General features: G+C 40.4%; 39 protein-coding genes. 20 read left to right on the top strand and 19 right to left on the bottom strand.

Annotated elements, in window-relative coordinates; genetic code table 11:
- Positions 1–145: 145 nt before the first annotated feature.
- From I6E70_RS17860 to I6E70_RS17880, 5 genes are all read right to left on the bottom strand, one after another.
- Positions 146–355: a cold-shock protein gene (locus I6E70_RS17860; RefSeq protein WP_006792548.1), complete on the bottom strand. Its 210-nt coding sequence runs from the start codon at positions 353–355 to the stop codon at positions 146–148.
- A gap of 425 nt (positions 356–780) precedes the next feature.
- Positions 781–1,785, bottom strand: coding sequence for a YeiH family protein (locus tag I6E70_RS17865; RefSeq protein WP_197118323.1), 1,005 nt, complete (start codon positions 1,783–1,785; stop codon positions 781–783).
- Positions 1,785–2,780 carry a TauD/TfdA family dioxygenase gene (locus I6E70_RS17870; RefSeq protein ID WP_197152306.1) on the bottom strand — a complete coding sequence of 332 codons (996 nt, stop codon included), beginning with the start codon at positions 2,778–2,780 and terminating at the stop codon, positions 1,785–1,787. The genes I6E70_RS17865 and I6E70_RS17870 overlap by 1 nt, the downstream gene beginning before the upstream one ends.
- A 9-nt stretch (positions 2,781–2,789) precedes the next feature.
- Positions 2,790–3,752: an aldo/keto reductase gene (locus I6E70_RS17875; protein ID WP_197189310.1), complete on the bottom strand. Its 963-nt coding sequence runs from the start codon at positions 3,750–3,752 to the stop codon at positions 2,790–2,792.
- A 215-nt stretch (positions 3,753–3,967) separates the two neighbouring features.
- Positions 3,968–4,717 carry a GntR family transcriptional regulator gene (locus tag I6E70_RS17880; RefSeq protein ID WP_024589596.1) on the bottom strand — a complete coding sequence of 250 codons (750 nt, stop codon included), beginning with the start codon at positions 4,715–4,717 and terminating at the stop codon, positions 3,968–3,970.
- 180 nt (positions 4,718–4,897) lie between these two features.
- On the opposite strand from I6E70_RS17880, the gene I6E70_RS17885 reads away from it, so the two are divergent.
- From I6E70_RS17885 to I6E70_RS17920, 8 genes are all read left to right on the top strand, one after another.
- A complete protein-coding gene (locus I6E70_RS17885; RefSeq protein WP_232783811.1) occupies positions 4,898–5,665 on the top strand; it encodes a sulfite exporter TauE/SafE family protein in 768 nt (255 codons plus the stop codon).
- 107 nt (positions 5,666–5,772) lie between these two features.
- Complete coding sequence (locus I6E70_RS17890) at positions 5,773–7,833, top strand: glycoside hydrolase family 31 protein (protein ID WP_197189311.1); 2,061 nt, start codon at positions 5,773–5,775, stop codon at positions 7,831–7,833.
- A gap of 113 nt (positions 7,834–7,946) precedes the next feature.
- Complete coding sequence (locus tag I6E70_RS17895; RefSeq protein WP_180961364.1) at positions 7,947–9,686, top strand: solute:sodium symporter family transporter; 1,740 nt, start codon at positions 7,947–7,949, stop codon at positions 9,684–9,686.
- Positions 9,687–9,892: 206 nt separating this feature from the next.
- On the top strand, positions 9,893–12,328 hold the full coding sequence (locus I6E70_RS17900) for a TonB-dependent receptor (protein ID WP_101217640.1): 2,436 nt from the start codon (positions 9,893–9,895) through the stop codon (positions 12,326–12,328).
- 209 nt (positions 12,329–12,537) lie between these two features.
- The gene (locus I6E70_RS17905) at positions 12,538–14,127 is read left to right on the top strand and encodes an alkaline phosphatase (RefSeq protein ID WP_197189312.1); all 1,590 of its coding nucleotides are present in this window, start codon (positions 12,538–12,540) and stop codon (positions 14,125–14,127) included.
- An 11-nt stretch (positions 14,128–14,138) separates the two neighbouring features.
- Positions 14,139–15,929 carry an alkaline phosphatase gene (locus I6E70_RS17910; RefSeq protein WP_197189313.1) on the top strand — a complete coding sequence of 597 codons (1,791 nt, stop codon included), beginning with the start codon at positions 14,139–14,141 and terminating at the stop codon, positions 15,927–15,929.
- Positions 15,930–16,068: 139 nt separating this feature from the next.
- Positions 16,069–16,782, top strand: coding sequence for a hypothetical protein (locus tag I6E70_RS17915; protein ID WP_197189314.1), 714 nt, complete (start codon positions 16,069–16,071; stop codon positions 16,780–16,782).
- A 275-nt stretch (positions 16,783–17,057) separates the two neighbouring features.
- Positions 17,058–17,339, top strand: coding sequence for a hypothetical protein (locus tag I6E70_RS17920; RefSeq protein WP_033026271.1), 282 nt, complete (start codon positions 17,058–17,060; stop codon positions 17,337–17,339).
- Positions 17,340–17,464: 125 nt separating this feature from the next.
- On the opposite strand, the gene I6E70_RS17925 is transcribed toward I6E70_RS17920, so the two are convergent.
- Positions 17,465–19,354, bottom strand: coding sequence for a monovalent cation:proton antiporter-2 (CPA2) family protein (locus I6E70_RS17925; RefSeq protein WP_010554522.1), 1,890 nt, complete (start codon positions 19,352–19,354; stop codon positions 17,465–17,467).
- Positions 19,355–19,475: 121 nt separating this feature from the next.
- Positions 19,476–20,369 (bottom strand): hypothetical protein, encoded by an 894-nt coding sequence (locus tag I6E70_RS17930; RefSeq protein ID WP_197189315.1) that lies wholly within the window; start codon positions 20,367–20,369, stop codon positions 19,476–19,478.
- A gap of 827 nt (positions 20,370–21,196) precedes the next feature.
- On the opposite strand from I6E70_RS17930, the gene I6E70_RS17935 reads away from it, so the two are divergent.
- Positions 21,197–21,730, top strand: a complete 534-nt coding sequence (locus I6E70_RS17935) for a hypothetical protein (RefSeq protein ID WP_197103151.1) — start codon at positions 21,197–21,199, stop codon at positions 21,728–21,730.
- 459 nt (positions 21,731–22,189) lie between these two features.
- Here the strand turns inward: I6E70_RS17935 and I6E70_RS17940 are convergent, their stop codons facing one another.
- From I6E70_RS17940 to I6E70_RS17970, 7 genes are all read right to left on the bottom strand, one after another.
- Positions 22,190–24,721, bottom strand: coding sequence for a TonB-dependent receptor plug domain-containing protein (locus tag I6E70_RS17940; RefSeq protein ID WP_197189316.1), 2,532 nt, complete (start codon positions 24,719–24,721; stop codon positions 22,190–22,192).
- 268 nt (positions 24,722–24,989) lie between these two features.
- On the bottom strand, positions 24,990–25,835 hold the full coding sequence (locus tag I6E70_RS17945) for a DUF4198 domain-containing protein (RefSeq protein ID WP_197189317.1): 846 nt from the start codon (positions 25,833–25,835) through the stop codon (positions 24,990–24,992).
- A 38-nt stretch (positions 25,836–25,873) separates the two neighbouring features.
- Positions 25,874–26,383 (bottom strand): DUF2271 domain-containing protein, encoded by a 510-nt coding sequence (locus tag I6E70_RS17950; RefSeq protein ID WP_197189318.1) that lies wholly within the window; start codon positions 26,381–26,383, stop codon positions 25,874–25,876.
- Entirely contained in the window at positions 26,383–27,015 is a 633-nt protein-coding gene (locus I6E70_RS17955) for a PepSY-associated TM helix domain-containing protein (protein WP_197189319.1), read from the bottom strand. The genes I6E70_RS17950 and I6E70_RS17955 overlap by 1 nt, the downstream gene beginning before the upstream one ends.
- Positions 27,016–27,139: 124 nt before the next feature.
- Positions 27,140–27,535: a YbaN family protein gene (locus tag I6E70_RS17960; RefSeq protein WP_197189320.1), complete on the bottom strand. Its 396-nt coding sequence runs from the start codon at positions 27,533–27,535 to the stop codon at positions 27,140–27,142.
- A 127-nt stretch (positions 27,536–27,662) separates the two neighbouring features.
- Positions 27,663–28,985: a carbohydrate porin gene (locus I6E70_RS17965; protein ID WP_197189321.1), complete on the bottom strand. Its 1,323-nt coding sequence runs from the start codon at positions 28,983–28,985 to the stop codon at positions 27,663–27,665.
- Positions 28,986–29,084: 99 nt separating this feature from the next.
- Positions 29,085–29,567: a MarR family winged helix-turn-helix transcriptional regulator gene (locus tag I6E70_RS17970; RefSeq protein ID WP_007580457.1), complete on the bottom strand. Its 483-nt coding sequence runs from the start codon at positions 29,565–29,567 to the stop codon at positions 29,085–29,087.
- Positions 29,568–29,994: 427 nt separating this feature from the next.
- Here I6E70_RS17970 and I6E70_RS17975 point away from each other — a divergent pair, with 427 nt between their 5' ends.
- The 4 genes from I6E70_RS17975 to I6E70_RS17990 all read left to right on the top strand — a co-directional run bounded on the left by I6E70_RS17975 (position 29,995) and on the right by I6E70_RS17990 (position 35,892).
- On the top strand, positions 29,995–30,843 hold the full coding sequence (locus I6E70_RS17975) for a D-hexose-6-phosphate mutarotase (protein ID WP_007580460.1): 849 nt from the start codon (positions 29,995–29,997) through the stop codon (positions 30,841–30,843).
- Between the two features lie 36 nt (positions 30,844–30,879).
- Positions 30,880–31,413: a PH domain-containing protein gene (locus I6E70_RS17980; RefSeq protein WP_101163834.1), complete on the top strand. Its 534-nt coding sequence runs from the start codon at positions 30,880–30,882 to the stop codon at positions 31,411–31,413.
- Positions 31,406–32,953: a PH domain-containing protein gene (locus I6E70_RS17985; protein ID WP_197189322.1), complete on the top strand. Its 1,548-nt coding sequence runs from the start codon at positions 31,406–31,408 to the stop codon at positions 32,951–32,953. Before I6E70_RS17980 ends, I6E70_RS17985 begins: the two co-directional genes overlap by 8 nt.
- Positions 32,954–33,075: 122 nt before the next feature.
- On the top strand, positions 33,076–35,892 hold the full coding sequence (locus tag I6E70_RS17990; RefSeq protein ID WP_197189323.1) for a TolB family protein: 2,817 nt from the start codon (positions 33,076–33,078) through the stop codon (positions 35,890–35,892).
- A gap of 16 nt (positions 35,893–35,908) precedes the next feature.
- On the opposite strand, the gene I6E70_RS17995 is transcribed toward I6E70_RS17990, so the two are convergent.
- Together I6E70_RS17995 and I6E70_RS18000 are read right to left on the bottom strand one after the other, a co-directional pair.
- Positions 35,909–37,069, bottom strand: coding sequence for a tetratricopeptide repeat protein (locus I6E70_RS17995; RefSeq protein WP_197189324.1), 1,161 nt, complete (start codon positions 37,067–37,069; stop codon positions 35,909–35,911).
- Between the two features lie 49 nt (positions 37,070–37,118).
- A complete protein-coding gene (locus tag I6E70_RS18000; RefSeq protein WP_197189325.1) occupies positions 37,119–38,252 on the bottom strand; it encodes a PepSY-associated TM helix domain-containing protein in 1,134 nt (377 codons plus the stop codon).
- A gap of 290 nt (positions 38,253–38,542) precedes the next feature.
- Here I6E70_RS18000 and I6E70_RS18005 point away from each other — a divergent pair, with 290 nt between their 5' ends.
- From I6E70_RS18005 to I6E70_RS18020, 4 genes are all read left to right on the top strand, one after another.
- Positions 38,543–39,157 carry a PQ-loop repeat-containing protein gene (locus I6E70_RS18005; RefSeq protein ID WP_033012533.1) on the top strand — a complete coding sequence of 205 codons (615 nt, stop codon included), beginning with the start codon at positions 38,543–38,545 and terminating at the stop codon, positions 39,155–39,157.
- A 70-nt stretch (positions 39,158–39,227) separates the two neighbouring features.
- Complete coding sequence (locus tag I6E70_RS18010) at positions 39,228–40,052, top strand: hypothetical protein (RefSeq protein ID WP_197189326.1); 825 nt, start codon at positions 39,228–39,230, stop codon at positions 40,050–40,052.
- Complete coding sequence (locus I6E70_RS18015; RefSeq protein ID WP_010554538.1) at positions 40,049–40,522, top strand: pilin; 474 nt, start codon at positions 40,049–40,051, stop codon at positions 40,520–40,522. The genes I6E70_RS18010 and I6E70_RS18015 overlap by 4 nt, the downstream gene beginning before the upstream one ends.
- A 19-nt stretch (positions 40,523–40,541) precedes the next feature.
- The gene (locus I6E70_RS18020) at positions 40,542–41,330 is read left to right on the top strand and encodes a PhzF family phenazine biosynthesis protein (protein ID WP_197189327.1); all 789 of its coding nucleotides are present in this window, start codon (positions 40,542–40,544) and stop codon (positions 41,328–41,330) included.
- Positions 41,331–41,399: 69 nt separating this feature from the next.
- On the opposite strand, the gene I6E70_RS18025 is transcribed toward I6E70_RS18020, so the two are convergent.
- Positions 41,400–43,907: a zinc-dependent metalloprotease gene (locus I6E70_RS18025; RefSeq protein ID WP_197189328.1), complete on the bottom strand. Its 2,508-nt coding sequence runs from the start codon at positions 43,905–43,907 to the stop codon at positions 41,400–41,402.
- Positions 43,908–44,195: 288 nt separating this feature from the next.
- On the opposite strand from I6E70_RS18025, the gene I6E70_RS18030 reads away from it, so the two are divergent.
- Both I6E70_RS18030 and I6E70_RS18035 read left to right on the top strand, forming a co-directional pair.
- The gene (locus I6E70_RS18030; protein WP_007580481.1) at positions 44,196–45,374 is read left to right on the top strand and encodes an efflux RND transporter periplasmic adaptor subunit; all 1,179 of its coding nucleotides are present in this window, start codon (positions 44,196–44,198) and stop codon (positions 45,372–45,374) included.
- Between the two features lie 12 nt (positions 45,375–45,386).
- Positions 45,387–48,509, top strand: coding sequence for an efflux RND transporter permease subunit (locus I6E70_RS18035; protein WP_024592632.1), 3,123 nt, complete (start codon positions 45,387–45,389; stop codon positions 48,507–48,509).
- Positions 48,510–48,599: 90 nt separating this feature from the next.
- On the opposite strand, the gene I6E70_RS18040 is transcribed toward I6E70_RS18035, so the two are convergent.
- The gene (locus I6E70_RS18040; protein WP_149594630.1) at positions 48,600–49,052 is read right to left on the bottom strand and encodes a c-type cytochrome; all 453 of its coding nucleotides are present in this window, start codon (positions 49,050–49,052) and stop codon (positions 48,600–48,602) included.
- A gap of 92 nt (positions 49,053–49,144) precedes the next feature.
- Entirely contained in the window at positions 49,145–49,615 is a 471-nt protein-coding gene (locus tag I6E70_RS18045) for a DUF2721 domain-containing protein (protein ID WP_007377300.1), read from the bottom strand.
- A 236-nt stretch (positions 49,616–49,851) separates the two neighbouring features.
- Between I6E70_RS18045 and I6E70_RS18050 the strand changes: the two genes are divergently transcribed.
- Positions 49,852–53,325 carry a S8 family serine peptidase gene (locus I6E70_RS18050; protein WP_197189329.1) on the top strand — a complete coding sequence of 1,158 codons (3,474 nt, stop codon included), beginning with the start codon at positions 49,852–49,854 and terminating at the stop codon, positions 53,323–53,325.
- Positions 53,326–53,479 lie beyond the last annotated feature (154 nt).

The raw sequence follows: 53,479 nt of genomic DNA on the forward strand, positions 1-53,479 counted from the left end.
AGGCGATTGAGCCGGAAAAAATAGTTAACTTGAGGATATCGCGTAGGATTATTACTAAAACAACGGGGTACTAACAAATAAAACAAAACTTCTTTCAAACTAGTATTCAAAATGGGTTATTGCTAACCCATTTTAACGAAAGCAATTAGATGCTAACGATGTTTTCAGCTTGTGGACCTTTTTGACCTTGAGTAACAGTAAACTGTACACGTTGGCCTTCAGCTAGAGTTTTGAAACCGTCGCCAGAGATTGCGCTGAAATGTGCGAAAACATCAGGACCAGATTCTTGCTCGATGAAACCAAAACCTTTTGCTTCGTTGAAAAATTTAACTGTACCAGTTGTAGTATTAGACATAATAGTATCCTAAGAATTAATAAAAGTGCGCCTTAAATTAGGCAATTTAACAGGAAGAAAACATACATTTAACTGAGGATAACGCGAAGGATTATTACTAAAACAACGTGGTACTTACAAATAAATAGGGTTTTCTGTCAACCCGATGCCAAGCAGGATAACAGTAAATTGAGCTATATACCAAGCCCTATTGTAAATTTATTTTAGAGTAAGTGCTTTATTAGTTTGTTTGTTTTTTAACTAACCAGTCATGATTAAGGTGATCTTTTTTGCGTCTTAATTTGAGTTAATTTTAGTTTAATCAATGCCTTATGTTTGTATTGGAACGCGGTTCTAGAGTAGGTAAAATGCAAGTTTTAAGTGGTTAAAACATGACCTAATTACCTACTGATTTTTTTGATATATACCTTAAATAACTTGATTCATTAGCTCCAAATTACAAATCCAAGTATTAATAATGCAATCCAAAGTGTTTCAGCCACAATTAAAATAATGGGTTTCATACCTACTTCGGTAAGCTTTCCTAAATTAGTTTTCATTCCTATAGCTGAAATAGCCGCAATTAAAAAGAACTGCGAAAGTTCGTTAGCGGTTTCAAGTACTATTGTAGGAAGTGAAAAGCAGCTATTTATTATCATGAGTATTACAAAGCCAATTAAAAAACCAGGTACTTTAGGTAATTCTCCGTGTTTTTCTTTGTTTGAGCGATTAATAACGACCATCATAATAAGTACAACAGGTAGTAGCATGGCAACACGTACAAGTTTAGTTAGAGTTGCGATATCGCCTGTCTCTGGTGATACCGAATAACCTGCACCCACTACCTGGGCTACATCATGTATTGTGCCACCTAAGAATACGCCTGCATTATGGGCGTCAAACTCAAGATAATTAACCACAATAGGGTAGAGGATCATAGCAAGGGTCGACATAGCTGTTACGCCAATAACGGTTAATAAGGTGTCGCGCTCTTTATGTTCGCTGTTTGGCATAATAGACGAGATAGCCAGCGCAGCAGACGCTCCACAAATAGCAACCGAGCCACCTGTTAGTGCACCAAAGCGTTTTTGTAAGCCAAATGCGCGCGCTAGCACTACACCTAAAATAATAGTGGTAAATATGGCGCCCGCTAACATAAGTGCTGTTTGCCAACCCAGTGTTACTAAATCTCCCAGCGCAATGCGTGTGCCTAGCAGTACTATACCTACACGCAAAATCGTGGTGCCAGTAAAATCGATACCTTTGGCGCAAGGGCTATCGCTTTGATACAAAAATGAGACTGCCATACCCAGTAACAAAGCAAACAACATGGCTGGCGCACCATAATGTTCGCTTAAAAATAAGGCGGCAAGGCCAGTCATTGCAGCAATGCTGGCACCTTGCCATAAAGGTGATATTTTACAGCTTAATTTACTACTTAAGCGCTGCATTACGCTTTAGCTGCGGTAAGTGCTACTAATACTTGGCGCTTACGTTCACCTGTAAAAGGGCGACGACCATGCATAGCCATTTCGTTATCAACTAAAGCAACGTCACCGTCTTGCCATGCAAGATCAAAGGTAAATACTTTAGAAAGCTCCACAATTTTATTAAGTCCAACTTTAGGAATCGCACTACCATCACCAAAGGTAATGGCAATTGATGGATTATCGCGTACACCTTTCCAGCCCATGTAAGCGGCAATCAGTTGGTTATAAAAAACCTGTACGTTGTTTTCAAGAGTTACTACCGCAGGCAGTACTGGTGTAACGGCTTTTAGTGAGCCGTCTTCAAGCCATTCCCACTGGTAACCAAGTTCGGTTAATTTATTATGTGCTTCGTCTTTGGTTTCTACACTTAGCGTACTTTTCCAGCTTCGGCCTTGGCCCGATGTAGCGTCGTCAGCGGCTGGCATATAGGTGGTATATTTTAGGCCTTTGTGTTCAAAGTCATGGGCAAGCTTGCTGTCGTATTCTTTTAATGCACTAAATAATTTATCTGATCGGCAAAGAGGTGTTGCACCGCCTTCTTCTGCGGCCGATTTACAAAAGAAGAATAATTTACTTGGCGAAATAGGCGTTTGCGCCATTTCGTGATGTAAGTATATTTCTACATCTTTTGGCGCTTCGTTAGCTGTAAATACACGTTCGGTAAAATTAATACGTACCGCGTTAGACAGTGACTCTTTATAAGTAAAATTGTCATAATCAAACCCGGCTGAAAAAGTATCAAATGTTTCGGCGCTATTTACAGGAAAGCCACGAAACAACACAGCACCTGAGCTGCGAAGTTTTGTAGCCAATTCACTTTTATTTGCGCGAATGAAAGCTACCGCTTCTTCAACGGTGCTGGCGTTATTGTTATTAACAACAATGCACGGAAAAACCGAATCATCGAATGTTAATTGAGTTGGCACTGAGGCGTAGTTAATTTCGGTAGCTGACATTGTATGTTCCTAATCGTAAATTGGGTGAAAACGGTTAAAGGCTGCTTCACAAAAGTGCCCAGGGTCGTTGAATCGGCGATTACTGTTAAGCGCAGAAATTTGCGCCATTTCTTGCTCTGTTAATTCAAAATCAAACAGTGTGAGATTTTCTTTCATGCGTTCAAGTTTTGAGGTTTTAGGAATAATGGCAGTGCCGCGTTGCACGCCCCAGCGAAGAACTACTTGTGCTGGCGTTTTGCCATGATTGTGTGCGGCCGCTTTAACAACGCTTTGCTCAAGAACTGATTCAGTTTTATCAGCCATTTCTAGCTCAAGGTATGAAAGCGCACCCAGTGGTGAAAACGCAGTAACCGGAATATCGTACTGCTTTGCGAGTCTTACTAATCGCTCTTGCGTTAAATAAGGGTGCGACTCAATTTGCAACATAGCGGGTTTGATATTTGCGTAGGTCATTAAATCGTGAAGCAGTGCGCTTGAGTAATTACATACCCCAATGCGTTTTGCTTTGTTGCTGTGTACTTGTTCTTCCATTGCTTGCCACGTTAAATACAGTGGTACTTTTGCAAGCTCCATTTGTGGGTTTTGCGCCGTAGGGTCAACAAACCACTCTGGTGGATAGCGCGTTTCTATTGGCACAAATGTTTGCGCAATCGGAAAATGAATTAGGTATAAGTCTAGGTAATCTAGCTTTAAATCACTCAGTGTTTTATCAATCGCGAGGCCAACATGCTCTGGTGCATGAAAGGTATTCCACAGTTTTGATGTTACCCATAATTCTTCACGGGTACATAAGCCATCGTTTAATGCTTGGGCGATGCCATCGCCTACTTGTTCTTCGTTACCGTAGTCTGATGCGCAATCAAGATGGCGGTAACCTGCCTTAATGGCTTGGTATACCGTTTGTGCACAATCTTCTTGCTCGACTTTCCATAAACCGAACCCTACTGGAGGGATATTATTTAATGAACTCATTGGGAATTCCTGTAAAAAATGCATAATGACTTGGGTCTTGTATAAGACATAAGTTATTATACGAATCAAACAGTGTCAATACTGTGTTAACAGCAAAGCAGTAAATGGTTCAGTTAAAAAACCTACAGGCAGCAAAAAGGCAGCGTTTGCTGCCTTTAAAAAATATTTAATTATTATGCGCTAAAGTGGGTTTTTAGCACTAAACACGCTTTTAATTAATCAAGTTCAATTTGATAGTGGTAATGATCGCTACGGCATTTACTTTGGCGGTATTCAATACGTTTACCTTCGATTGATTCGGTAATGCGTGATACCAACAGCAGTGGATCGCCAGCTTTTATAGCAAGCATTTTGGCATCATCCATTGTAGCAAGTACGGCTTTAATACTGTCTTGGGTTTTGTGTACAGTTTGGTTAAATTTGGTCTGATAGTAATGGTACAATGTATGCGGAATATCACTACTTTGATGTATATCAGGAAAGTAGCTTTGTGGTAGGTATATAGTTTCGCTCATGCAAAATTCGTTATCAAGAATACGCCTACGAACAAGCTTGGTAACTTTGTCTTTTTTATTGAGTTGTAACGCTTCTATTACTTCAACTGGCGCTGCACAAAGCTCAACCGATAGCAGTTCAGCCTTTGGCAAATCGGCACCTTTACCGTCTGCTTGTAACGGAAAAAACCTAAATAAGGCATCTTGCGCAGTATGTTGCGATACAAACGTACCAACGCCTTGGCGACGAGTTACTATTTTATTGTCGGTTAATAAGTTTAGTGCTTTACGAACTGTACCTTGGCTTACGTTAAATTCTTCAGCAAGGCGAAATTCGCTTGGTAGTGCTTCGCCAGGTACCCAACGTCTTTCAACAATGAGCTGTTTAATATAATCAGCCACTTGTAAGTAAAGTGGTTGAAAAGCCAAGCTTGGGCCACTTAATTTGTGATCAAACATAGAGTTACTCATTATTATTTACCATTAAATTTAATCCACCTGTAGTTATAGCATAGGTGAAACCTTTTACGCATATTTGCGCTAGCTCAATTAAACGTGAACTACTGCTGTAATGTTTAATAGGCGCAAAATATACATTATGCCTAAAAACAAATCGTTACACTACAATAGCTCACCCTTAGGAAATTAAAAGTGCTCAGTATTTCTTTTGAACTCATTTTGCTTATGGCGCTGTGCCTAAGCCTTGCCACTGTAATGCAAACTCTTAGCGGGTTTGGCTTTGGGTTACTGGTGGTTGCAAGCTTTACGTTGCTTGATGTATTGCCACTTACGGCAACTACATTTTTGGTGAGTTTGCTGGGGTTAGTTAATTCAACAACCGTGGTCGTTAAAAACCGCAGTTCGGTAAAAGTACCCGAGCTAAAACTTATGTTGTATACCGGTATTCCGCTAATGCTGTTAGGTTTTGTGCTACTTGAATATATGTCGTCGCATTTAACACACTATTTAAACTTTGCTTTAGGTGTAAGTATTTTGCTTTGCTGCGCTTTAATGCTGATTGGCCGCGAGCGTACAAATAAACAAAGTAATCCTCGTTCATTTTTAATAGCCGGTGGAGTAAGTGGGTTACTTGGTGGGTTGTTTTCAACCTCAGGGCCGCCGCTTGTGTTTCAATGTTATAAGCAAAGTTGGTCCATTGAAGCTATTCGCAGTACGTTATTAGCGGTATTTACTATCGGTGGACTAGTACGTGTAGGTATCGCTTTATTTGGTACTTTACCTGGGCTCGACATTATGTTTTTAATTGCAGCGGCTATTCCTTTAGTGTTGCTAGTTACGCATTTTGCTCGTAAATTAACGCCCTACGTTGACGCTAAATGGGTACGTATTATAGCAATTGCATTGCTTGGCCTAAGTGGTGTATCGCTGGTGGCAACATCGGCGCCAGGTATATTTTAAAAATCGCGATGTAAATAATTCATCTTGAGTTTATTTACGTTGACATGGGGATTACAATTATTTAACTTGTGTCTTATGCAAGACTAATAATTGGTTAAGGAACTCCCATGAATGCATTTGAATTACGTGAGCCAGACTGGAACGCAATAGAGCCAGCACGCTTAACCGCACAGCCAAAGTTGCAAGGTAATGTGCTGGTTTTGCCCACTCAGTTTGGTGATATTAGCGTAACGATAAGCCAGTTTGGTTTACGTTTAAATGCAGGCACCACGCATGACGAGCAATTTAAAATATTAACCACAACCCCATCAGAATACCCCCTCACACTTAGCAAAAACAATAATGATTACAGCGTATGTGGTGGCGAATACCGCTTAGAATTTTACAGCGACCCTTTTCATTTCAAACTTTATAAAAACGATGAGCTAGTACAGCAATCAGCAACTGATGGTCACTTTGTACGCCAGCACCGTTTACCGCCACTGGCTAAAACCGATAACGGCTGGATATTAAGCCTAGAGCTTAACTACGACGAAGCCGTGTATGGTCTTGGCGAAAAATGGGGCAAGCTTGATAAACGCGGCCAACTTATTCGTTCATACAACCACGATGCGCTAGGCGTTAACGCCGAAAAATCTTATAAAAATACCCCGTATGCATGGAGCCCAGAAGGCTGGAATTTGTTTGTACATACACCCGCACCGGTAACTCATGGCGTAGGTTATGCACTTTGGTCGCAACGTGCATATGTATGTTTAGTTGAAGATGACGCGCTAGATGTATTTTTATATCAAGAACAAACACCTGCCCAAAGCATCAACCGTTACTGCGAGCTAACAGGTTTTGCACCGGTACCACCGCAGTGGAGCTTTGGTGTTATTTTATCAAAAGCGTATTACAAAGATGCTGACGAATTACTCAGTGTTGCCCGCGAAGTACGCGCTAAAAATATGCCGTGCGACGTAATTACTCTTGATGGCCGTGCATGGCAAGACACCGACACACGTTTTGCATTTGAATGGGACCCAACACGCTACGCCGACCCAAAACCTGTGCTTGATGAATTAAAAGCGATGGATTTTAAAATTTGTGTGTGGGAATACCCGATGATCTCGGTAAATAACCCATTATTTGCTAAAGCGGCCGAAAACGGTTGGCTAATAAAAGACAAACGCACAGGTAAAGCGTATCAATACGAGTGGGATTTAAGCCCATTTGGCGAAGTACTTACGCCATTGCCTGAGTCGGGTATTTTAGATTTTACGCACCCTGATGCTTACGAATATTGGCTCGAATCGCATAAGCCTTTGTTTGAGCTTGGCGTAGATATGATAAAAGCGGATTTTGGCGAGCAGCTAGAAGACGACAATATGATATCTCACAGTGGTGATAGCGGTATTAGGCTGCACAACGTTTACAGCATGTTGTACAACCGCTGCGTTTTTGAGGCCGCCGAAAAATACTGTAAAACTGGGCCATTTTTGTTTAGCCGTTCAGCATGGACGGGCAGCCAACGTTTTCCTGCACAGTGGGGCGGCGACCCGCAAGCCGATTGGCAGGGTTTAGCGGCAAGCATTCGTGGCAGTTTAGCGTGGGGTATGTCGGGTGGGCCATTTTTTGCAACCGACATTGGTGGTTTTTACAAAGACACCCGCGACGCAGAACTTTACGTGCGCTGGGCACAAGCGTCGGTATTTAGCGCACATATGCGCTTACACGGTATTGGTCCTCGCGAACCGTGGTCTTACACCGAGCAAGCAAGTGATGCGGTATTTGCAGCACTTAAATTACGCTACCAGTTAATTCCGTACTTACAAACATGTGCAGAGCAAGCGCAGCAAACAGGCTTGCCGATTCAGCGTGCCATGGTATTGGCATTTCCTGATGATGTACTGGCACATAGTTTTGATCAGCAATTTATGTGCGGTGAAAAATTACTGGTTGTGCCGTGTGTAGTACCAAACGGTAAAGTTAAGTTTTATTTACCGCAAGGCAATTGGATTCGCTTCCCCGATAAACAAGTTTACGAAGGGAGTAAGTACTACGAGCACACACTCGCACTTGAAGAAATGGCAGTATTTGTACGCGAAGGCGATAGCCTAATGCTTGGCCCAGAAGTTCAACACACAGAACAAGACATGAGCCAATTAACAGCATGGCCTAAATAAAACTCGGCTTAATAAAAAACACACACAACACACATACAACACACATACAACACACAATAATAAAGATATTAGCTTACTTTTTACCGAGTAAAGTAAGCTAAAAGGGGCGCAAGATGGAAGGTATGAACATTACCATGACACTGCTATCGTGCTTGGCGTTTATGGCGCTGGTGGGATATATCTCGTACCAAAAAACCAAAGGGGAAGTTAACACCCAAGATGGCTACTTTTTAGCGGGTCGTGGGTTAACAGGTACATTTATAGCAGGGTCGATGATCCTCACTAACTTATCGGCCGAGCAACTAATTGGCCTTAATGGCTCAGCTTATGGTTACAACCTAAGCTCAATGGCGTGGGAAGTAACCGCAGGGATCTCAACCATTATTATGGCGTTGATCTTTTTGCCTCGTTATTTAGCGGGCGCGTTTTCTACCTTACCTGAATTTTTACGGGATCGTTTTGACGATACCGTACGACGCATGACGGTGATCTTATTTATGGTAGGGTATTGTTTTATAACGATCCCTTCTGTTTTGTACTCAGGATCAATTGCCGTACTTAGACTTTTTGATGTACCCACCTTATTAAATATGAGCTACCAAGCAAGCCTAATTGTGACCATTATTACAGTGGGTTCAGTTGGGGCTATTTATGCTGTATTTGGTGGTTTAAAGGCGGTTGCGGTATCAGATACCATTAACGGTGTTGGGTTATTAATTATTGGTATTTTAGTGCCAACACTGGGCTTAATTGCATTGGGTGATGGTAGTTTTTCAGAAGGGTTAAGCACCCTAGTAAACACCGACACAGAAAAGCTCAATGCTATTGGTAGTAGCGATGATCCCGTGCCATTTGGCACTATTTTTACAGGGATGATCTTAGCTAATTTGTTTTATTGGGGCACTAATCAGTATGTGATCCAGCGTACATTGGGCGCTAAAAACTTAGTTGAAGGTCAAAAAGGGGTGTTGTTTTCAGGGTACTTTAAAGTGCTAGTACCGTTTATGATGATGATCCCTGGCGTTATTGCTTACCATCTTTATAAACACGAAAGCCTGCCAACTATCGATTTAGCTTACCCACATTTGGTAAAAGAAGTACTTCCACAGTATTTATCTGGCTTCTTTTTGGCCGTATTGCTAGGTGCTGTATTTAGCTCATTTAATTCATTGCTCAATAGCGCGGCGACCTTATTTTGCTTAGACGTTTATAAGCCAATGAAAAAAAATAAAGTAACAGACAGCCAACTTATAAAAGTAGCCAAAATTACCAGTATTGTTATTGCCATATTGTCGTTTATAACTGCGCCATTATTGATGTTTGCGCCTGAAGGTTTATGGCACATTATTCGTGTGTTTACAGGTTTCTACAACATTCCGGTCATCACAATTGTATTGGTTGGTTTGTTTACTCGAAAAGTGCCTGCACTGGGCGCTAAAGTCGCGATTATATTCCATATTATTGCCTACACCTTGCTTAAATTTGTATGGGATGTAGACATTAACTTTATTCATATTTACGCCATTTTGTTCATAATTGAATTGGCAATAATGCTGGGTATTGGTTACTACAAACCACTTAAAACACCATGGCAATTTACACGCAAAGCTGAGGTAGACCTTAATCCTTGGAAATACGCATTACCTTGCGCAATTGTATTAGTAGGCTTGATTGTTAGCTTGTATATATTGTTTTCGCCGCTCGGATTAGTGGGTGGAACCAGTGTGTACTTTGTACCAAGTTTAGTTGCTGTTTGGTCTACTGTTTTAGTGCTTAGCTGGTGGAGTGTACGTCGTTGGCAGGTTCGTTACGAAAATAGCTTAGCGCGTATTGGGGCTAAAAACGCCGCATAACGTGCGGCTATATTCTATACACAAAACTTAAATCACATTTAATTCACATAATGTTTGCATTAGTAGGATAGTTTGTTTAAATTTAAAGCTCTTATATAAGATATAAGAGCTTTAAGGAAAGATCACACACACTGACACCGCTTTTTAGCAACTCACACAATTGCTAGCGCGGTACCACACAGCACACGCACAATATGGAGAATGACATGAGAGCTAAAAAGTCCGTCTTAAGCTTGGCAGTCACGTTAGCAATGACAACCGGTTTAGCGCTTAGCGCGCAGGTACATGCACAGCAAGAGCAAACCGAACAAGAACAACAAAAAACAGAAACAGCTAAAAACGATACATTTGAAAAAATAGTCGTTACTTCACAAAAAAGAACGCAAAGTTTAAACGAAGTACCTGTTGCGGTATCGGTACTTAATAGCGATCAAATTAATTCAGCTTTTGCTAATAACATGGAAGGCTTACAGTCACTTGTTCCTTCGGTTAGCTTTAGAAAAGGCACCACAACACGTAACTCAGCGCTAACAGTGCGCGGTATTGGTACTATTTCATTTAGTATTGCTGCCGAACCAAGTGTGGCAACTGTTGTTGATGGCGTGGTACTTGGCCGCTCGGGTCAAGCATTTGCCGATTTATACGACGTAGACCGCATTGAAGTATTACGCGGGCCACAAGGTACGTTATTTGGCAAAAACGCCTCAGCAGGTGTGGTAAATATTACCACTAAAGATCCGTCGTACGACACAACCGGCAGCGTAGAAACCTCGTTTTATCAAGATAACGAATACCGTTTTAAAGGTGTTATAAGCGGCGGCTTAACCGACGATTTAGCCGCTAGCTTAACGGTATTTAAAGGCAAGTTTGACGGTTACATTGATAACGTTTACAACAACGAAAAAGTAAACGGTTATGACCGCGAAGGTGCACGTGCTGTATTTAAATACGAGCCAGAGGACGACTTAAGCGTAAAGTTTATAGCTGAGTTTTATAACGCAGATGACGACTGTTGTGCCGACTTAGAAGCCCTGCCAAGTGGTCGTAATCCTGATTCAAAAGCAGCGCCAAACAGTAACGGCATTGTGGATGGTGTAGCCGACATTGACCTAGACCAGCGCAAAGTTGATCATGACTACGAGTCGCGCACAATTGACGAACATAGCGCATTTTCGGTGCAAGTTGATAAAACAATTGGCGACTATACGTATACTTCAATTACTGCACAGCGTTCATGGGATAACACAGAATACCGCGAAGGCGACTTTACCTCTATTGCTGGCGACAGCAGTGAGCCGGTATTTGGCGCGCCGTTTCAGTTACATGATATTGGTGCACAGCAATGGGATCAGTTTTCACAAGAGTTTAGAGTTACATCAAACCTAGCTGGGCCATTTAATTATGTTGCCGGCTTATTTTATTGGAACATGGATTCACAACGTAACTTTACTCGCGATGCAAGTTGCCAAAATAATGGTGGTCAGCTTGATAGCGCAATGGCTTTTTACGCGCAAAATAACTTATCGGGCGCTGAGCTTGATACAGCACTTGCTGACTTAGAAGGTTACACACAAGGCCTAGGCGTTAGCTGTAACGCAAACGATATTGTATCGGCCACTGCTTTTATGAGCACAGAATTTAATAACTGGGCAGCCTTTGCCGATGGTACCTACGATTTATCTGAAGATTTACGCGTTTTATTTGGTATTCGTTACACCGACGATGAAGTGTCTTACACGCATCGCCGTGTAAGTAATGATGTATATGGCCGCACCGGTGTAGGCGTGCGCCCAGCAACACTTAATACAGATGATGAAGGCAAAGCCGAAGAAACCAACGTATCGGGTCGTCTAGGTATGCAATACGATTTAGGCGATGGCCAAATGGTATACGGTACTTACTCGCAAGGTTACAAAGGCCCTGGTTTTAATATTTATTATAACTTTAATCCAGATAACGACAGCCGCGAAATAGCACCTGAAGAGTCAGACGCTTATGAAATAGGCTACAAATACGCAAGCCGCGAATTTGTATTTAACATGGCTCTTTTCAGAACCGAAATTGAAGGCTTTCAAGCTAACAACTTTGACTGTTCAGACGGCACCTGTATTACGCGCTTAACCAATGCGGGCGACGTAAGTACACAAGGTGTTGAAGTTGACTTTATGTGGGCTGCAACAGAGTCGCTAACGCTTACCGGTGGTGTTGCTTACATTAAAGCCGAAATTGACGAGTTTAATTGTCCGGCAGAGGTAGCCGCTGGCTCGTGTACTGACCGCTCAGGTTTAGATGTACCATTTTCGCCAGATCTTAAATACTCACTAACGGCTGATTACTTTATTGAAACCGACCATGGTTTTAACGTACACATAAACAGTTCATACATTTACACCGATGAGCAATACTCAGACCTACCAGACAACGTAGGCGAATTTAATCCAGCTGCTTTATTACCAGATTACGGTATTTTAAATGCAAGTGTGGGTTTGTCGTTTAAAGATGACGCGTTTAGGGTATCGCTTATTGCTAAAAACTTAACCGACGAAAGCTACGTAACTACCTACAGTGGCGATAACTTCCGTTACCAAATACCGCGCGATGCAGAGCGCTACTTTGGGGTATCGTTTAAAGCACGTTTTTAATATTTAAATAACTCCCTCAATAATTTCCCTTAGAAGCGCAACGTTTAACACGTTGCGCTTTTTTTATGACTTATTTTTGTAATAGTTTAGTCATTTTACTTTCATCAAAATTACCTTTATCAGTCACATCTGTTTTCTATAGTGCAGCGGTTGATCTTTTTTGTGTTTACACATTTCAAAAAATAACCACTAAACAATGGGAATTACGGATGAAAATTAAAAAAGTCGCTGCGGCAATCGCGCTAACATTTGCGTTTAGCGCAGTTAGCCATGCTGATGTACTACCGCAAAGCCAAAAAGACAGCAGCTGGTATAGCGCTGCGCAAACTAAACTAACAACAAAAACAGCACAAGCGCAGGCTACACAAGCCACTAAAGCTAAAAACGTCATTTTATTTGTGGGCGATGGTATGGGTATTTCTACACTTACCGCCGCGCGCATTTTACAAGGGCAGCGTAATAACCAATCTGGCGAAGAAGGTTATTTAAGCTTTGAAGAGTTCCCATACTCTGCACAAGTTAAAACGTATAACGTAGATGCACAAACTCCCGACTCAGCAGGCACGATGACGGCTATTATTTCGGGTGTTAAAACCGATGTGGGCGTTATTGGTGTAGACGAAGATATTGAGCGCGGCGTGTGTTCAACAGTGGCGGGTAACGAGCTAATTACCGCGACCGAATTAGCTGAAATTAAAGGGCTATCTACCGGTATTATTTCTACAGCACGTATTACTCATGCAACGCCTGCTGCCACATATGCTAAATCGGCTGACCGTAACTGGGAAGACGTATCAGATATGCCAGAAGATGCCGTAACGGGTGGCTGTGAGGACATTGCATCGCAACTGGTTAACTTTGAAAAAAACCTAGAAGCACGATTTGTAGGGACCGACGTAGACGGTCTTGATTTTGTAATGGGTGGCGGTCGTCGTCACTTTTTACCAAAAGACGAAACAGCTAATTCAACAGATGCAGTAAGTGCTATAGAAGGCGACCGTACTGACGAGCGCAACCTAGTGACTGAGTGGCAAACACAATACCCAGATGCTACGTACGTGATGGATCAAACAGGCTTTGATGCAATAGCAGACGACGCCACTAAAGTATTTGGTTTATTTAACGAATCGCACATGCAGTACGAAGCTGACCGTGCAAACGATGTAGCGGGCGAGCCTTCACTTACCGATATGACCACTAAAGCAATTGAAGTGCTTGGTAAAAACGATAACGGATTTTTCTTAACGGTTGAGTCGGGTCGAATTGACCATGCGCACCACGCGGGTAATGCATACAATGCGCTTAACGACACCATTGAGTTTGCTAAAGCCGTACAAGCTGCGGTAGATAACACCAATCCAGAAGAAACCCTTATTTTAGTAACCGCCGATCACAGTCATGTATTTACTATTGCAGGCTACCCTAAGCGTGGTAATCCAATTTTAGGTCAAGTAGTTGCAGTAGGTTCAACAACACCAAGCCTAGCCGCTGACGATATGCCGTACACCACGGTCGGTTACGCAAATGGCTTAGGTTTTAGAAATCTAGGCAGTGAGACCAACGCTGATGCAAGTTACACAAGTGCTGCTGTTGCAGGGCGTGTTGAGCTAAATGGCGTTGATACAACAACCCCAGGTTTTCACCAAGAAGCAACAGTACCAATGGGGTCAGAAACACACGCAGGTGAAGATATTTCACTGCATGCAAAAGGTCCAGGTGCTCAGCTAGCACAGGGCGTAATTGAACAAAACGTTGTATTTCATTTAATTAATCAAGCTCTTGAACTAACTCAGCAATAATGGCGGCTAACATGAACAAATTAACGGTACTTTCTTTGGCAGTAATGGTCGCGCTAGCAGGTTGCTCGAGTGACGATAACAAAAATGAAAACAATATTATCGCAGTAGATAACGCTATTGCAGTGGGCTCTGAGCAGTGTATTAATGGCGGTGTAGAGACGCAAGTAGGCGCAGATACCAATAATAACGACGTGCTAGACAGCGACGAAGTTAACTCAACTAATTTAGTGTGTAATGCACCTGCAACGTCGTTAACAAGCGAGCAGTTAGCCTCGCTCACTAGTAATACTTGGTTTAGTGAAGCACAAACAAAATTAGGTGCTGCACAAACAGCCAGTAGCAACATTGTTACTGAATCAGGCAAAGCTAAAAACGTAATTTTATTTGTGGGCGATGGTATGGGTATTTCTACCATAACCGCAGCACGTATTTTAGCGGGTCAGTTAGAGGGCGAAATGGGTGAAGAACACCAGTTAAGCTTTGAAACTATGCCTTTTTCGGGCTTTGTAAAAACATACAACGTAGATGCGCAAACGCCAGATTCGGCAGGCACTATGACCGCAATGGCATCGGGTGTTAAAACCGATGCGGGCGTTATTGGTATTGATGAAGCGGTTGAGCGTGGTAATTGTGCATCAGGCAAAGGGCACGAACTTGTTACCTCGTTAGAGCTTGCTGAAATTGCAGGCAAAGCAACAGGGATTATTTCTACAGCGCGTATTACTCACGCAACACCCGCTGCAACGTATGCTAAATCGGCAGAGCGTAACTGGGAAGATATCTCCGATATGCCAGAAAGTGCGGCAACGTGTGAAGACATTGCATCGCAACTGGTTAACTTTGAAGCCAACCTAGAAGCACGCTTTAGTGGTGTTGATGTAGACGGTATTGACGTAGTAATGGGCGGCGGTCGTCGTCACTTTTTACCAAAAGATGCCGCGTTTAATTCAGCCGATGCAGTAAGTGCTGTTGAAGGGGATCGTACAGATAACCGCGACTTAACCGCAGAGTGGAAAACGCAATATCCAAATGGCACTTACGTAATGGATCAAACCGGTTTTGATGCAATAAGTGACGACGCCACTAAAGTGTTTGGCTTATTTAACGAATCCCACATGCAGTACGAAGCTGACCGCGCAAACGATGTAGCAGGCGAGCCTTCCCTTTCACAAATGACCGAAAAAGCAATAAACGTACTTGATAACAACGAGCAAGGTTTTTTCTTAACGGTTGAGTCGGGTCGAATTGACCACGCGCATCATGCGGGTAATGCTTATAACGCGTTAAACGACACAATTGAGCTTGCCAAAGCCGTTAAAGTGGCAATGGAAAACACCAACCCAGAAGAAACATTAATAGTTGTAACTGCCGATCACAGCCATGTATTTACCATTGCCGGTTACCCTAAACGCGGTAACCCAATTTTAGGTAAAGTGGTTGCAGTAGGCGCTACTGAGCCAAGCTTAGCTGCCGACGATATGCCTTATACAACGGTTGGTTACACCAATGGTGGTGGCTTTAGAAACCTAGGTAGCGAGACTGATGCCGATGCAGGTTACGCCTTTGCACCGGTTACAGGGCGTGTTGATTTAACAGATGTTGATACAACAACACCTGGTTTTCATCAAGAAGCACTTGTACCAATGGGCTCTGAAACACATGCCGGTGAAGACGTAGGCGTTTATGCAATGGGACCAGGTGCACACTTGGTAACAGGCACAAACGAGCAAAGCTTTTTATTCCATGTAATGGACTTTGCCGCTGACTTTGTAAAAGCAGCAGACGAAAAACTAGCGCAATAAATACCGCCTAGTTATAAATTTAGTTAAATATATCTAAATAAAAAACCCCGCATACTGTGCGGGGTTTTTGTCATTAAACTGACATTTATAATCGTTATGTTATTGCCATAAACTTGAAATATAAATAAGAGATAGCTAAATGAAAAAAGCGTTATTAATAATTGCCACGCTTGTAAGTACAAGTAGCTTTGCCTCGCAATGTGACATTGATGCCAAGCAATTAAAAGCGGATTATAAAATTACCAACAGCCATAAAGCGCAGCAAAGTAGCGAGTCACTTACCCTTTGGCGAAACAATCAGCAAGTAGCGCATCAAAGTGAAGTAATAACCGAGCTTTGGCAGCACTTAGCCAATAATCAAATACGCCCAATACGTTACTTTAATGCCCAGCAACGCGGCATAGAATATCAACCATCTGAAGTACGCGGCGTACAAAATTGGAGTGCTAAAAACCAGCTGGTGGATGCGCACTTAATAGAAAAAATGACGCTTTTAAACACCCAAGGCACAGGCTGCGATGAAGTAAAAAACTACGAACTTACTGAAGGTGACAACCAATTTAAACTCGCTTTATTTACGCAATCAAATTTGGTTAAAAGCTTTAGCGTAACCAATAAAAAAGCCCAAACGAACACCGTGCTTAGCCTTAATAATGTAAACAGTAATAAAGCAGAAATAACCGCGCAGTTTGCCAAATGGGATCGCTTTCAAACCACCGACTACGCCGACATTGGCGATAACGAAAACGACCCGTTTTTAGCTAAAATGATCAACCTTGGTTTTATTGAGCACAGCGCAACAGGTTTTTATAACCAGCAGGGCGAGGCTATTCAAGGCGGGCACCACCACTAGGTTTTAGATGTGTAGCTCATAGCTAAAAAATGACAAAGCTATGAGCTAAAAGTAGGTATTTAATAAGTTAGGTAATGGAAGCTACAACCATCAAAGTCCTATCATCAAGCTACTTTTCTCTTATTTCCCAAGCAGATCATCGTTTGTATAACATTTATAGTTGGTAAAAATTTATACTATTTGTTATTAATAGAAGTTCACACTATCGGGACGTTTTAGTGAAAATAAGGAAATGTCCTTTGGTAGAGCTGTTATATGCACAAGGAGTATTAGCATTGTTTAATAAATTAATTCCAATTTCACTAATCGTTTTATTATCAGCATGTGGTGCAACTCACCCACCCTCATACCAAAAAGACAGAGCACCCGAAAATAGAGATCAATATAGCGGTGCGGAAGGTATGACTCAGTATCAAAAAGACCAAAGTCACCTTATGAGTAAAGAATTATCTGATAAATGCAAAAAAGCTAAAATTGATCTGGTTATCGCAAAAACTAATGAAGACTCTAAAGAAATTCATAAACAAAATTCATTAATTAAGAGTACATGCGTATAACGGTTTTATTCCGAGTAGGGCAAAGTCATTCAAGAAAACTAAGTCTAACAAATAATAGGCGGCTACCTTGTAGCCGCCTATTATTTGGATCTTACCACTAAGAATTCAAACTCAACCGCCTAACACTATTCAAGATGAGCATCATCAGGCTTTTTAGGTTTACTCGCTACTTCTGTTAAGCCGTCTTCGCAATCGCCGCTGTCGCAGGTATTTAAATCGCTTTGTGCTTGTTTATCTTGTTGCAGCACTTGTTTTAAATCTTCCATACGTTGGCGAACTGCTACGCCGTAGCTGGCGTCGTCTCCCCATAATGCAGCAAGTTGCAGTACTGCAGCGCGGTCGTGGTCTCTAAACAGCTTACCAGCACGCTCTGCATCTTGCTTAGTGTTACCTAGTAACTCGAGTGCTTCTACGGCAAGGTTAATAGCCGAGTCGACTGTTTCGCGGTTAAACGCATCTACTTTTAAATTAAGTAACTGATACGCATGGCGGCGGTCGATTGCGCGAGCAACTATTTTAAGCTGCGGGTAGTTTTTATGCGCGAGCTTAATTATCTCAATGGTTTTATCGGGGTTATCAATTGCAATTACTAGCATCTGCGCGGTGTGCGCGCCTGCGGCTTCAAGGAGTTCTTGGCGTGCGGCATCGCCATAAAATACGGTATTGCCAAAACGGCGTAGTAATTCTATTTGGCTAGGGCTGTGGTCAAGTACGGTAATTTCGTAACCTTGCGCGTGCAGTAAACGCCCCATAATTTGACCAAAACGCCCGTAGCCCGCAATAATTACGTGCTTAGCGGTGCTAATTTGCTCTGGCTTATCAAACTCAGGCAGAGCACTGCTGCTGCGTTTTTGTATTTGTTCATAAACCATAAGTAATAACGGCGCTATTAGCATTGATACCGCCACAACTAAGGTAACAAGGCTGGTTTGCTCGGGCGTTAAAATACTTAAGGTGGTGGTTACGCTTAAAAGTACAAAGGCAAATTCACCCCCTTGGGCAAGCGCTAAGGCAAATAATAACTGCTGTTTACTGTTAATTTTAAAGGTAACGGCAAGGGCAAATAAAATGCAGGCTTTAACTACAATAAGTAAAACCACTAAGCCAATAACAGTACTAAACTCGTTAAATAGCAGTTCAAAGTTAATTGATGCGCCAACAGTTATAAAAAACAATCCTAAAAGTAAGCCTTTAAAGGGTTCTATATCGGCTTCTAATTCGTGTCTAAATTCACTCTCGGCAAGTACAACGCCGGCTAAAAAAGTCCCCAGCGCAGGCGATAAACCAATACTTTGCATAACTAGCGCAATAGCGACCACTAAAAAGAGTGCAAAAATAGTAAATATTTCACGCATGTGTGTTTGGGCAATGTATCTAAATAACGGCGCCGATACATATTTACCGCCGGCAATAATAGCGGCAATAACCGCGACCGATACACATACTTGTTGCCATACAGGCCAGCTTGCAATAATCGAATCGCTGATTTCTTTTGTGCTAGTTTGCGGGGCAAATGCAAGCAGTGGTAATAAGGCTAAAATAGGAATAATTGCGATGTCTTGAAACAGCAATACCGAAAAAGCGTTTTGTCCGGCTTCTTGCTTTAGCCAGCCTTTTTCTTCAAGGCTTTGCAGCACAATAGCCGTAGAGGAGAGCGCGAGCATTAAACCAATGGCGAGTGCAGTTTGCCAATGCATGGCAAAAAACCAATAACAAAATGCAAATATAGCCGCTGCCGATAGCACAACCTGTAAGCCACCAAGCCCTAAAATAGAGTGGCGTAATGTCCATAAACGCGAAGGTTGTAGCTCAAGGCCCACTAAAAACAGCATCATTACTACGCCAAACTCAGCGAAGTGCATTACATCGGTTTGATCGCCCACAACACCCAGCGCATAAGGGCCAATGAGTATTCCGGCAATTAAATAACCTAACACAGAGCCAAGTCCGACTCGTTTTGCAATAGGGACAGCTACTATGGCTGCTGCTAAATAAATTAAAGCAATTTCTAACACGCGTTTATCCTAAGTCATTCTATTTATGCTCAAGGTATTTGAGCATAAATAGAATGACTTAGGTTCTTATAAAATACAATAATTCATGTGGCTGAAAATACGTTATTTTTAGCTCATACTGTTAGTCAGCTACTTTTACTGAACCGCTAATATTATCGATACTTACATCGCCCGAGCCCGACTCAGTAATAGTCAGCCCTTTTGCATGGTTAACGCGAATATCACCCGAACCGTCTTCAATTGTTACGCTTGAACCAATATGCTCAATGACCATGTCGCCAGAGTTATCATCCACATTAACAGCACCGCTAATATGGCTTATCACTAAATCACCCGATCCATCTTCAACGTTTAGCGAACCACTTATGTTGCTCACGTGCATTTCGCCAGAACCATCGTCAATAGTTGCATTGCTGCTTACGTTGTTAATGTGAATACTGCCAGAGCCGTCGGTTAATTCTAAATTACCTGCGATGTTTTCAAGGTTTACTTCACCTGAGCCATCGTCAACAGTTAGGTTTTTAGCACCGCTTATAGTTAAATCTCCTGAGCTGTCTTTTACATCAATATTGCTTTGCATAGCATTTATTAAAATGTCGCCAGAGCCATCATCAATATCTAAATTTAGATTACTTGGCACAGTAACCACTAAATCAATATGTGGAGACTGACCATTGTAAAAGCTAATACCATTACGGCTTTTATTTTGGGCAACAAGTTTTGCCTGTTTACCGTTTTGCTCGAGCGTTAGCTCGTATTCGTCTTCAATATCGGCTGTGTAAATGGTGGCGTTAACACTAATGCTGGTGGCTGTTTTTGAGCCTTTTATTTCAAGGCTACCTGCACCGCTTAACAAATTTAAATACTCAAGATTTTTGCTCGGTAATGACAGTTGCTTGGTTTGTTTTACAGAGGCCACGCTTGGCGATATATGAAATACACAGCCACTTAATAATAAAATTCCGCCAATAAGCGAAAGTGGTTTTGTAATGTTAGATACAGTTGATGAGCTCATGTTTAGTCCTTTGGTATTTATTGTTTGTATTTATATAAACAATATAAAGCAAAAATGAGACCAATTATAAGTTGTTATTTTTATTAATGTAGGGTGTGTTTATGAAAAGCAGATTTACTAATAAGTGGCTAAATACACTAAGAAGTAATTAAAAAAAGATGCGCATGGCATCAATGAGAGTAGGCTTGAGTTGCTTGTGCAAGTGAACCAGCAAGCTGTTACAATTGATTTTTTAACCAGAAAAGGCAGGTGTTGAATTTGATAAATCCATTATAAGTAAACTCTGTCAGCTGCTTACCCTGAGTATGGAATTTTGAATGCCCTCCAATTCAAATTGCAACATTAGTAGTATTTCTTTAATCCTGTTTGCATTAGCTGGAGGGTTTTATGCACTAATTAGGCGTAACTAGTAAAACCAATGCTGCTTTATTGCTGCTCGCTATGGTTAATAGCAACTATATAATTCTGCCCAGCCTTTTAGCTTCTATATTTGCGTGTGCTCTAAACAAAAACACATCTAAAAATAATTCTTCTGACACGCTGCAATGCTAAAGTTGTATGCTATATTTAATATGTAGCAATAAAGTGCTTTAGGTGATCATTTTCTTCTACAATATTTTTTTTGCTAAAAAGTAATGGATTATTTTTATGGCTAAAGCCAAGAAAACCTCTGCTCGTTTCATAAAATCCATTCTGTAGCGTAATTTTTAATATTTGATAAATTCAACTATACATCTGCTGAAGCACTCTTTTCGCTTTTTAGTGGTATAGCAACAATTGTTTCAGATTAGTTTGTTCTTAAGTTATTAATAAATAAGGTTTTTAAAATGATACAACAACTTAAAGGTAAGCTCACCGACATAACTGAAAGTCATAGGCAAGTAACGGATAAAACTACTTTAAATGTCTATGATTACTTGGAAATTGACGGTGTTAAATATGGCAACATGCAAGTGCCCGACGTTATAAATAGGCATCTTGTGCATGGAATTGGTGAAGAGTTTACGTTTGATTACATAGAATTAAAAGAGCGCTCAACATTAAAAAGAACCATCTTAGGTATCACCACTGAAGCGGGAAAATTTGACCATATTTCTGACGTAGAGATCAAACCTGCGTTAACGGCCATGAAGGTAGTGTTTACTATGCAGCTAATATCTTTTTCATTACTTTGGATAATCGTTGGAGGGGTAGGTTCACTTATTACGTACTTTATGACTAAAAGCGAGGATGCCGGTTACCTTCTTTTTATCGGTGGGTTTATAGGCATAACTACTCTGGCAATCAGATCTAACAATAAGAGATTAGCTCCGTTGCACAAGGTGCTTGAGTATGTCAAAGAGCGAAAACAAATAATTTAGCTTCAGAAACGCACAAAAATACAGCCCTGAAAAGGGCTTTTAAATCTCTTCTTCTTGCCTTTATAAAGTCTCTTGTTCGATGTTAATATAAGCTCACTTTCGTATAAGTCATAGTGAAACAGTGCCTAACGCAATGTAAGGTTATGAATTTAAATTATTTTCAATTTATTGTTAAATGTAATTGCTGGGTTTGCCCTTGTGCACCATTGAAATTTAATAGTGCAAAAAAACACCTTGCGGCATGGTTTTTAACCCTTTCTAGGTTTATAGCCTGAATATCGGTATGTGAGATAATTTAAAAATAGATAGTTCAGATGGAGTAGAGCATGCTAGTTTTTTTAATATCTTCAATTTATTTAATAGGCCACTTTTGTTGTGATTCAATAAAGCCGCTCACCTTAAGTGAACGGCATTAATGCGCATGGCATCCTTTTTAAGTGTTTGCTTTTAGGTTAATTATTAAAAGCTGTAAGTAATGTTACCGTATAGGAAACGCCCGTCTAATCCGTACGGCGCATACGGCGTGTACGGGAATATTTGGCCAAAGTCAGAGTAACCAATGTTATCCACGGTGGCTTGTGGGTACTGATCGAACAAGTTGTTTGCACCAACGGCAAATTTCCAATATTCGTCTGGACGGTATGCCACTTCTAGGTCGGTGATCCACTTAGGGTCTAAGTATTCATCGCGATCGGCTGTTGTTGATATATCAGCGACTTCACCATAACGTGTGGCACGAAGCGTTGTTTGCCATTCGTTAAAGTTCCACACTGCAGATAGGTTCCATTTGCTATCTGGCGTGCCTTCTTCAAAGCGACCTACTTCACGACGCGCAAACACTACGTAGTCGTCACCTAGTGAGTTAAGCTGTGCTGGGTTGTCGTTTACGTGCGTTACTTCGGTATCGTTAAAGTTAGCGGCTACGTTTAGGCGTAAATCACCTAAGTTGTCTAAATCTAGGTTATAAGTGGCAACTATATCTACACCTTGCGTGCGTGAGTCGATAGCATTGGTAAAGTAACGTACGCTTTCGGTATTTAGCTCACCGGCATTTTGTAGTATTTCAACAACTGCATCGCCTTCTAAGTTTTCAGACAATACAATACGGTCATCAATATCAATACGGTACGCATCAACAGTTAAGCTAAAGCTGCCTTGAGTGTAAATAAAGCCTGCTGTAACGTTTACTGACTCTTCAGCATCTAATGGCTGAGCACCTAGTGCTTGTGCTGCTGCAGAATCGGTTGGGAATAGACCAACTTCAAATGGTTGGTTGTTTTCAAGTACGGTTGATATTTGGCGGTACGAGCTTTGCGCTAAAGATGGCGCACGGAAACCTGTGCTAATTGCACCGCGCAGCGATAGGTTTTCAGTAATGCTGTAACGCGAAGCAAGCTTAGAAGTAAATGTGTCACCAAAGTCGCTGTAATCTTCATAACGACCCGCTAAAACTACGTTCCATTTTTCTGTTAAGTAGGTATCAAACTCAACAAATAAAGCGATGTTATGACGGCTTTCGTCAGTCGCACTTTCTGGTCCAAAACCAGCAAGTACTTGCGCGCCACCGGCTGCAATTGGGTTACCATCGCTATCAAGTGCGGTGATGTAAGACGCTTCTTCGCCTTCTTCTATTTTGTAGCTTTCGTGGCGATATTCAGTACCTACGGTAAAAAATACGTCATCAGGTAAGCCTAAATCGAGAGTGGTATTGGCTGTTGCGTTTACTAAAAACTGATCGTAAACCAATGCACCGTTGTCAAATTCGGTTGGGCTGTCGGCACCTAGTGATGTATTAATGCTATTTACAACACCGAAACCAAAGTCGTTGCGGCCGTAGTTGGTACTTACATCCCATGTCCAGTCGTTAGTTTCGCCTTGTAAGCCCAGTGCAAATGAGTAGTCTTGTACGTCTGTTTCAATTTGCGGCAAAAAGCCATCTGGGTACACTTCTAAAACGTTACGGCTGTCTTTTGCTCGGCGGTAAAAACCACCTGAATTACCTTCACGCTTTGAGTAGCTACCAAATGAATAAAGGTTTAAGCCGTTATCTAAATCGTAACCCATGTTGTAAAACAACGCGTAATCTTCAAGGTCTGCTTTACCAAAGCGGTGGTTGTAACGATCGATAGTAAATTCACGTGGGTCTAGGCTGCCATCATCAAGGCGACTGTATTGTTCGCGTGGGTCAAAGCCTGAGCGTTGCGTTGAGTCGTTATCACGGTATTCAATTGATACGTTTACAAAGCCGTTATCAGATAACGCAAAACCAGAGTTTGCACTAACAGTGCGTGTTGCACCGTCGTTTACTTCTCTGTCGCCACCGGTATTAAAGGCTAAGTCGCCGTTTGCGTCTGCATAGGTGCTGTCTAGCTGAGATACACCAGACATTTGAGTGTCGTATTTACCGTACGTTACGCTAACGCTACCGCCTTCTGAGGCATCTTTAAGTACAATGTTAATTACCCCAGCAATTGCATCAGAGCCGTACTGTGCGGCTGCACCGTCACGTAGTACTTCAACACGTTTAATTGCAGAGGTTGGAATCATGTTCAAATCAACAGCTGTAGAGCCTCGGCCAACAACGCCCGCTAAGTTTAATAGTGCACCAGCGTGGCGGCGCTTACCGTTTATAAGTACTAATGTGTGATCGGGTGCTAATCCACGTAAAACAGCTGGTTTTGCATGGTCAGTACCATCACCCATAGTGGCACTTGGGTAGTTAAAGCTAGGTACTTGGTTTGCTAGTATTTGGCTTATTTCTAGCTGACCCGTACTTTGCATATCACCGCTGGTAATAATGTCTACGGGTACCGTACTTTCGGCAATACTGCGTAAGCTTCTGCGAGTACCGGTAACCGAAATTACTTCGATATTCTTTTCTGCTTGATTATCTTGCTCTGCGGCAACGGCCATAGAGTAAGGTGTGCTAAGTGCAGTGGTAACGGCCAAGCTAAGTGCTAGTTTATTTGCAGATAAACGCTTAAAAGTCATTAATTGTTCCCCAAGAGCTGCTAGTCGAAAAGGAGCGCATCATATAGAAGCGACTACCCTAGTGCAAAGATAAAAACTATCTAAGATATTCTAAGTTGTTAACACATAAGGTCACTGTTTACGCGCGATATAGGCGTTTGGATCGTTGTAGTTGCAATCTTGTGTCGAATGGTTGCGAATTCAAGGGAATTTTAGATAAAAGTTAGTAAGACGTAAAAAGGCCAAGCAAATGCTTGGCCTTTCAATTTTTTAAATTTAGTGATTTAAATTATTCAGGGGCAACTTCAAGCGTTGTAAATAATGCATAACGTCCTGCATCTACGCCTTCTTCATTTACGGTAACCTTGTTAGAAGTTTCGATTAGGTATAGGCCTGGTTCTTTCCACGTAATTGTAAACATACCTTCTTTATCGGTCGTTACTTTTAATTCGCCACGGTCGTTACGGTAGCGTGTGTCGCCTTTTAAAATACTTACTTCAATGCCTTCACCAGCAGATTTACCATCTTGTAAAAGCTGAAACTTAGCGCTTTCGCCTACAAATAAATCGTTTGGATGCGTTGGGCCACTAAGCTCTAAGCCTAAACCTAGCAGGGCAGGCTTTGAGGTGCCATTTCGGCTTACAAATGTATCTACTGTTGAAACAACCTTCGTTGTAGTTACATCTTTTGCATTGCTAGGTAACTCGGCGTCTGTTTTTTTACCAAATACGCGTTTGCGCTTACCTTCTTCGTTTTTATAGAAGGTCATGTACATTGGCTTTTGGGTCATTGCAATGTGATAAGTGCCTTGCTCTGTTAAGCTTACCGCAGCTGAGCTTTTACGTTTTAAGTAATAAGCACGGATGGTTTCAGATACTGGCTCACCATTAGGCGCAAGTGCCATTAATAATGTGTCGTCGTACTCGGCGCCTTTTTCTTTAGGTTTAAAGGCTTTGTCTGGTGCAAAAATTTCGTTTGAAATACTTGCGTCAATCATTACGTAATGCGCTTTATCGCCTGATAAAGATGTATGCGAAGGTAGTAACCAACGTCCGTGTGCATTTGCTGAAGTTGACACTAAAGCAGATAAGCTCAATGCGCCGATTAATGCAGTTTTTAATAAATTAATTTTCATTATTTTTCCTTTGCTTAAATTCTAGTAATAAATAGGTGCTACTTAGTGCTTACAGTGACGAAACTTTGTGAAAACTCGTTTTTACCATCAATTGTAATTTTTCCCGACTTTGTTAAATCGAGCTCAACGCGGGTGTAATCTCTGCCGCCTTCTTCGCGTACAACTTCAATATTTAGTAAGTATTTACCTGGTTTTACTGGGTTACCGTCTAAATCGTTACCTTGCCAATTTATAGTGTAAGTACCCGCGCGTTTTGTTGCGCCGCTAATGCCGTCAAAGTTGGCATCGCTTTTACCGGCTTTACGCCACCATTGGCGTAAGTCTTTAAACCATTCTGCTTTTTGTACCCAAAGTGCAAGCGTTGTAACGTGTTTGCGCTCTGGTGTTTCAAGCCAAACTGCAACGTATGGACGGTGATACGGTTGTACTTCTAAGTCGGGAAGCGTTAATTCAACCTCTAGCTGTGGTGTTTGCGCATGCGCCGTTGTTTGAAAAAACACAGCTACGAGCAGTAATGCGGCGCTTATAAATAATTTAAATTTAACCATTAAGACACTCCTTTTATTTGTGGAACCCAACATAAATAAATAACCAGTGGAGTTGCGACTCCTAGTATGGTTATCCATATTCCTGCTAAGCGTTTTTTTCTGTTTTGAAACAAAATAATCATGCCGGTGATGGCAAATAAAATCATTAGTACGGCAGATATATCAATTACCCAACTCCATACTTCACCGCTGTGGCGGCCTTTATGTAAGTCGCCAATAAGGCTTAAAAAACCACCTGTTTGGTAATCAAGATTTAGCTCGCCAGTTGTAAAATCAAGCTCTGCGTAGGCAAACCCTGCAGGCAGTGGGTAGTCGAGCATGACGAGCGCGTCTTCTTTTTCCCACTCAATGCTTTTTACTTTTGTAAGTGCATATTGCTCGGCTAAGTAAGCTTCTATTTCTGGGTAAAGCGTTGGCAGCGTACTTAACTGCTTATTTGCTTTAGTAACTAGCTCTACTGGAATTGTTGCAGTTACTTGACCGTTATTTTTATCATTTTTAAGCCAATCAACGTGATTAAGCACAATGCCGCTAACGCAAAATAAAATAAGCAAAAAAAACAAAGCTGTAGAAATATAAATATGTAGAGCACGACTTGTGCTATACAAAGCCCGCTTGTTAATAAACGACATAAAAACAGTAAATAAATTAAATTTACAACATGATAATGATTTGCATTAGCTATTACAAATTTACTTACTTATCTTTACATAAAAACTTTAAAACAAAGGTGGTATGCAGGTAAAAAATGAATATTTAATGCTTAGGAGAGCTGGAGGGTCTTAAAATAAGGTAAATCATTACCGATACTTCTATTACTGCAACGAGATAAATAACCCAAATAGGGGCGGCTGAGTACAGTAAAAATATAAATCCAATTAACATGCCAATGGCGGCGTAGCATTTGGCTTTAACAGGTACTACTTTATGAGCTTGCCACTGCTGCAGAGTTACACCGTAACGAGGGTGGTTTAACAGCCATTGTTCAAGCGCGGGTGATGAGCGAGTAAAGCAGGTGAGCGCTAAAATAAAAAATATAGTGGTAGGCATGACCGGTAACACAATGCCAATAATACCCAAGGCTACAAGTATTAAGCCAAGCGCTTTAAACCATAAGTTTTTATAACAAATAAACACTGCTTTTATATTCACTTAGGCTCTTTTTAGGCGTGTTATGGTATCTCTAATTGTAGGCTAAATAGCTATTAATTCGAAGCTTAAAATCAATAAAAAAGGGCAAACTAAGTTTGCCCTTTTAAAAATAAATGCGGTTAACAGTTTAGAAGTAGTAACCAATATTTATGTTGAAGCGACGTTCTGTATCGCCATCACCAATAATTGTTCCGCCAATAAATGGCTGGTTACGTGCTTGAATAAAGTCGAAGTAACTAAAGAAACCACCTGCAGCAACACTCATACCTGTTACGTTCATCCATGTATCTGCGCTGTCGTCAGACTTGTCATAAATAATGCCGTAATCGTTGTAAAATTGAATGTCGGTAACTGGGCCCCAATCAAGCGAGTAATTATAAGCAACGTTAAAGTTATTCATAGTTGCTTCGCTAGATACGGTATCGTAATAATTATATGCGCCAACAACAAAGCGGTCGTTACTGTCGTCTAGGTCGTAGTCGTATTCACCGTGTTGAAATTGGATATTCCAGTTGTTAATTGTGCTATCAACATGAAGTGCCCATGCACCGTAGTTACCTGCACGGTCGTTACCGTCATGTAAGCCACCACTTAATAGTGATACACCCACATCGGTAGTTACGTTTTTGCTGTGCTCAATTTGATAAGTTGCACGCCCTGCAAAGGTATTGTATTCACCTATGCGAGAGCCTGGAGCATCGTATGTACCTTCCTCTGCTGAACGACTACCAATAATGTCGTAAGAGTAACGATGGTTAATATCTGTTGAACTTTCTACTCCGCCACGTTCGTCATTTTTGAAAAAGCCTAGGTCTAGTTTCCAGTTATCTTTAAGTTTACGTTTTACTACTACACCTAAGTCAAAATCGTCTTCTAGACCTACGTAATAATTAGTACTGAAAAAGTAGCTGTGTGAGTTGTATGGGCCATTACCAAAAGGCACGGGTGCAATACCTGCTTGTCCTTCCCAGCCATCTGCAAACTCGTAACCTAAGTAAGCATACTTAACAACGGTCATGTAATCGTAAAAACGTATTTCGCCGTTAAGTGAAATATCGTTAATCTCACCAGATACATTTATACGGAAAATATCAAAATCAAAATCGCCACCGCGATCTTGGGTATCTTCATCGTATGTGTTGGTGCTGTAATTAAAGCGTATTGCTCCACCAACTTTAATGCCTTCATCTTTTTTCTCAGGTTCAGCTGCGGCAACTTCAACTACTTTTTGATCAGATTTTTTACTGATGTTTGCAACTTGTTGTTCGTGCTGCTTATTAATTTGCTGTTGTTTTGTTTTTTCATCAGCTAACTTATTTTCAAGCAATTGCATTTGTTGCTTTAGCTGTTTAAGTTGGCTTTGTAGTGTGTCTAGATCATCAGACGCATAAGAAGTGCTTGTAACACCACCTAGGACTAGTGCTAGTGTTAATTTTGAGAGTTTAGTCATAATAGCCGCTCTGCTTGTGATTAAAAAATAAAAAATTCAAGACGTCAAAAAACGCCTTACGTTTAGAGTAAGTACAAAACTATGTATTTTTTTTATTGTTTATTCTTTAGGAGCTTGAGTAAGTGCACCAACTTCTAGAAGGGGCGATGCATCTAATTTATCTGCATCCATCATCGCGGCTACACGCTGCATTGATGAGAGTAAAAGGCTCTGTTCCCACTCAGCAAGCGCAGAAAACTTTTCAATAAAGTGTTCTTGCAGTGGCTGAGGTGCTTTATCAAGTAACTCTTTTCCTTTATCGGTGAGGTATAAGCTCACTCTGCGTTTATCCATTTGACTGCGTACGCGTGTTACTAAGTTTCTGCTTTCTATTCTGTCGAGAATATTGGTGACCGTTGCTGGGCTTAAATTTACGTTTTGAGCAATACGGCTCGCCGTTATTCCATCGGTTTTTTTAACTTCTTGCATTATAAGCAATTGTGGGCCAGTTAAACCCGAAGTTTTATTTAGCTGCTTAGAATGTAAGTCAATCGCGCGGATCACTTTACGTAAAGAAACCAATAACTCGTCATATTTTTGCATTTGCTTATCTCATCGATGGGGCGGTAGTTTGCCGTAATCGCGAAATGTTACACATCAAATAAATTGAATTCAAACAATATATTGCACATTAGGCCGCTTTTGTTGGTTTTTAATAGTTAGAGCAGTAACTAATGTAAAATTATATTGTTTAAATTATAGTAAATTTTCTTAGCATCTTGTGTGCATTAAGTTGCGCACAGTACGTATGTTGTGAATAATTGGCAAGTCTTATTGTATAGACTTTAGTATTATTCATTTACAGCTGTTAGTACAAAGTAATTGTTTGTGAGTTTACTGTACATGTATTAATCGGCAATGAACAAATTCAGCAATCAATATTTAATATCAATAGCGTATACTTTAAGCATGCATTATTGTTTCTGCACAAATATTAAAAATCTTTAGTATCAGTATTATAGGGGAAGGTATGAAATTATCGCCATCAGTTAGCATTGAGCAAAGCGAAACCGGTCTTGAGTTTATTAAAATAGCTAGCTCAAAGTGCGATGCAAAAATATTTTTGCAAGGTGGGCAAATTACCGAGTTTATCCCTAAAAATAACAAGCCACTTATATGGGTATCACAAGACGAAACTTATCAAGAAGGGGCAAGTATTCGAGGTGGTATTCCTATTTGTTGGCCGTGGTTTGGTACACACGCTAATGATGGCTGGCCTGCCCATGGTTTTGCGCGCACAAGTGTGTGGCAAGCTGATGAAGTACACGAATCTGATGAGCAAATTACAGTTAGTTTAAAGCTACCCATGAAGCTTGTTAATACGACGTATTGGCCACATCAGTCAGCATTAAAAGTTGAGTTTGTATTAAGCGATAAATTACAGGTTCGCTTAACGACCGCTAACTTAGGGAGTGCGCCATTTAGCTTTACTCAAGCGCTACATACCTATTTTCCTACATCAGACATTACAAATACCCATGTAGATGGTTTGCAAGGCGCGCAATATATTGAGTTTAGTGAAGGGCCATTTGTACAAAATGATGTTGTAAGCTTTAATCGCGAAACCGATATGGTTTATACACAAGCAAGTACAGTGCAAACCATTAATACGCCAGAAGGTGTTATTAATGTGAGCCGCGAAAACTCAAGTTCGTGTGTACTGTGGAACCCATGGATAGAAAAATCAAAACGCTTATCTAACTTTGCTGACGATGAGTATAAAACAATGCTCTGCTTAGAGGCTGCTAATGTACTGACAGATAAAGTAACGCTTGAGCCAAAACAAAGCCACACCTTAATAACCACCATTAGTTGGTAAGCTAGCCATAATTAAAAGCAGAAATAGGGACAAATAGTGTTTAACAATCAACAAATAATGGATTTACCAAAGCATAGTGATATTAGCTTTAAGCCATTGGCTGATAAAGCCTTATTACATACACAGCTTAGCTCGCTTCTGTTTTATATACCGCTAATTGGAGCGCTTATTGCTGTTTGTTATTTTAATGAAGCCTTTGCTAATAATGCACAAACGTATTTGCTAATTGGTATGCCTATTTTGGTGGCCGTATCTATGGCGTACAACATGATAAGTGTGAGGTTACGAGGTTTTGCAGTGCGAAATCATGACATTGCTTTTAAAAAAGGCGTTATTTGGCAACAAGTGACGGTATTACCTTTAGCGCGTGTACAGCATATGGAAATACACCAAGGGCCAATAGAGCGAAAGCTTAGCCTTGCGAGTATTAAATTATTTAGCGCTGGCGGTGTAAGTGCCGATTTACAAATTAGTGGGCTAACCCATGATGATTGTAAAAATATGCGCCAATTTGTACAAAACTACCGCCAAGACGACGCAACTACTCAGGCAGCTTTAGTCGATGAGTAATGCAACTATCGAAGATAAAGCGAGCCCTATTTACTGGCAAAAAGTATCGCCCTGGGCGCTTTTATACTTTGTTGTGCACTTTAGTGTGCGCTTTGTAAAAGATGGCCTTTTAAACTTACTGCCTATGCTTGTCGTGTTTGTTACTCAAGTAGAAAATAAGTTGTTTTGGGCGCAGGTTGCAGGTGGGATTGCGCTAATTTCGTTGCTTATTTACTCATTTTTATATTATTTAAATTTTAAGTTTTGTATTAGTAGCGACAACGAAATATTGCTTAACAAAGGTGTATTTAAAAAAGAGCGACTTACGCTTAAATTTGGCCGTGTGCAAAACGTTAATATTGCCGAGCCATTTTATTTTACCCCTGTAAACTTAGTTAATTGTATTTTTGATGCTGCTGGCAGTGTGTCACAAGAAGTTGTCTTACCTGGCGTCACTAAAGATTACGCACAGCAAATGCGTAAACAAATATTTGATTTTAAAGCGCAGCAACAGCAAGAAGCACCAAATACTGAACAAAGCGAAACAGACACTATCGAAAACAGCCTAAGCATTAGCAATAAAGAAATAGCCAAATTTGGTTTGATGTCGAATATGGCTATTTTAGCAATCGCTGCTTTGGCCCCTTTTATAAACCTGATTGTTGATTTTTTAGAGAAGCAAATTATTGCGAAAGTAGAAGGCTTTTACCAACAAGAGCTTGGTATGCTGGCCAGCGCTGCTACTTTTGCGATGATCACCTTAATTGTTTTGTTAGTTTTGGTGGCTGTAATGCTATCGGTGACTATGTCGCTTATTCGTTTTTATAACTTTGAGCTTTATTTTAAAGGTCAAAAATTTAAACGTATTGCTGGCTTATTAGAGCGTCATCAGCTTTCGATGAGCATGGATAAAGTGCAATCTATTGTTATTAAGCAAAACCTAATGGGGCGATTACTAAAGCGATTTACCGTTGAGTGCTTGCAAGCAAGTAGCGGCGGAATAGCAGCCGGTGTTGCGGCTAAAAAAAATAAACAAACCTTAGTATTACCTGTATTAAATAGCGAACAAGTTGATAGTGTATGCCAATGGATTTACCCGTGGTTTAATAGTAAAAAACTCGCTTTTAAGCGCGCAGAGCGAGCGCTTTTGTATAAAAATTTAGGCTTTTATTCATTGTTACCCAGTGCATTAGTGTTTGGCTTTTGTTTTATTGCTGATATTAATACTTTGATTAGCCTTGGTGTTTTGGTGGTGTTTTCTGGCTTGGTAACTTTATCGTATCAGCGTTATGGTTATTACATGCATGAGGATAATGGCCGATTTTATATGGTTGTACGCAAAGGTATGATTGGCGTTCATTACCGTGTTTTTGAGCTTTATAAAGCGCAAAGTGCACGCAGTATAAGTACATACTTAATGAGAAAATCAGGCTTAAAAAGCCTGTATATACAACTTGCTTCAGGGTTTGCATTTATGCCCTACATAAAGCAGCAAGATGCTGACTTTATTATTGATTTTACAATTAAGCAGATTGAGTCAGATACTCGCAGCTGGATGTAAACTCCCCTAGTAAAACATGTGTAAATACACATTTGCACATGCTTTATTACACTTTCTTACTGCCCATGAAAGACATTTAATAATACCCTAGATGGTATTAAGGAATTCTTTTAGGGACGCTCATGAAAAAAACACTTATCGCATCAGCTTTATTACTAGCAGCACCAAGCTTTGCAGCCGATTGGCAAACTATTCATACCGAACACTTTAATATTCACTACAGTATTGAGCATGCTGATTTTGCTAAATCAACTGCAACAGAGCTTGAAATAGTTCGCACCAAAGTGCTTGAGCAGCAAAACAGAGCACTTGATAAAACAGTTGATGTAGTGGTGTTTGATCCCCTAAATGCAGCAAACGGCTTTGCGCTACCTACCTCAAGTAACCCTGTAATGGCACTTTTTACAACCCCACCACAATCCGACACAGTTATATCAAACAGCTCTGGCTGGCAGCAGTTACTTGTACTGCATGAATATATTCACTTAGTGCACTTAGCACAGCCTACACGCAATCACTGGCAGCAGAAAGTACGTGGTATATGGGATTTATACGACTTAACCTACAGTGATACGCCGCGCTGGGTAGCCGAAGGTTATGCCACATTGATTGAGTCTAAAATGACGGGTCGTGGACGTTTATTTGATAACTACTCAGAGTCAATACTGCGAGAATTTGCTCAACAGGGCGCACTGCCAACCTATGGGCAGTTAAATGGCGAGCAGGGCTTTATGGGCGGCTCAATGGCGTATTTAATGGGTAGTCGCTTTTTAAATTGGTTAGAGAAAAACTATTCAGAACAAACACTCGATAGTGTTTGGACGCGAATGCAAGGCGTAAAAACGCGGAATTTTGATGAGGCATTTAGCGGTGTGTTTGGGCAAAGTGCAGCCAAGCTATATCGCCGATTTATAGCTGAATATACCTATAAAGCAATGCAAATAGAGCAAGGGGAGCCGTTACTTAATAGTGAACTTTGGCTTGAGCTTAACTTATATGCAAGTAACCCAGTACTTTCAAAAGATGGTAGTAAAATTGCGATTGTTGAGCGAGATAAAGAGAGTAATACCAAGCTTATAATTTATAGCACTGATGACAACATTAAAGCGCAAGAAGAGTTTACTAAAGCGCAAAAAGAGCTACTCGAAAACGATGCACAAGATATTCCCGATACAGCGCCCAGTGTGTTTAAGCGCGAACAAAAACAGGTGCTTAATCAAATTAACCGAGCCGGTATTGCAAATCCTCAATGGGTAAATAACACAACGTTATATTTCAATGCGTACAGCAATGAAGAGTCGGGTATTTATAACAAAGTGTCTGACATATTTAGCTATAACACTGACACTGGAAATATTACACAACTTACCGAACTTGCTGGTATACGACGATTTAGCGTAACCAGTAACGGCGAAACCTTGTATGGCGAGCAAATAAGAGATGGCTACTCTGAATTAGTAAAGGTTGACCTCAATACGCAAACCATCACACCATTATTTACAAAAAGCCTTGAGACAACTTACGATTACCCAATACTCAGTCCTGATGAAACTAAATTAGCTTATTTATCAACGTCATTAAATGAAAATTGGCAATTGTATATACAAGGTATAAGCGGCGAACAACAGCTATCAGTACCTATGCCAAACGGGTATCAATATTTAAGTCAGCCAAGCTTTAGTCTTAATGGCGAGTCAATTTACTTTGTTGCAGGCTTAAATAGCGCCACCGATATTTATAACTACAACTTAGAGAGTAAAACACTCACCAAGTTAACCCAAGGGCAAGAGGCCGTTGCCCACCCAATTGAAATGGCTGATGGCTCGTTACTCTATTTTTCGATAACTGCAGATGGGCCAAATGTAAAAACACTGCCAAAAGCTATAAAAAGCACTGTAGTTACTGAGTTTGCAGCTAACAAAAAAGCACCGCTGCTAATAGTAAACGAACATACACTTCCAAAAGCTAAAATATATAAGCACGAAACTACAGAGCAAACAAATTACAACGTGCTCGACCAGCACGCTACTTTCGCGATTGGCTCTCAATATTATTCGGCTTCTACCAGTTTGTTAGATTTAAGCATTAAAAGTAGCGACTTATTAAAGCAGCTCGACTTACAAGCGGGTTATAGCACTGATTTACACGATGGGGCATTGCACGGTGGTTATGTGCAGGCAAAATATAATGCGCTTGATGTAAAACTGAAACTTGCACTGTTTGACTACAATTTAGATACATCGCGCCAGTATCAGCAAAGTCTAAGTGCAGACATGGATGCCCGTGGTGGTTTTGCCGCAATAAGTTATCCCGTTAAATTTGGACAGTTAAGTTTAACGCCAGAGCTTGCCTACAATTACACTGATTATAAGCAAAGCCATAAAAATTGGACGCGTTTAGGCGTTGCTCAAAATTGGCAATATGATCGTCAAGATTTTGCTATAGGCCAAAGTATTTATGCGAGTTGGTACGATGGCAGTGGCAAAAGTAATAATTGGCAAGGTTATGATTTAGCCGCCAAAATTTTTGGTAAAGCTTTTGGTATTCCTCTTTATGCAAACTTTTCTCAAAAGCAACGTGACGACAGGAGCCTTGCATTAGGTGGCTTTAGCTCAAATCTTATTAATCAGCAGCAAAATAGTGAATATGTACTTTCATCTGAGCTGCCTTTTTACAGTGCAACTGCAAAGCGCTATCAAGGCTACGGTGGCGGCTTTAGCTTTAAAGAAGGCATGCCGTGGCTTTATTATAAGCAACATCAACTCGACGATACCGTATACGCACAAAGCTACGGCTTAAAATACCAAGGTGACTTTAGTTTTGGAATGGGGCCAGCAGGTGTAAACGATTTAACGTTTAATATGGGACTGTCGCGAGTAGAAGGCGACAGTTTTGAAGATGAAATGCGAGCGTGGCTGAGCTTTTATTATTCGTTATAAATATTAATTGGCTAAGTTACTTATCCATCTGCAAGGATAGTAACTTAGCTTGATATACATCGAGTTTTTGATTATCACGTTCTAGTTCAATTGCTTTCTCAAGTAAGGTTTGTGTTTGTTTAATATTACCTTGTTGATAGCGAACTTTTGCGAGTTCCAAGTATAGCTCAGCAATGTAAGGCGCTTTAGTAATCGCTTGTTCAAGGTGTGCTTTAGCCTGATGAGCGTGGCCAGCTTGTAAGTTGTTTTTAGCGATCACTAGTAATTCGTATGGGTCTTTTTCTTTATTAACTAATTGTGAGGTGAGCTCTTTAACAAGCTCTTTGTCGCCTAACTTTTTAGCTAAAAGCTGATAGTTGCTGATTAAATTAATGCTTATTTTGTTATTACTAAGTGCTGCTTGATAGATGTTTTTAGCGCTTTGTAAATCACCAGCTCGGCGATGTAAAATGCCAGCTATATTAAATAATTCAGGATCATTGGGGGTGTATTTGTTTGCTTGTAAAATAAGTGAGTAAGCAATATCCAGCTGTTTGTCTGCTAGCGCTGTTGCAGCTAAATTACTGTAAAACTTAGAAACTAAATCGTTATAGTCTGCGCTGCTTGAATAAAAACTGCGACGGGTAGGGAAGTAATCAATTAAGGTGCCCGCTCTGAAAAATTCAACAATATTATCATCTTTTTTCTCTACTTTTGGGGCGTATACTCTTGTTCTAAAGTGGCTTGCTACATAAACAACATTATTTTCTTTTGCGTATACAGGCTGACTTGTTACTTCTTGAAAGCTCGTTTCTAACCCAAGAGCTTGTGCATAGCTTTGTGTTAAAACAGCTAAGCTAATGCAGTTGCCTTGCGAAAGTTTTAAGGCTTGGGCTGAAGTAAGTGTATCGCCGTGGTATTTAAAGTTAGCTAAGTTGCTTTCGAGGTAGTTGTAAATAATGCGGTCATGACGGATTTCAGACTGTTTTTGTTTTTCGGCATAAGCTAAAAATTTTTCTTTTTCAGCATTTGGCAGCTCGAAAATACTGTACTCAGAAGGTGTGTCTAGTTTATTAAACAAAGAATGGTTTAATAGTTGTTCAAGCTCTATTTGTTGTTCTACTTGCTGAACCTTAGTTGTGTTACATCCAACTAAATATAAAAAGGTAATACAAACTGCTATTTTATAAAACATCATAAACCCACTCCATTGTTAAATTTTACATTACAATGTGGTGGGTTTTTAATCAAGTACTTGCTGTACTGCGTTTACTTGAGCGATTTTTTTGTGATTGTTTTTTACGTTTTCGGCGGGTAAACCATAAGTAAAAACCAGTACCTGCTAGCCACACTGGGCTTAAACCAATTACGCACCACAGTATTTTACTTATTAGCCCTGCAAAGTAGCCAAAATGAAGCTTTCTAAAGCTATCAATTACCTGCCAGCCAACGCCTACTTCGCGAATATCCCAGTTAGCTATGTGCTCGCCTGTTAGCTTGTTATAGCTAACCGTATTGGCATACTCACTAGCAAGTGGGTTGGCGGTATCGACTTCGCCGAATAAAGTAATATTTTCGTCAGGTTCGAGTGGCATAACTAAAAACGTGCCGTTAAAAGTGGGTATTTGTTTTTTACTGTCATCAAGTATGTGTTGGAACGAAATCTCGCTACTGTGCAAGTTTTTGGTTAGTACAAAGTGCTCTTCCTCTGCGTGTTCAATAACTTCGTGATACCACACCGCCCAGTTAAAGTAGCCACCTGTGATAGCTAAAATAATAATGATGGGAGATCCTATAACCCCCGTCATTTTATGAATGTCGCTAAGTACAATTTGCAGTGTTGAACGCCAGCGCACACTAAATAGACGCTGCCAAAATTTACGATAAATAATAAGCCCAGTAATACCTAATACCAATAAAAACAGAGCAAAAAAGAAGCCTAGTACAGTGCCTGTTTGCCCTGGCAGGTTTTTAAAGTCGTTCAGTAAAAAAGTGTAATGTAGTTCTAAAAACCAATCGGTAAAATAATGGCTGGTACCAACAGGTTCAGACAAAATGTCACCCGTATACTGGTTTAAATGAAACTTATACCATTGCTCTGTGCCGCGTTTGACTAAGTAAACCCGATCAGCTGTATCATCGTTAAATATTTCCCAACTACCTACTACATATTCAGGGTAAGCATGCTCTGTTTTTGCAATTAACGTGTCGATTGGCATGCGCTCTGGCAGTGCATTTACAACAAAGTGGCTGCTTGGCATAAGTAAGCCATCTATTTCACTTTTAAAAACTAATACGCTCCCTGTAATACTAATAACAATCAATGGAATGATAGCTATTAGAGCGATCCAACTGTGAATTTTAAAAAGAGTTTTTCTCATAGGTAGTTTTATATACAGCAGTTAATGACTTGCGCATGATAACAACTATCATTTTTATTTAATAGTTTGGCGGTGAGGCTTTCTATTAAACCGGTAAACCGTGAACTTAATTCTACGGTTTTTGTATACCTAGCTTGCCAGTACCTAAAACAAGAATTTCTTATTTAGTTGAGTTAAATTTACGCGGCTCTACAATGCCGCGCTCATAGTAAAAGCCTTTTAAAACAAATGTTTATTAAATGTTTTTATTTCTGCTTTTAATTAACATTTATGTAACGAGCGAGGTTGCTTTGGCGCATTATTTGCCTATATTGTCTTCATTTATTTTGGTTTTTAGTTTTTTACCACTACTAAACAAAATTCGAAAAAATCGTAGTGTCTCAGGTTTATCACTATTGATGATGACGTTTGGGTTAGCACAAAGCCTTTATTTTATAACCTACAATATTTATTTTGAGCGTTTTTATATTGCGTTACCATTTATTGTAACTGGTGCGTTAAGCGGACTTATTTTGTATTTTTTTGCACGTTATAACGCAGCTAAACGAGAACGGGTACAGTTGTTTACTATGCTAGGTTTTTCGTTACTGCCTTTTTCACTGCTTTTGAATTCAAGCCTCGATACTGCAACGGTATTAAGCGCTTTAACGTATGTTGGCCTTGTGATGAGTTCGGTACGTGTTATGCCGCAAACTTATAAAACATTGCGTACGGGTAATGTAAGTAATTTAAGCGCGCGCTACTTTAGCTTGCAGTTTATTGCTGGTATTTGCGGCTTAGTTGTTGAGCTTACAACAGCGGCTCCAAGCACGGCGCACTTACTTATGTTTATTATGCTGTTGCTTACCAATGCTGTGCAATTTGGTTGTATGCAATATTATAGAATGCGGCCTGTAATGGCTTAAAAACAAGCTACTTAAGTTCCTATTTAGCCTAATTTATGGCAAATTACTTTATCTAATAAAAGGATAAAGTATGAATTGGAATCAGTTTGGCTATATTTGCCGTGTTAATAGCTCTAAAACACTAAGTACAGAGCAAAAAGATGAGCTGAGTACACCGCCCCATTTAAATATGTATGCCAATAGCGGGTCGCATAGTAAATTAGCGCATAATCTGGTGACGCAAATTGCATCTCAAGATGAAGCAACATCGCAAAAGCAAGCTACGTATTATCAATGTTTACCGGAATTAGTTAACGAATTTAAGTTTGAGCACAAGGGCTGGCTTAGTTACTTAACCTTTGTATTTGTTATTTATGTTTTATCCTCTTTGTTGTATCAGTCTTTTGTTGTGCCTACTTTTGTTGAGATATATAGCAAGCATACTGTTTCTTTAAATCATGTATTTGATGATTATTTTACGTACTGGTATGTGCCAATTATTTTACTCGTTTTATTGCTGAGTGTTATTTTTACCGTTATTTTAAAGCTAAAAAATGTAAGTGCTCTCACAGAGCTAAAGCCTTTTTCGGGTTTATTTAAATTTCTTATTCCTCGTCAATTAATTAATGAGCATAACTCTTTAATTACCACGCTATTATTTCCAAGTAATCATAAAAAGGGTGTTAAAGCCTCTACACCTCAAACCCAGCACTTAGCTCAATGCGAGCTGCTAGGTTTAGAAACCCAAGAAGAATTTAAAGCGTTATTAAAGCAGCAGCTAAAGTTACTTAATACACATATTAAAAGCTTTATAAGTAAGCTCGTTATTGTTTATGGTTTGGTCATTGTTGTGTCTATTTGCTTATTTGTGAAAGCGGCTTATCAACCACTATTTATGCTAGGAGAAGTGCTATGAGAACAAAAGGATTTACGTTAATAGAGTTGATGGTGGTGGTGTCCATTATTGGTATTTTAGCTGCGGTTGCGCTACCTCAATACAGTAAGTATATACAACGAGCAGAACTTGTTGACCCACTTGCAATGGCAGCTGCCATTAGAGAAGACGTTACGGTTTATTATCTTGAAAACAGGCGTTTTCCAGCAAGTAATGAACAAGCAGGTGTGCCTGCAAGTAAATTTTTGATTGGTAATCGGGTAACGGGTATTACAGTTGATAATGGTGCTATTCATATTAGTTTGGGTAATAAAGCTTCACAGCTTTTGCAAAATACAGTTTTAACATTCAGACCCGCAGTTGTAACGGGAAGCCCTACAAGCCCGATTGCGTGGTTATGTGGGTTTGACGAACCGGTAACTGGCATGCAAGCGGTTGGCGAAAATAAAACAACAGTACCAAAAGAAATTTTACCTTCAGCGTGTATATAAAATAGTTTAGGGGATTAAAGTGCAATTAGCTATTCATCAAATTGATGCGTTTACGAATGAGTTATTTAAAGGTAATTATGCGGCAGTGATCCCACTAGAATCGTGGTTAAGTGACGATTTAATGCTAAAGATTGGCGCTGAGAATAACGTATCTGAAACTGCTTTTACCTGCCTGCAAGACGATGGAAGTTTTGTTATTCGTTGGTTTTCGCCGTTAATGGAAATCGATTTTTGTGGTCACGCCACACTTGCGGCTGCCTATGTTTTATGTGAAGAGCATAACATATCGCAAATTCGCTTTATTGCTGATGCGGTGGGCGAGCTAATCGTTAATAAAAACGCTGATGGCAGCTTTGCAATGACCTTTCCAAAACAAGCACCGGTTGAAGTGCAAAATGTGCCTCAGCAACTGCTTGATGGCCTGTCTATGCAACCGAGTAAAGTGCTTAAAAATCGCCAAGCCTACTTTGTTATTTATGAAAACGCCGATCATATACTTGAATTAAAAACTAGCTCAGAGCTTTTAAAAACGCTTTATCCACTTGATGTAGTGGCCACTGCTCCAAGTGCTGAATATGATTTTATATCTCGTTATTTTTGGCCTGCAAGCGGTGGCGACGAAGATTATGTAACAGGCTCTATTCATACTGGCTTGGCACCTTACTGGGCGCAGCAATTGGGTAAAACTACGTTAAGCGCTTATCAGGCTTCAAGCAGAGGCGGGTATTTACTATGTGAAGTGGGTGATACAACCGTCACCTTAACGGGGCATGCTGTAAGGTATTTAAAAGGCACTATTTATATTTGATCTGTGAATTAAGTTATAAAAAAGGCCACGTTAAACGTGGCCTTGGTTTACTCAATTTGTAGAGATATTTTACGCTTCTAGTGCTTTTGCAATTAAGCGATCAATATATTTTTTATGCGCTTTAGTTGCTGTATCTGCACCCCAAGCAGTGCTGGTATCGGCTATTTGAGTTAGCTGATATAACGCAGCTGTTTTAGCTAAGTTATCGTACTTACTTGCTTTGCCAAGACCTGCAATTGCGATTAGCTGATTAACATACTCAATTTGTAAGTTGTGACTAATAGAATTTGCATCTTTGCTTTTCACAAAAATATTAGCGGTTAAATCTTGCATAAACTGAGTTAGGCTATATTCATTGCCGTACAAAGCAGTATCAGAAATACGCAGTAATACGGCTGGGTGTAATAGCTGCGCAAGTACAGACTTTTGCATACCTAAAATCATTTTGTGTGCTTTAGGGTCTTCATTTTTACCAAAGTGATTAAAGCCACGACGTTGCAGTTGCAAGTAGCTATATAGAGGTTGCATGTTTTGTAGTACGTCTGGTGCAAATACAAACTTGGCTAATATATCCATCGCTTGTGTTTGACGTTCAAGAGATACCGGTGTAAATGGTTTATCTGCGTTTGCATCACCCACTACAGCACGCTCAACGTACACACCACCAATTTGGCGAGAAACCACACCTGCTTGAGCTCGGTACTGACCAAATAAGCTATTTGCAGAGGTAACAAGCTGTTGGTAAGACTCACCTTTAACCGTTGCTTTATCTTTTAGCTCAGTAAATAGTTTATTAATTAGTGCCATACGATCTGCGCCATAGGCCGCAGGGTTTGACGACAAATCACCAATCATTACACGTGGATCGATATGACGACCTGGTGCGCGCATATCGTCTGCATCGTTACCAAAGGCAAGGGCATGTTCACTTGAACGAGCAAGTATTTTTTCAAGTCTAGCTTGCTCAGCAGCTTCATCTGCAAGTGCTACGCTGTAGCCATAGTTAATAGCCCAATCATCGTAAGGGCCTGGTTTTGTTTGAAAAATATCACCTTGCTGCATACCAATTGGGGCAATGTTAGCGGGTGCATAATCCATAACAGAGCCGGTTACTATGCCTTGGGTTTTGTTTTTGTCGTGTACTTCTTTTTCATCCCACAAAATAGATGATTTCATATTGTGGTTAAGACCTAAAGTATGACCAACTTCGTGAAGTACCAATTGCGTTAGACCTTGGCGAAGCATTTCTTTATCTTCAATTTTTTCGCCGCTAGCAAGGCCTTTGGCAAGCATTAGATTTTGTTGAATTTCATGCCCTAATGAGCAATTTAATTCGCCGGTATTTGTTGTTTCACCGTGGCTCATTGTTCCTTGTGTGAAAAGTGTGTCGTAAATCCAGCGGTTTTTCATAAATACAAACTCAAGCATAATGTCTGAGCCCAGTATTTCGCCTGTTAATGGGTTAGCAAGTGCTGGTCCATACCCACCAAATGGAGGTTTAGGTGACGAGGTCCAGCGCAGTACGTTGTAATTAATATCGCCCGCATCCCAATCTGCATCATCTGGTTGTACTTTTACCTCTAAGGCATTTTTAAAACCGGCTTTTTCAAAAGAGGTATTCCACGTTAAAACAGCGTCACGAATAGTATCGCGCCATTGGATAGGTGTGGTGTTTTCTATCCACCAAGTAATTGGTTTTACTGGCTCTGAAAGTGCTGCACTCGGGTCTTTCTTTTGTAAGTCCCAGCGTTTTATAACATCTTCATAAGGTGCCCAATCGGTAGATGTCATTTGATCAAATTGATTTGTAAAATAACCAATGCGCGCATCATCCATACGGGGTGCATAGTTGTTGTTAGGTAAAGCGACAAACGAGTGCTGAACTTTTACCGATACACTACGCGGGTCGCTTACTGCATTTGAGCCACGTACCGTTGGGCTTGGGTTAGTAAATACGTAATCAACAACCACGTCTAAGTTATTAGGGTATGGACGCTGTTTAATAATGCGTGATTTTTTATCGTCTAGTTTACCTACTTTAAAGCGTTTTTTAGCGTTTTTATCTGCTGGATTTGGTGTAGGTGATACTTTATGAAGTGCTTCGCTTAAAAATAACTTATTTACATTAAATGCTATTTTACCGTCTTCTTCTTTTTCTATTTTAATGCTCGCAAGTACCGCTTCACTAATATTGGCATCACTCGCTTTTGAAATTGCACTGCTTTGGTCAAATTTGTAGCGAGGTGTTTTGCTAATAATATCGATACGGTCAAAGTATTTTCTAAATTCAATTAACTTAGTTTCGCGGTAAGAACCACGATAATGGCCTGCATCTGTAACGCCATCGACAGTGTGCGCAAAATACACAAACGGCGTATTGAGTTGGGATTCGTTAATCACCATAAGGTGCTTACCGGTTTTTTCGTCTTGATAAAGGCTAAATATACCGGCAAATTCGGTTTGTCCTTTGATCATTTCGCTAAGTGTTTTTGACTCTTTTTCGTCTTTTTTATCGGCTGCAAATGCATGGCTGCCAAACGCTAAGCTAAGCGCAAGGGTGATGCTCGTTAATTTCATTTTGAGACTTTTAATATTTGTTAATTTAATTGGACTGTACGTAAATTAATTTAATTTCGCACATCTTCGCGATGAAATTTAAGTGTTTAACGCTAATTAACTGATATTAATGAATAAAAGTTTGTAACAAAATATAACGAATGAGGTGAGCTGCATGTAAAATTATATTCTATAGCCCTAAATAGCAGTGGCATATATTCATTTGTAACAGTTGCTTACAAATGTCACCTTAATGTTTCATATGGCTCTGGTATTATGGCGTTAATAGAATTTTGGGGATAATAGGATATGCAAACAAATTCACTTAGATGGGTTTTTCCATTTGTGGCGCTCATTGTTGGTGTTGTTGGCTTTATGGGAATAAATGCCATTGCACAAGAGCCAGAAAAAAAAGAAGTAATTGATACTCGTCCAACAGTGCAAGTTGAGCCAGTGGCTGCAAACGATCATCAAGTTATTATTAATAGCTACGGTGAAGTAAAGCCTCTTGAAAGTACACAGCTTTCGGCGCAGGTGTCGGGTGAAGTGTTAAGTTGGCATCCTAATTTTGTAGCCGGCGGCATCGTTGCTCGCGGTGAGACGTTATTTACTATCGAAAAAGACAACTACGAAGCAGCAGTACTTGTAGCAGAGGCAGAAATTGCTCGTGCACAAGCAGGCTTAATTGAAGAGCAAGCCCAAGCTCAAGTAGCCGCAGATGAAGCAAAGCGTTTTCCAAGTAAAGCGCGTACCGACTTATTTTTACGTAAGCCTCAAGTGTTAAGTGCGCAGGCATCTGTAAAGTCGGCGCAAGCTGCATTAAAACGTGCACAACGTGACTTAGATAATTGTGAAGTAACAGCCCCTTACGATGCATTGGTTATTAGCCGAAATGTAGGTGTTGGTCAATTTGTCACTATGGGTTCGCAAGTTGCTGAGCTCAATAATATTGAAACTGCTGAAGTGATTATTCCTATAGCAGGGTTCGATAGCGTTTTTTTACCAGAGCGTATTAAAGGTATTACCGCAACGATTATTCAAAAAGGCCTAAACAGCTTTACCCGAGAAGGTGTAATTGACCGCGACCTGGGGATTGTTGATAACGCTACGCGTATGAGCAGTCTAGTCGTGCGTATAGAAGACCCATACGGTCTTAAAAACATACAACCAGCCATTAAGTTTGGCAGCTACGTACAGGTAAATTTTGCAGGTGCAATGCTTAATAATATTTACCGTTTACCGCAAGCTTTGGTTAACAATCAGACTGTGTGGGTAGTAAACGAAAATCAAGAACTAGAGCCTCGCAAAGTAACGGTTATTCGAGAAGAGGGTGAGTATTTTTATATTAGCAGTGGTTTAAATGCCGATGACAAACTCGTTATTACTTTACCTGAATACCCGCAAAAAGGAATGCAGGTTAAAATTGCAGGTGTAGCTGCAAAACCTGAAAGCTCAGAAACGAGCACTTCAAACACGCAACAGCTGTAGGGTGTAATAGTTATGAGCGAGTCAATACAACAAAAACAAACAGGGCTAATTGCCTACTTTGCTAATAATTCAGTAGCCGCTAATTTAATGATGTTTTTTATCATTATTATGGGGGCTATAAGTTACTTTACGATTCAGCGTCAAATGTTTCCTAATGTAGAGATTAACTACATTAATATTGAGGCTAATTACCCAGGTGCCTCTCCTCAGGAAATAGAAGAAAGTATTCTTATAAAAGTTGAAGAGTCACTTAAAGATATAACCGAAATTAAAAAAGGCGTGTATCGCGCATTTAGAAATGGCGGTACAGCCAGCCTGGAAATAAACACCGATGCAAAACTTACCGATGTGCTTGATAAAGTAAAGTTGCGTGTTGATGGTATTGCGACTTTTCCGGCGGGTATGGAACCGGTCACCATAAGTCAGGTTGAGTTTAGGCAAGACGTAATAGGTATGACGCTCGTTGCTGACTTACCACTTACAGAGCTTAAGCCTATAGCAAACCAAATAGAGGATGAGTTACTACAGTTATCTAACGTGTCGTTAGTGGTAAACGATGTTCCTCTTGATGAAATAGCAATTGAAATAGAGCCCGATACGCTGCGCCAATATAATCTAACCCTTAGTGATGTGATGAATGCGGTACGCCGTTACTCAGCTAACTTTTCGGCGGGGCAGCTAAAAACAGACGCAGGTGTTATTTCTGTTCGCGTCGAGAATCAGTTTTACTCGGGTGAAGAGTTTAGGCAAATTCCGGTAAAAATTGGCGAGTATGGCGCTAAAGTTTTACTGCAAGATATTGCAGTTATTAAAGATCAATTTACCGAAGGTGAGCGCTACTTTAAGTTTAATGGCGAAAACGCGGTGTATTTATCGGTAAAAGCAACGCAAGAGCAAAACATGATTCCCGTTGCGGATTCGGTTAAAGCGTTTATTGATCAAAAAAATAAGCAGCTACCGCCAGGTATTCGATTAGAGCCATTAATGGATATGACCTACTACCTAAATGCTCGCCTTGATATGATGAAAGCTAACCTCTTTCAAGGTGCCATTTTGGTGGCAATTATGTTGTCGTTATTCTTGCGTTTTAAACTAGCGCTTTGGGTAATGATTGGCTTACCTGTTTGTTTTTTAGGGGCCATGATGATGATGCCACTATTTGGCATTAGCATTAATATTATTTCGTTATTCGCTTTTATAATGGTGCTCGGCATAGTGGTGGATGATGCCATAGTGATAGGGGAAGCTGCCTACACCGAAGTTGAAAAAAGCGGCGGTGGTGTAGAAAATGTTGTGCGTGGCGCTAACCGAGTCGCGACCCCAGCAACCTTTGGTGTGTTAACAACAATTGCTGTATTTGCACCATTCACAATGTCGAGCGGGCCAGAAAGTGCCTTCTTTTATGGTATAGCCGTTGTAGTAATGCTGTGTTTAGTATTTAGTTTGATTGAATCAAAGCTGATACTGCCAGCTCACATTGCTCATACGCACTTTTCGCCGATTAAAAAGGGTGGTTGGCGCGATCGCTTCAATACACGCTTTTTTGGTTTCGTAAATGGCCCATACAAACGTTTTATTGCTAAGTGTGTTGATTGGCGCTGGACTGTTTTGTTTGCTTTTATTGCAATGTTTATAATCAGTATTGCACTTATTACGTCTAATAAAGTACGTACAGTTCCAACTCCTAAAGTGCCGCACGACTTTCCACAAATTCAAGTAGAAATGAACGACAACGTTTCTGACTTACAAACCATTGCTGCTATTCGTGAAATAGAAGCTATGGTACTTAGAGTCGATGAAGAGACTGAACGTGAGTTTGGTCAAAAAATTATTCGTGATGTATTGGTATTTAATCAAGGCAGAACCGAGTCGCAGTTACTAGCTCCATTAGTTGACGAAGATTCACGTCCATACAATGCATTTGAACTTTCGCGTCGCTGGCGTGAGGCTATGCCGACTATTGCTGGTATTAAGTCGTTAACTATTCAAGACGATGTTGGTGGCGGCGGTGGTAATGGCGGCGGCGAGTTTGGCTATTTACTGTATGGCTCAGACATAGATACTTTAAATCAAGCGGGTCGTCGTTTTATTCAATTACTTCAACAGCAAAAAGGGTTGTTTGATATTAGCTCAACCATAGATCCTGCGAGCAAAGAAGTGCAAATGAGCCTTAAACCTGTTGCTTACGATTTAGGCTTAGATTTGGCAGGTATTGCAAATCAAGTGGGAGCCAGTTTTTATGGTGGCGAAGCGCAGCGCGTAATCCGAAACGGCGAAGAAGTACGCGTAATGGTACGTTACCCTAAGCTGACTCGTGAGGCATTTTCATCGCTTAAACACACCGTTGTTACTACCCCACAAGGGCGAGAAGTACTTCTTGGTGATGTAGTAGAGCTAACAGAAACGCCAGGTATTAGCTATATACGCCGCGAAGGTGGTTACCGTACCGTGTATGTTTATGGCAATATTGATGAAGAGCAAATTGAGCCAGGCGAAGTGGTTAAGCAAGTAAAAGAAAATCTACTGCCACAGCTAATAGAAGAATTCCCAAGTGTTAAATCAGAGCTTGGTGGCGCAATAGAAGAGCAGCAAGCTCAAGCTAATGAGCAAATAATGTTTTTTATTGGCGGAATGATTTTAGTATACATACTGCTAGCTGTGCCGCTTAAAAGCTATTCACAACCGCTTATTGTAATGTCGGTTATTCCGTTTAGTTTAACCGGGGCTATTTGGGGTCATTACTGGTTTGATTTAGATATGAGCTTAATGTCGGGATTTGGCTTAATTGCCGCAGCAGGTGTTGTTATAAATGATTCACTTGTAATGACAGATTATGTAAACCAAGTTCGCCGCGAAGGTGTTAGCGTTAAAAATGCAGTAATAGAAGCTGGTTGTGCCCGCTTTAGAGCAATACTATTAACGTCTATAACAACCTTTGCTGGTGTATTACCTATTATGTTTGAAACAAGCCTGCAGGCTAAGTTTGTAATACCTATGGCAGTAGCACTTGGCTTTGCTGTTATGTTTGCAACGTTAATAACGCTTATATTAGTACCGTGTTTATATATTATTCTAGGCGATATTGGTGCGTTATTTAAGCGCCCTTTTAAAAGCCGAGCTGCTAAAGTCTCGTAAATATAAAGCATAAAAAAAGCACTGACCGTTATTAACGCTCAGTGCTTTTTTATTATCTATTTATTGTTGTTAAACTGGCTACAACAATAATTAATCTTTAAATTGCTTATGGCAATCTTTACAGCCTTTAGCCCATGCGCCAAAAGCTTTACCAATTACGGCTTTATCGCCCGATTGGGCTGCTAACGCTAGCTTATCTGCATTTGCTGCAAAAGCATTCGCTTTTTCAACAAAGGTTGCATTTTCGGCCCAAACAGCAGCAAGTGCAGCTGTGTCGCCTTTATCTGTTCCTTCGTAAAACGCTTCCCATGGCATTTTTGAAAGTGCAGCAGCGTTGTTAGCACGCATTTTAAATTGCTCTGCGTTAAAAGGTACTTTACCTTTTAGCATTGCGCCCATGTCACCAATTTGCACTGAAATCATTGAAAACGCAGCTTGGCGGTATTCAATCGCGTCACTTGGTTCTTTAAATGCAGAATTTGCCGATACGCTAAATGCACACGTTGCCAGTGCTATTGTTGCTAATACTTTTTTTAATTTCATGTTTGCCCCTGTTGAAAATTGTAATTCTTAATTCGGTATCTTGTATCTAACATCGTATTTATTCAAGTGAATACGATAGATTTAACTAAAACTTAATCGTTTATATCAATATCTGCAAATATCATCCCGCGACGCATGCTTCTAGTTGCTAAGAATACCTCACCAAGTAACGACATAAATGCACATATAAGTAATGCCATTGCTGCTACAAAACAACAGGCAATTGTAACGCCTAAGTTTATAGATTGAATATGCGATAAAAATAACAACATAACCACAGCGCATACAAGTAGTGCGCTTAATACACTCAAACTAAAAGCAATATGTATACATCGAGAACGCTTTAAAAGGGCGCGCAGCTCTGTAGCGAGTGATTTATTAAAGTCCTCGTCAGTACTTACTTTTAGTCTGCGTTCTAGCTGACGTGCCCTATCGGTAATTCGTGCTAAACGATTAGATAAAACACCTAAAGTAGCAGCAATACCCGTGATTAAGAATACAGGGGCAACGGCCGTTTGAATTACTTTAGCCATGGTTAAAATGTTAATTACTTCGTTATTCATTCATTTCTCAAGAAAAAGTTAGAGTTGTTTACATTAGTTCACAAATATGATTTTTTAACTTTATTGTTTTAAATCAATTTGCTGAGGTGATGTTTTCTTGTTTTTTGGATTTGATGTCATGTGTTTGTAACCAAGGTGTTGCTTGGGTTGTACCGAAAGTTTTATATTCAGTACAACAATACAATCATTTTGATTAATACAAATACAATAATACATAACCTATCCAAGGGGAACTCATGGCTAAAAATATAATAAAAAAAACTGCTATAGCTACGGCAGTCTCAAGTGCATTTCTTGCTACTTTTGTTAATGCGGCAACTTTACCTAATGCAACGATTGCACCTCAAGCTGCTGAACAGGTGAAAGAGTTAGCATCTGAGCAAAAACAGCCTTCAGCACATATGATTGTTTTACGTGCAGCAACTTCTGTTGATGCTGTGGCTTCTGGCACTTATGAAGCGTCAAGCAGTCGTGAAATGATTGCTAACGTTGAGTTGCTTCAAAACACGATGGCCAACGAGCTTAGTAGCTTAGACTTTGATGCAAAAATAATTGGTAAAACAAAAATATTAGCACCAACATTAATTGTGCAGGCGACACCAGAAGCCTTAGCTAAAATAGCTAAAGATTCACGAGTGGCTAAAGTATTACCGATGTTTGACTACGAATTACATGTAGCTGCAACGTCTGAATATATTAATGCTAAGCCTTTAATTGTTGATGGTATTGTAACTGGTAAAGGTCAGCGTGTGGCTGTTCTAGATACTGGTATTGACTATACCCACAAAGCATTTGGTGGTGAGGGTACTGTAGAAGCATACAATGCTGCTCAAGCTGATCCTACAACGGTTAATTGGCCACAAGGTATTGTACAAGGCGGTTACGATTTTATTCATGAAGATGCAGACCCGATCGAGAATGATCCTGAAGTTGTAATTCCTGATGTAGATGAACCAACAAACCATGGTACGTCTTCTTCAAATTCAGTGAATGGTATTGCACCTGATGTTGAATTATATGTTTACTCTGTTTGTGGTGGTGGCTGTCCAAGTGCTGCTCAAGCTGCGGCATTAGAAGCTGCAATGGATCCAAATGGCGATGGTGATATTTCAGACCGCGTAGATGTTATGAACATGTCATTGGGTGGTGAGTTTGGCGATACATATACAGGTGGTGGTGCACAATACCTAATTCAACGTGCTGTTGATTTAGGTGTGAATATGGTTATTTCAGCCGGTAATGATGGTGATCATCCATTCCGTATTGGTGGCCCAAGCACGACACCAAATGCGTTATCAGTAGGCGCAATGACCCATCCTACAACTGAAGTTGGCACTGCTACAGGTACTGTTGCTGGTATCGAAGGTAATATTCAAGCATCAGGCTTTGGCCCGCAAACTGACTTTGTAATTACAGGTGCAGATATTGATTTAGTGTATCCTGACACAAACCAAGATGGTTGTGTTGATTTTGCTGATGATGTTGATTTTACTGGTAAAGCGGTTTTAATTGACCGTGGTGCATGTGCATTTACAGTTAAAGTACTTAGTGCACAGAAGAAAGGTGCTGAGTTTGTATTGATTGCAAATAACACAGATGATGGCACTCCTGCACCAATGGGTGGCAGTGATGACAATGTAACTATTAAAAGTGTAGGTATTAATTTTGCTGCAGGTGCTGCTTTAAAAGCTCAATTAGCTGCAGGCGATACGGCAACATTTGATATTGATGTAAAAATTAAAACTACAGCAGGTGCAGTAGCTACGTTCTCTTCTCGTGGCCCTTCGATGGATGGTTTATTAAAACCAGAAATTACTGCTCCTGGTACTAGTATATTAGTTGCAGCAGCAGGCACGCAAGATCAGCTAGCTCCTGTATCTGGAACATCTTTTTCAGGCCCTATTACAGCCGGCGCTGTTGCAATGGTACGTGAAGCTCATCCTGAGCGTAATGCATTTGAGATTAAAGCTACAATAATGAATGCAGCTGACTTAAATGTAACAAATGAGCCTTTAGCAAGCAGTCCTGACTCAGAACTGGCTCCAATTAGTATGATTGGTTCAGGCTTGGTTGATGTAACTAAAGCAGTCAACTTACCAGTTGCTGCATGGGTTAATAATACACAGTTTAATACTAAACAAGCGGCTCTTTCATTCGGCCTTGTGTCAATGGCTGGAACAGAGTCTCTAACTAAAACAGTGACTGTTAAGAACTTCTCATCAGATGCTAAAACGTATGCGCTGCGTACTGAAGCTCGCTACCAAAATGATGACGATACAGCTGCAATTAGCTGGGATTTCCCTGAGTCGGTAACAATCCCTGCAGGTCAGTCAATTAACTTTGATGTGACGCTAACTGTTGATCCAACAAAACTACCAGCGTGGGAATTAGAAAACCCATTTAGTGCAGACGACATTGCTGCAAGAAGCGCTGCTCTTACTTCAGTAGAGTTTGATGGTGCATTGGTATTTAATGACGCAAGCACTGATACAGACCACGATTTACACGTTGTATATCATGCAATGCCAAAAGCTGCGACAGAATTAAGCGTTTCGTCTCAAATCATTGATAACGAAATGGCACTTATTGTTGAAAATAGCGGCCAAACAGACATTACTCCTTTTGTAGAAAGCATTGTTGCAACAGGCACAGAGAAAACACGAGAAGAAGCTGAGTTTAATATTTTAGCGACTACTTTCTCTGCATTTGCAGATAGCTCTTGTGACTCTGGTATTTTTGTAACGTCGTCTATCCAATTGCGCGACCCATTAACGCATGTATTCCAAGCAGGCTACAGATTAGAAGTTGATACTGATAATGACGGTGTTTATGATCAAGTTATGCAAAACTATAACGACCGCGGTCGTGAAACAGCATTCCCTGGCCGTAGCCGTACAGTAATTGGTGAAACTGATGGCGCTGGTAACGATTCGTTAGCATGGGTTACTCCGCTTTATCACTCAGCCGGTGAAGATACTATTACCTTCTCAACTTGTAGTGAGCTACTAAACGTTGATGGTTCATTACTTGGTGAAAACATGAACTTTAAAGCATCTGTAGGTTACCCTTCATATGTTACAGGTGTATTCACTCAGACCGATAGTATTGAAGGCTCAACTACATTTGGAGCATCTCCAAGTGTAACGCTTACTTCTATGGAAACTGGCGAAGCAGTTACTTCACTTAAACCGGGTGAAAAAGCAATTGTTGAAGCAAGCGGTCCATTTGCATTATCACAAACATCTGGTTTGGATATTGTTAAAGTGATGAGTAGTACTGAGTTAGAGCTTCCTGCAATCGACGCCCCAATGCTAGTTGGTGGTGAGTTTAGTGTTTCAGAAGATGCTGCTAACGGAACGGTTGTTGGTGCACTAACTATCACTGAGTCTGACCAAGACTTAGATGTGTCAGAGTACTATGTGCAATCAAGTACTCACCAAGGTTTTGGTATTGATGCGGATGGACAAGTGGTTGTAACTAATACTGAATTGTTAACTGGTGATTCATCAGCTGAACTTCAAGTTGTTGCAATTGATGTACGCGGTAATGTATCTGCTCCTGCTGTAGTTACTGTAAGTATTACTAAAGTTGTACCACCAGTAGTAGAGACTGTAGCACCAGAAAGCAAAAAGAGCTCATCTGGTTCACTTGCATGGTTAACATTACTAGTAGCGCCGTTTGCATTCATACGTCGTCGTAAACAAAAGTAATTTTATAACTAAATAGTTATATAAAGGGAGCTTCGGCTCTAATGCCGATCATTTAAGAATTAGTTAATAGAACTTGAACGATCTTCTAGGTATGTAAGAATCCGAATTCTTTTGTAGAATTCGGATTTTTTTATGCAACTTTCTAATGCTCTCG

It is taken from the genome of Pseudoalteromonas sp. NGC95, from assembly GCF_015864705.1.
In the GTDB taxonomy this organism is placed as follows: domain Bacteria; phylum Pseudomonadota; class Gammaproteobacteria; order Enterobacterales; family Alteromonadaceae; genus Pseudoalteromonas; species Pseudoalteromonas arctica.

Bases quoted from the DNA above. Each gene is read 5' to 3' on its own strand.
- I6E70_RS18000 (WP_197189325.1), bottom strand. From the start codon at position 38,252: ATGAGAAAAACTCTTTTTAAAATTCACAGTTGGATCGCTCTAATAGCT.
- I6E70_RS17970 (WP_007580457.1), bottom strand. From the start codon at position 29,567: ATGCAAAAATATGACGAGTTATTGGTTTCTTTACGTAAAGTGATCCGC.
- I6E70_RS18010 (WP_197189326.1), top strand. From the start codon at position 39,228: ATGAATTGGAATCAGTTTGGCTATATTTGCCGTGTTAATAGCTCTAAA.
- I6E70_RS17965 (WP_197189321.1), bottom strand. From the start codon at position 28,985: ATGACTAAACTCTCAAAATTAACACTAGCACTAGTCCTAGGTGGTGTT.
- I6E70_RS17860 (WP_006792548.1), bottom strand. From the start codon at position 355: ATGTCTAATACTACAACTGGTACAGTTAAATTTTTCAACGAAGCAAAA.
- I6E70_RS17940 (WP_197189316.1), bottom strand. From the start codon at position 24,721: ATGACTTTTAAGCGTTTATCTGCAAATAAACTAGCACTTAGCTTGGCC.
- I6E70_RS17865 (WP_197118323.1), bottom strand. From the start codon at position 1,785: ATGCAGCGCTTAAGTAGTAAATTAAGCTGTAAAATATCACCTTTATGG.
- I6E70_RS17990 (WP_197189323.1), top strand. From the start codon at position 33,076: ATGAAAAAAACACTTATCGCATCAGCTTTATTACTAGCAGCACCAAGC.
- I6E70_RS17875 (WP_197189310.1), bottom strand. From the start codon at position 3,752: ATGAGTTCATTAAATAATATCCCTCCAGTAGGGTTCGGTTTATGGAAA.
- I6E70_RS17870 (WP_197152306.1), bottom strand. From the start codon at position 2,780: ATGTCAGCTACCGAAATTAACTACGCCTCAGTGCCAACTCAATTAACA.
- I6E70_RS18025 (WP_197189328.1), bottom strand. From the start codon at position 43,907: ATGAAATTAACGAGCATCACCCTTGCGCTTAGCTTAGCGTTTGGCAGC.
- I6E70_RS18015 (WP_010554538.1), top strand. From the start codon at position 40,049: ATGAGAACAAAAGGATTTACGTTAATAGAGTTGATGGTGGTGGTGTCC.
- I6E70_RS18045 (WP_007377300.1), bottom strand. From the start codon at position 49,615: ATGAATAACGAAGTAATTAACATTTTAACCATGGCTAAAGTAATTCAA.
- I6E70_RS18030 (WP_007580481.1), top strand. From the start codon at position 44,196: ATGCAAACAAATTCACTTAGATGGGTTTTTCCATTTGTGGCGCTCATT.
- I6E70_RS17955 (WP_197189319.1), bottom strand. From the start codon at position 27,015: ATGTCGTTTATTAACAAGCGGGCTTTGTATAGCACAAGTCGTGCTCTA.
- I6E70_RS17950 (WP_197189318.1), bottom strand. From the start codon at position 26,383: ATGGTTAAATTTAAATTATTTATAAGCGCCGCATTACTGCTCGTAGCT.
- I6E70_RS17935 (WP_197103151.1), top strand. From the start codon at position 21,197: ATGATACAACAACTTAAAGGTAAGCTCACCGACATAACTGAAAGTCAT.
- I6E70_RS17900 (WP_101217640.1), top strand. From the start codon at position 9,893: ATGAGAGCTAAAAAGTCCGTCTTAAGCTTGGCAGTCACGTTAGCAATG.
- I6E70_RS18035 (WP_024592632.1), top strand. From the start codon at position 45,387: ATGAGCGAGTCAATACAACAAAAACAAACAGGGCTAATTGCCTACTTT.
- I6E70_RS17905 (WP_197189312.1), top strand. From the start codon at position 12,538: ATGAAAATTAAAAAAGTCGCTGCGGCAATCGCGCTAACATTTGCGTTT.
- I6E70_RS17930 (WP_197189315.1), bottom strand. From the start codon at position 20,369: ATGAGCTCATCAACTGTATCTAACATTACAAAACCACTTTCGCTTATT.
- I6E70_RS17910 (WP_197189313.1), top strand. From the start codon at position 14,139: ATGAACAAATTAACGGTACTTTCTTTGGCAGTAATGGTCGCGCTAGCA.
- I6E70_RS18040 (WP_149594630.1), bottom strand. From the start codon at position 49,052: ATGAAATTAAAAAAAGTATTAGCAACAATAGCACTGGCAACGTGTGCA.
- I6E70_RS17915 (WP_197189314.1), top strand. From the start codon at position 16,069: ATGAAAAAAGCGTTATTAATAATTGCCACGCTTGTAAGTACAAGTAGC.
- I6E70_RS17890 (WP_197189311.1), top strand. From the start codon at position 5,773: ATGAATGCATTTGAATTACGTGAGCCAGACTGGAACGCAATAGAGCCA.
- I6E70_RS18050 (WP_197189329.1), top strand. From the start codon at position 49,852: ATGGCTAAAAATATAATAAAAAAAACTGCTATAGCTACGGCAGTCTCA.
- I6E70_RS17995 (WP_197189324.1), bottom strand. From the start codon at position 37,069: ATGATGTTTTATAAAATAGCAGTTTGTATTACCTTTTTATATTTAGTT.
- I6E70_RS17975 (WP_007580460.1), top strand. From the start codon at position 29,995: ATGAAATTATCGCCATCAGTTAGCATTGAGCAAAGCGAAACCGGTCTT.
- I6E70_RS17985 (WP_197189322.1), top strand. From the start codon at position 31,406: ATGAGTAATGCAACTATCGAAGATAAAGCGAGCCCTATTTACTGGCAA.
- I6E70_RS17945 (WP_197189317.1), bottom strand. From the start codon at position 25,835: ATGAAAATTAATTTATTAAAAACTGCATTAATCGGCGCATTGAGCTTA.
- I6E70_RS17880 (WP_024589596.1), bottom strand. From the start codon at position 4,717: ATGAGTAACTCTATGTTTGATCACAAATTAAGTGGCCCAAGCTTGGCT.
- I6E70_RS17895 (WP_180961364.1), top strand. From the start codon at position 7,947: ATGGAAGGTATGAACATTACCATGACACTGCTATCGTGCTTGGCGTTT.